Origin of the sequence: Peribacillus frigoritolerans, from assembly GCF_004358755.1 — a bacterium.
In the GTDB taxonomy this organism is placed as follows: domain Bacteria; phylum Bacillota; class Bacilli; order Bacillales; family Bacillaceae; genus Bacillus_P.
Genome location: NZ_SMZY01000001.1, coordinates 1,315,736 through 1,373,406, shown reverse-complemented (window position 1 = coordinate 1,373,406; position 57,671 = coordinate 1,315,736). Strand labels below are relative to the sequence as shown.

52 protein-coding genes, 1 pseudogene and 1 riboswitch (1 of these 54 cut by a window edge) are annotated in these 57,671 nt (G+C 40.6%); of the genes and pseudogenes, 50 read left to right on the top strand and 3 right to left on the bottom strand.

All coding sequences use genetic code 11. The annotated features are described in order from the left end of the window. The 29 genes from E2R53_RS07105 to E2R53_RS06965 form a co-directional block, all read left to right on the top strand. Window positions 1-942: the 3' portion of a ribonuclease J gene (locus tag E2R53_RS07105; protein ID WP_133311023.1), read on the top strand. The gene continues 723 nt to the left of window position 1, outside the view; only the last 942 of its 1,665 coding nucleotides appear in the window; its start codon lies beyond the left edge, outside the window; it ends in the stop codon at window positions 940-942. Window positions 943-1,069: 127 nt separating this feature from the next. Next, window positions 1,070-1,822: a ClpP family protease gene (locus tag E2R53_RS07100; RefSeq protein ID WP_133311022.1), complete on the top strand. Its 753-nt coding sequence runs from the start codon at window positions 1,070-1,072 to the stop codon at window positions 1,820-1,822. Further along, a complete protein-coding gene (locus E2R53_RS07095; protein WP_133311021.1) occupies window positions 1,819-2,043 on the top strand; it encodes a YlzJ-like family protein in 225 nt (74 codons plus the stop codon). The genes E2R53_RS07100 and E2R53_RS07095 overlap by 4 nt, the downstream gene beginning before the upstream one ends. A gap of 220 nt (window positions 2,044-2,263) precedes the next feature. Next, on the top strand, window positions 2,264-4,621 hold the full coding sequence (locus E2R53_RS07090) for a DNA translocase FtsK (protein WP_133311020.1): 2,358 nt from the start codon (window positions 2,264-2,266) through the stop codon (window positions 4,619-4,621). A 381-nt stretch (window positions 4,622-5,002) separates the two neighbouring features. Continuing rightward, window positions 5,003-5,728 (top strand): GntR family transcriptional regulator, encoded by a 726-nt coding sequence (locus tag E2R53_RS07085; RefSeq protein WP_133311019.1) that lies wholly within the window; start codon window positions 5,003-5,005, stop codon window positions 5,726-5,728. Window positions 5,729-5,831: 103 nt separating this feature from the next. Next, window positions 5,832-6,878, top strand: coding sequence for a BMP family lipoprotein (locus E2R53_RS07080; RefSeq protein ID WP_375142502.1), 1,047 nt, complete (start codon window positions 5,832-5,834; stop codon window positions 6,876-6,878). Window positions 6,879-7,136: 258 nt separating this feature from the next. After that, window positions 7,137-8,666 (top strand): ABC transporter ATP-binding protein, encoded by a 1,530-nt coding sequence (locus E2R53_RS07075; RefSeq protein ID WP_133311197.1) that lies wholly within the window; start codon window positions 7,137-7,139, stop codon window positions 8,664-8,666. After that, entirely contained in the window at window positions 8,663-9,709 is a 1,047-nt protein-coding gene (locus tag E2R53_RS07070) for an ABC transporter permease (RefSeq protein WP_133311017.1), read from the top strand. Before E2R53_RS07075 ends, E2R53_RS07070 begins: the two co-directional genes overlap by 4 nt. Window positions 9,710-9,724: 15 nt before the next feature. Then, the gene (locus E2R53_RS07065; RefSeq protein WP_435796783.1) at window positions 9,725-10,669 is read left to right on the top strand and encodes an ABC transporter permease; all 945 of its coding nucleotides are present in this window, start codon (window positions 9,725-9,727) and stop codon (window positions 10,667-10,669) included. 149 nt (window positions 10,670-10,818) lie between these two features. Next, window positions 10,819-12,036, top strand: coding sequence for an MFS transporter (locus E2R53_RS07060; protein WP_133311015.1), 1,218 nt, complete (start codon window positions 10,819-10,821; stop codon window positions 12,034-12,036). A 155-nt stretch (window positions 12,037-12,191) separates the two neighbouring features. Continuing rightward, window positions 12,192-13,475 carry an EF-P 5-aminopentanol modification-associated protein YfmF gene (gene yfmF / locus E2R53_RS07055; RefSeq protein WP_133311014.1) on the top strand — a complete coding sequence of 428 codons (1,284 nt, stop codon included), beginning with the start codon at window positions 12,192-12,194 and terminating at the stop codon, window positions 13,473-13,475. Beyond that, window positions 13,472-14,758 carry an EF-P 5-aminopentanol modification-associated protein YfmH gene (yfmH, locus tag E2R53_RS07050; protein WP_133311013.1) on the top strand — a complete coding sequence of 429 codons (1,287 nt, stop codon included), beginning with the start codon at window positions 13,472-13,474 and terminating at the stop codon, window positions 14,756-14,758. The genes yfmF and yfmH overlap by 4 nt, the downstream gene beginning before the upstream one ends. Before the next feature lie 66 nt (window positions 14,759-14,824). Continuing rightward, the gene (gene ymfI / locus E2R53_RS07045; protein WP_133311012.1) at window positions 14,825-15,547 is read left to right on the top strand and encodes an elongation factor P 5-aminopentanone reductase; all 723 of its coding nucleotides are present in this window, start codon (window positions 14,825-14,827) and stop codon (window positions 15,545-15,547) included. An 81-nt stretch (window positions 15,548-15,628) separates the two neighbouring features. Then, complete coding sequence (locus E2R53_RS07040) at window positions 15,629-15,886, top strand: DUF3243 domain-containing protein (protein WP_070877316.1); 258 nt, start codon at window positions 15,629-15,631, stop codon at window positions 15,884-15,886. A 248-nt stretch (window positions 15,887-16,134) separates the two neighbouring features. After that, the gene (locus tag E2R53_RS07035; RefSeq protein ID WP_435796782.1) at window positions 16,135-16,920 is read left to right on the top strand and encodes a DUF3388 domain-containing protein; all 786 of its coding nucleotides are present in this window, start codon (window positions 16,135-16,137) and stop codon (window positions 16,918-16,920) included. A gap of 18 nt (window positions 16,921-16,938) precedes the next feature. After that, on the top strand, window positions 16,939-17,832 hold the full coding sequence (locus tag E2R53_RS07030; protein WP_133311010.1) for a helix-turn-helix domain-containing protein: 894 nt from the start codon (window positions 16,939-16,941) through the stop codon (window positions 17,830-17,832). A gap of 72 nt (window positions 17,833-17,904) precedes the next feature. Further along, complete coding sequence (gene pgsA / locus E2R53_RS07025) at window positions 17,905-18,483, top strand: CDP-diacylglycerol--glycerol-3-phosphate 3-phosphatidyltransferase (RefSeq protein WP_133311009.1); 579 nt, start codon at window positions 17,905-17,907, stop codon at window positions 18,481-18,483. 25 nt (window positions 18,484-18,508) lie between these two features. Next, on the top strand, window positions 18,509-19,765 hold the full coding sequence (locus tag E2R53_RS07020; RefSeq protein ID WP_133311008.1) for a competence/damage-inducible protein A: 1,257 nt from the start codon (window positions 18,509-18,511) through the stop codon (window positions 19,763-19,765). A 227-nt stretch (window positions 19,766-19,992) separates the two neighbouring features. Then, window positions 19,993-21,030, top strand: a complete 1,038-nt coding sequence (gene recA, locus E2R53_RS07015; protein ID WP_133311007.1) for a recombinase RecA — start codon at window positions 19,993-19,995, stop codon at window positions 21,028-21,030. 368 nt (window positions 21,031-21,398) lie between these two features. Continuing rightward, window positions 21,399-22,961 carry a ribonuclease Y gene (gene rny / locus E2R53_RS07010; protein WP_133311196.1) on the top strand — a complete coding sequence of 521 codons (1,563 nt, stop codon included), beginning with the start codon at window positions 21,399-21,401 and terminating at the stop codon, window positions 22,959-22,961. A gap of 93 nt (window positions 22,962-23,054) precedes the next feature. Then, window positions 23,055-23,849 (top strand): TIGR00282 family metallophosphoesterase, encoded by a 795-nt coding sequence (locus E2R53_RS07005; RefSeq protein WP_133311006.1) that lies wholly within the window; start codon window positions 23,055-23,057, stop codon window positions 23,847-23,849. Between the two features lie 199 nt (window positions 23,850-24,048). Then, window positions 24,049-24,309 carry a stage V sporulation protein SpoVS gene (spoVS, locus tag E2R53_RS07000; protein WP_029281188.1) on the top strand — a complete coding sequence of 87 codons (261 nt, stop codon included), beginning with the start codon at window positions 24,049-24,051 and terminating at the stop codon, window positions 24,307-24,309. A gap of 214 nt (window positions 24,310-24,523) precedes the next feature. Continuing rightward, window positions 24,524-25,441, top strand: coding sequence for a dipeptidase (locus E2R53_RS06995; protein WP_133311005.1), 918 nt, complete (start codon window positions 24,524-24,526; stop codon window positions 25,439-25,441). Between the two features lie 237 nt (window positions 25,442-25,678). Beyond that, window positions 25,679-27,418: a 2-oxoacid:acceptor oxidoreductase subunit alpha gene (locus tag E2R53_RS06990; protein ID WP_133311004.1), complete on the top strand. Its 1,740-nt coding sequence runs from the start codon at window positions 25,679-25,681 to the stop codon at window positions 27,416-27,418. After that, window positions 27,419-28,285 carry a 2-oxoacid:ferredoxin oxidoreductase subunit beta gene (locus tag E2R53_RS06985; protein ID WP_070877325.1) on the top strand — a complete coding sequence of 289 codons (867 nt, stop codon included), beginning with the start codon at window positions 27,419-27,421 and terminating at the stop codon, window positions 28,283-28,285. A gap of 198 nt (window positions 28,286-28,483) precedes the next feature. Further along, window positions 28,484-29,524 carry an L-threonine 3-dehydrogenase gene (gene tdh / locus E2R53_RS06980; RefSeq protein ID WP_206197357.1) on the top strand — a complete coding sequence of 347 codons (1,041 nt, stop codon included), beginning with the start codon at window positions 28,484-28,486 and terminating at the stop codon, window positions 29,522-29,524. A gap of 158 nt (window positions 29,525-29,682) precedes the next feature. Then, the gene (locus E2R53_RS06975; protein WP_133311194.1) at window positions 29,683-30,861 is read left to right on the top strand and encodes a glycine C-acetyltransferase; all 1,179 of its coding nucleotides are present in this window, start codon (window positions 29,683-29,685) and stop codon (window positions 30,859-30,861) included. A gap of 248 nt (window positions 30,862-31,109) precedes the next feature. Continuing rightward, the gene (miaB, locus tag E2R53_RS06970; protein ID WP_133311003.1) at window positions 31,110-32,639 is read left to right on the top strand and encodes a tRNA (N6-isopentenyl adenosine(37)-C2)-methylthiotransferase MiaB; all 1,530 of its coding nucleotides are present in this window, start codon (window positions 31,110-31,112) and stop codon (window positions 32,637-32,639) included. 3 nt (window positions 32,640-32,642) lie between these two features. Next, window positions 32,643-33,074 (top strand): RicAFT regulatory complex protein RicA family protein, encoded by a 432-nt coding sequence (locus E2R53_RS06965; protein ID WP_133311002.1) that lies wholly within the window; start codon window positions 32,643-32,645, stop codon window positions 33,072-33,074. Window positions 33,075-33,170: 96 nt separating this feature from the next. Here the strand turns inward: E2R53_RS06965 and E2R53_RS23170 are convergent, their stop codons facing one another. Continuing rightward, window positions 33,171-33,320: a hypothetical protein gene (locus tag E2R53_RS23170; protein WP_165970918.1), complete on the bottom strand. Its 150-nt coding sequence runs from the start codon at window positions 33,318-33,320 to the stop codon at window positions 33,171-33,173. A gap of 206 nt (window positions 33,321-33,526) precedes the next feature. Here E2R53_RS23170 and cotE point away from each other — a divergent pair, with 206 nt between their 5' ends. The 3 genes from cotE to mutL all read left to right on the top strand — a co-directional run bounded on the left by cotE (window position 33,527) and on the right by mutL (window position 38,902). Further along, window positions 33,527-34,072, top strand: coding sequence for an outer spore coat protein CotE (gene cotE, locus E2R53_RS06960; RefSeq protein ID WP_133311001.1), 546 nt, complete (start codon window positions 33,527-33,529; stop codon window positions 34,070-34,072). Between the two features lie 383 nt (window positions 34,073-34,455). Then, window positions 34,456-37,044: a DNA mismatch repair protein MutS gene (mutS, locus tag E2R53_RS06955; RefSeq protein ID WP_133311000.1), complete on the top strand. Its 2,589-nt coding sequence runs from the start codon at window positions 34,456-34,458 to the stop codon at window positions 37,042-37,044. A gap of 16 nt (window positions 37,045-37,060) precedes the next feature. Continuing rightward, window positions 37,061-38,902: a DNA mismatch repair endonuclease MutL gene (gene mutL / locus E2R53_RS06950; protein ID WP_133310999.1), complete on the top strand. Its 1,842-nt coding sequence runs from the start codon at window positions 37,061-37,063 to the stop codon at window positions 38,900-38,902. Window positions 38,903-38,936: 34 nt separating this feature from the next. Here the strand turns inward: mutL and E2R53_RS06945 are convergent, their stop codons facing one another. Continuing rightward, window positions 38,937-39,416 carry a hypothetical protein gene (locus E2R53_RS06945; RefSeq protein ID WP_133310998.1) on the bottom strand — a complete coding sequence of 160 codons (480 nt, stop codon included), beginning with the start codon at window positions 39,414-39,416 and terminating at the stop codon, window positions 38,937-38,939. Between the two features lie 178 nt (window positions 39,417-39,594). Between E2R53_RS06945 and E2R53_RS06940 the strand changes: the two genes are divergently transcribed. The 4 genes and pseudogenes from E2R53_RS06940 to spoVK all read left to right on the top strand — a co-directional run. After that, complete coding sequence (locus tag E2R53_RS06940; RefSeq protein WP_133310997.1) at window positions 39,595-39,972, top strand: YmaF family protein; 378 nt, start codon at window positions 39,595-39,597, stop codon at window positions 39,970-39,972. 112 nt (window positions 39,973-40,084) lie between these two features. Further along, window positions 40,085-41,035: a tRNA (adenosine(37)-N6)-dimethylallyltransferase MiaA gene (gene miaA, locus E2R53_RS06935; RefSeq protein ID WP_133310996.1), complete on the top strand. Its 951-nt coding sequence runs from the start codon at window positions 40,085-40,087 to the stop codon at window positions 41,033-41,035. A 27-nt stretch (window positions 41,036-41,062) separates the two neighbouring features. Then, window positions 41,063-41,287 (top strand): RNA chaperone Hfq, encoded by a 225-nt coding sequence (hfq, locus tag E2R53_RS06930; RefSeq protein ID WP_070877335.1) that lies wholly within the window; start codon window positions 41,063-41,065, stop codon window positions 41,285-41,287. Between the two features lie 378 nt (window positions 41,288-41,665). Next, window positions 41,666-42,484 (top strand): annotated as a pseudogene (spoVK, locus tag E2R53_RS06925) (stage V sporulation protein K); the annotation flags it as partial. A gap of 83 nt (window positions 42,485-42,567) precedes the next feature. Here the strand turns inward: spoVK and E2R53_RS06920 are convergent. Continuing rightward, the gene (locus E2R53_RS06920; RefSeq protein WP_133310994.1) at window positions 42,568-43,170 is read right to left on the bottom strand and encodes a trimeric intracellular cation channel family protein; all 603 of its coding nucleotides are present in this window, start codon (window positions 43,168-43,170) and stop codon (window positions 42,568-42,570) included. Between the two features lie 181 nt (window positions 43,171-43,351). Between E2R53_RS06920 and hflX the strand changes: the two genes are divergently transcribed. The 14 genes from hflX (at window position 43,352) to E2R53_RS06850 (ending at window position 57,669) form a co-directional block, all read left to right on the top strand. After that, window positions 43,352-44,635: a GTPase HflX gene (hflX, locus tag E2R53_RS06915; RefSeq protein WP_286166100.1), complete on the top strand. Its 1,284-nt coding sequence runs from the start codon at window positions 43,352-43,354 to the stop codon at window positions 44,633-44,635. After that, window positions 44,628-45,896, top strand: coding sequence for an aminotransferase class I/II-fold pyridoxal phosphate-dependent enzyme (locus E2R53_RS06910; protein WP_133310993.1), 1,269 nt, complete (start codon window positions 44,628-44,630; stop codon window positions 45,894-45,896). Before hflX ends, E2R53_RS06910 begins: the two co-directional genes overlap by 8 nt. 87 nt (window positions 45,897-45,983) lie before the next feature. Continuing rightward, a complete protein-coding gene (locus E2R53_RS06905) occupies window positions 45,984-46,388 on the top strand; it encodes a MerR family transcriptional regulator (RefSeq protein WP_133310992.1) in 405 nt (134 codons plus the stop codon). A 66-nt stretch (window positions 46,389-46,454) separates the two neighbouring features. Next, window positions 46,455-47,789, top strand: coding sequence for a type I glutamate--ammonia ligase (gene glnA / locus E2R53_RS06900; RefSeq protein WP_133310991.1), 1,335 nt, complete (start codon window positions 46,455-46,457; stop codon window positions 47,787-47,789). Window positions 47,790-48,472: 683 nt separating this feature from the next. Beyond that, window positions 48,473-48,579, top strand: a riboswitch (SAM riboswitch). A gap of 127 nt (window positions 48,580-48,706) precedes the next feature. Then, on the top strand, window positions 48,707-49,552 hold the full coding sequence (locus E2R53_RS06895) for a MetQ/NlpA family ABC transporter substrate-binding protein (protein ID WP_133310990.1): 846 nt from the start codon (window positions 48,707-48,709) through the stop codon (window positions 49,550-49,552). A 92-nt stretch (window positions 49,553-49,644) separates the two neighbouring features. Next, window positions 49,645-51,006: an LLM class flavin-dependent oxidoreductase gene (locus E2R53_RS06890; RefSeq protein ID WP_133310989.1), complete on the top strand. Its 1,362-nt coding sequence runs from the start codon at window positions 49,645-49,647 to the stop codon at window positions 51,004-51,006. A 298-nt stretch (window positions 51,007-51,304) separates the two neighbouring features. Continuing rightward, window positions 51,305-52,342, top strand: coding sequence for an LLM class flavin-dependent oxidoreductase (locus tag E2R53_RS06885; protein WP_286166099.1), 1,038 nt, complete (start codon window positions 51,305-51,307; stop codon window positions 52,340-52,342). After that, entirely contained in the window at window positions 52,339-53,691 is a 1,353-nt protein-coding gene (locus tag E2R53_RS06880) for an LLM class flavin-dependent oxidoreductase (RefSeq protein WP_133310988.1), read from the top strand. Before E2R53_RS06885 ends, E2R53_RS06880 begins: the two co-directional genes overlap by 4 nt. Further along, window positions 53,691-54,188, top strand: a complete 498-nt coding sequence (locus E2R53_RS06875) for a GNAT family N-acetyltransferase (RefSeq protein ID WP_133310987.1) — start codon at window positions 53,691-53,693, stop codon at window positions 54,186-54,188. The genes E2R53_RS06880 and E2R53_RS06875 overlap by 1 nt, the downstream gene beginning before the upstream one ends. Before the next feature lie 24 nt (window positions 54,189-54,212). Beyond that, a complete protein-coding gene (locus tag E2R53_RS06870) occupies window positions 54,213-54,485 on the top strand; it encodes a glutaredoxin family protein (protein ID WP_133310986.1) in 273 nt (90 codons plus the stop codon). Window positions 54,486-54,571: 86 nt separating this feature from the next. After that, entirely contained in the window at window positions 54,572-55,390 is an 819-nt protein-coding gene (locus E2R53_RS06865; RefSeq protein ID WP_133310985.1) for a transporter substrate-binding domain-containing protein, read from the top strand. 23 nt (window positions 55,391-55,413) lie between these two features. After that, window positions 55,414-56,232 carry a transporter substrate-binding domain-containing protein gene (locus tag E2R53_RS06860; RefSeq protein WP_133310984.1) on the top strand — a complete coding sequence of 273 codons (819 nt, stop codon included), beginning with the start codon at window positions 55,414-55,416 and terminating at the stop codon, window positions 56,230-56,232. A gap of 15 nt (window positions 56,233-56,247) precedes the next feature. After that, complete coding sequence (locus E2R53_RS06855; RefSeq protein ID WP_133310983.1) at window positions 56,248-56,949, top strand: amino acid ABC transporter permease; 702 nt, start codon at window positions 56,248-56,250, stop codon at window positions 56,947-56,949. Between the two features lie 15 nt (window positions 56,950-56,964). Further along, entirely contained in the window at window positions 56,965-57,669 is a 705-nt protein-coding gene (locus E2R53_RS06850; protein WP_133310982.1) for an amino acid ABC transporter permease, read from the top strand. Window positions 57,670-57,671 lie beyond the last annotated feature (2 nt).

Here is a 57,671-nt window from a genome sequence, read left to right as displayed (position 1 = left end):
ATTGAAGCTGCATCTGATAATAAGAGAAAACTTGTCCTGCTTGGTAATTCAATCAAAAATGTTTATGAAATTGCGAAAAATTTAGGATACATCACTGAAAGTGAAAATTTAATCATACCCGTCCAAGATATCGATAAATATCCTAAAAATGAAGTAGCCATTCTGACAACAGGTCATCAGGGAGAACCCCTCACGGTTTTAACCCGTATGGCAAAAGGTGCTCATAAACAAATTCGGATTGAAAAAGATGATACAGTCATCATCTCTGCTACACCTGTACCGGGAAATGAGCTTCATTTTTCAAAAACAGTCGATCAGCTTTACCGTGCCGGAGCGAATGTCATTTTCGGACAAAAACAAATCCATGTATCAGGCCATGGCAGTCAGGAAGAATTAAAATTAATGCTGAATATGATGAAGCCGAAATACTTTATTCCAATTAACGGCGAGTATAAAATGCAAAAAGCACACGCTAAACTTGCTAAATCTGCCGGCATGGAAGAAGATAATATTTTTGTTGTTGAAAAAGGCGATGTCATTGAGTTTTCAAAGCATAAAGTAAAATCCATATCCAAAGTCCCTTCAGGAAATGTACTGATAGACGGATTAGGCGTAGGCGATATCGGAAACATCGTATTGAGAGACCGCAGACTTCTTTCCCAGGATGGCATTCTCATTGTCGTTGTCACCCTCGACCGCTCTAAAAAAGTGATGATTTCAGGTCCTGAGATTATTTCTAGAGGATTTGTCTATGTTAGGGAATCAGAAGAACTTATTTTAAAAGCTTCTGACATGGTTACGGAAATTGTAGAAAAGAGCATGCAGGGCCACGGTATTGAATGGTCTGCATTGAAATTAAATATCCGCGAGGCGCTGAATCGTTTCTTATTCGAACAAACGAAGCGCAGACCGATGATATTACCGATCATCATGGAAATTTAATCAAATTGAGCCTTTTTTAAGGCTCTTTTTTTTGTCGAAATTTCCTGCCTAAATTTCCCCCCTTTCGAATGTTTTCAGGTAGATCTGCGAATAATAAGCACATTCATGAAAGGAAGGGTGAAGCCATATGAGCAAAGATTCCCGCTACATACAGGAAAATTCAGAACCAAATGGGGATAAACAAGAGGGGAAGGAACCTTCTTTAGTTGAAAAAATTCAGCAGCTTGGATCGACAAATGTTCCGCAATTATCCCAGGATGCAAGAATTCATTGCCTGACAATCATCGGGCAAATTGAAGGGCATATCCAGCTTCCTCCTCAAAATAAAACGACTAAATATGAGCATGTCATCCCGCAAATCGTGGCCATTGAGCAGAATCCTAAAATAGAGGGACTTCTGATTGTGCTGAATACAGTTGGGGGAGATGTGGAAGCAGGTCTTGCTATAGCAGAAATGCTTGCATCCTTATCAAAGCCTACTGTTTCCATTGTTTTAGGCGGCGGCCACTCCATTGGCGTGCCGATTGCCGTTTCATGCGACTATTCTTTTATTGCAGAAACAGCGACTATGACGATTCATCCAGTCAGATTAACAGGATTGGTCATCGGAGTGCCGCAGACGTTTGAGTATTTGGACAAAATGCAGGACCGCGTTGTTAATTTTGTTATCAAACATTCGAATATTACGGAAGAAAAGTTTAAAGAGCTTATGTTCTCAAAAGGCAACTTAACAAGGGATATTGGAACGAATGTTGTCGGAAATGATGCTGTTGATTATGGGCTTATTGACGGAGTCGGCGGTGTGGGCCAGGCAATCATGAAGCTTAATGAAATGATCGGCAAAAAAGACGAATCCGGCGAGGAGCAAATGCTGCAATGATTTTATATACATCCATGCCTGAGGAACTCATATTCCCAGTACAAACAGCTGATTTTGAAAGTGTTTCCACCATTGAAATGAACGGACTGCAAATGGTAGTAAGACAGACAGAACAGAACCAATATGAAATTGTCCGGCTTTTAAGCACAGATCCGCAGGATTTTCTAAACGAGCAATATTCTCCCGGACAAAAAATTTCTATGACATTCTCGTTTTCTTGATAATATGCTATACTAACTTTACACAAACATGTCCGCAGCCTGCATTTGGCTGCTTTCTTTGTTTATAAAAGGCTTTTTTCGTGAAACTTGCTGTTTTCGGTCTTAAGTTGAAAAATAATCAATGTGAAAAGAGCTCAATATTTACTAAAATGCTGGGACTGATTCACAGCTGTTTATGCGAAATCAGCCATTAGCAAATTTTATACATAGGTGATAACTAATGGCAAAACAAAAACGGAGACAAAAGAAAAAAACAGGCGATGACTGGCGGCAAACGCTGAAGTTTGAACTCATCGGTCTAGTCCTGCTCGCTATTTCGCTGATTGCGATTTCAAATTTAGGTTTTGTCGGAAAAACGTTCGTTTACTTATTCAGATTTTTTATTGGTGAATGGTATATGGCAGCCTTAATCGGCATGCTCGTTCTATCAGGTTATGTGATGTGGAACCGAAGTTGGCCTTCCTTATTTTCAAGGCAGATTGTCGGCCTGTACTGCATCCTTTCCGCTATCCTGCTTCTGAGTCATGTCACGCTGTTTCAGATGCTTACCAAAAAAGGCGCCCTCTCTTCGCCGAGCGTCATAACTAATACATGGGAACTTTTTTTCATGGAGGTTAATGGACAGATAAGAACGCCTGATCTTGGGGGAGGAATGATTGGAGCCATTCTTTTTGCAGCATCTTATTATTTATTTGCAGCAGCGGGGTCCCGCATCATTTCTTTCATTTTAATATTAATTGGAATTGTGCTTATTACTGGAAGATCTCTCGGTTCAACACTCGGGAAAATCATTGCGCCGTTTCTTCGTTTTATGAAAACACAGGCTATTGCCTTTTACGAGGATATGAAAAATCTGCCGCAATCGATAAAAAATGCAAAAAAAGCAGAAGCATCCAAGCCTAAAAAGGCTAAAAAAGAGCGAAGGCATGAAGAGGCTCATGCAGAGGAAGAAGAAGCAGAAATCATTCATGTTGAGCCGATTATCTCCAGTTTTGCAGACAGAAATGAACTCGAAATAAAAGCATTTGATCAGGAGCAGGAACAGGTTAAGCCAGAGCCTCCTGTAAGAACCCCGAAAAAGAAACCTGAAACCGAAACAGGCGATGAACCATCAGTGCCGCCGATTACGTTTACTGAAGTAGAAAATAAATCGTATTTGCTGCCTTCCCTTGATCTTTTGTCACAGCCTAAGGTCAACAGCCAGCAAACGGATAAAAAGAACATTTATGAAAATGCGCGCAAGCTTGAAAAAACGTTTCAAAGCTTTGGCGTAAAAGCAAAAGTGACGCAGGTGCATTTGGGCCCGGCGGTTACGAAATATGAAGTTTATCCTGATGTAGGCGTAAAGGTAAGTAAAATTGTGAATCTCAGCGATGATTTAGCCCTTGCGCTTGCTGCTAAAGATATTCGGATAGAAGCGCCGATTCCAGGGAAATCAGCCATTGGTATTGAAGTTCCCAATTCTGAAATCGCCATGGTCTCCTTGCGCGAGGTGCTCGAATCAAAAGCAAATGACCGTCCGGAGGCTAAGCTTCTTATGGGACTTGGCAGAGATATCTCAGGTGATGCTGTTCTTGCTGAAATGAATAAAATGCCTCATCTTCTTGTTGCCGGTTCTACAGGAAGCGGGAAAAGTGTGTGCATCAACGGCATTATTACAAGTATACTGATGAGAGCAAAGCCTCATGAAGTGAAAATGATGATGATCGATCCCAAGATGGTAGAGCTGAATGTGTATAACGGAATTCCGCATCTGCTTGCGCCAGTCGTGACAGATCCCAAAAAAGCTTCTCAGGCTTTAAAAAAGGTAGTCAATGAGATGGAGAGAAGATACGAGCTTTTCTCTCATACAGGGACAAGAAATATTGAAGGCTACAATGAATATATTAGAAGATCCAACTTGGAAGAAGGAACGAAAAATCCTGAGTTCCCTTATATCGTCGTGATCGTGGACGAGCTGGCAGATTTAATGATGGTAGCTTCATCTGATGTAGAGGATTCCATTACGCGCCTGTCACAGATGGCACGGGCAGCGGGCATTCATTTAATTATTGCCACACAGCGTCCTTCTGTTGATGTTATTACGGGAGTAATCAAAGCCAATATTCCATCAAGAATTGCGTTCAGCGTTTCGTCACAGACAGATTCAAGAACGATTCTTGACATGGGCGGCGCCGAGAAGCTTCTCGGCCGCGGAGATATGCTGTTTCTCCCTGTAGGGGCATCAAAACCAGTCAGGGTGCAGGGAGCATTTTTATCAGATGAAGAAGTCGAGCACGTTGTATCTTATGTGATTTCTCAGCAAAGAGCTCAATATCAGGAGGAAATGATACCGGGCGAAACTCCGGAAGTGAAGGAAGAGGTCAATGATGATCTTTATGATGACGCCGTTCAGTTGGTTCTGGAAATGCAGACAGCTTCTGTATCCATGCTGCAAAGACGATTCAGAGTAGGCTATACGAGAGCCGCAAGACTGATTGACGCAATGGAAGACCGCGGGGTTGTCGGTCCGTATGAAGGAAGCAAGCCGAGAGAAGTACTGCTGTCAAAAGATCATTATGATGAAGTGAGTTCGTAAAGAAAGGCGCATTTGGCCTTTCTTTTTTTTATGCTCTTTTCGTAAAAATTGTTGCTATTGAACAAAATGTTAAAAACCTTAAGTGGAGCGGAAAGGAAAGGACAACATTTATCATGAAAAACAATAATTTTTGCGAAAACAGCCTATAAATAAAAAAAAAACTGAAAATAGTAAATAATGAATAGAATAATAGAGACTTCTTTGTGATGAAATCTCTAGAAAAAAAGAAGCACTAGTGAGAAAGGGCTATCAATTTTCGACAAATTTAATAAATTTCTATTTATTTATTTCAGAATACATGGTATATTATTTTCGATTAGAGAAAGGGTATAACATCAGATGTCTGATCTCTGGATTGAAACGATTAGACGGAGGCTTAATATGACCATAAAAATAGATAACCGTCATTTATACTTGCAAGTAATTGATAAAATTAAAGAAGATATTGAAAATGGAACTTATGTAGAAAAAGAAAAACTTCCATCTGAATTTGAGCTTTCAAAAAAACTCGGAGTCAGCCGCGCAACATTGAGAGAAGCGCTTCGCATTCTTGAAGAAGAGAACGTTATCATTCGCCGTCATGGCGTCGGAACGTTCATCAACTCCAAACCGCTGTTCACTTCTGGAATTGAGCAATTAAATAGTGTCACAGAAATGATCGAACAGGCCAATATGGTTCCTGGAACAATCTTTTTATCCTCACAAGTTAACAGTCCAACCGAGGAAGATGTTAAACGCTTTAAATGCCGCACAGACGAAGATATCTTTTTGCTTGAACGCGTTAGAACGGCGAACGGAAAGCCGGTCGTTTATTGCCTGGACAAAATTCCCAGACATATCCTTCCACAGTCATTCATTCATGAGCAGGAATCTCTGTTTGAATTGCTTCAGGACGAGGCTGGACGGTATATTTCGTATGCAGTAACTCACATAGAACCAATCGGATACCACGATAAGATTTCCCCAATCCTTGAATGTGATCCTGAAACCGCTTTGCTATGTTTAAAACAAATGCATTTTGATGAAAATGATCAACCCGTTTTATTCTCACTGAATTACTTCCGCGCTGATCAATTCAGCTTCCATGTGGTAAGAAAGCGCTTGTAAGATACGTTTGCAATTTTAAGGAGGTGGTTCCAAGGACGAAGGTGTTTTGGACAAAGGCTCTTGTAAACAAACATTTCAAATGAATTATAGGGGGAAAATGAAAGTGAAAAAACGATTAGGTTTAACATTGTCACTTGTACTTGCTGCAGGAACATTGCTTAGCGCTTGCGGATCATCTGAAGATAAAGACAATGCAGGCGGAGACAAAAAAGAAGGCTACTCTATTGCAATGGTAACTGATACAGGCGGAGTTGACGACAAATCATTCAACCAGTCTGCATGGGAAGGCATTCAGTCTTACGGTGAGGACAACGGCCTTGAAAAAGGGACGGGCGGATTTGATTACCTTCAATCTCAAAGCGACGCAGACTATGAAACAAACTTGAACAAATTAGTTCGTCAAAAGTTTGATTTAGTTTATGGAATCGGCTACTTGATGACAGATGCTGTGACAAAAATTGCAGATCAGCAGAAAGATGCAAACTTTGCAATCGTTGACAGTGTAGTAGACAAGCCTAACGTTGCAAGCATCACATTTAAAGAGCATGAAGGCTCATTCCTTGTTGGTGTTGCTGCAGGACTTTCAACAAAATCAAACAAAGTAGGATTTGTTGGCGGTATGGAAGGCTCATTAATCAAAAAGTTTGAAGTTGGATTTGTTGAAGGCGTTAAAGCAGCTAATCCTGACGCTGAAGTAATCGTTCAGTATGCAGGAACGTTCAGTGATGCAGCTAAAGGGCAGCAAGTTGCTGAAATCATGTACGGTCAAGGCGCAGACGTCATTTATCACGCAGCAGGCGGAGCTGGAAACGGCGTATTCACTGCAGCAGTTGACTTGAAAACGAAAAATCCGGACAAAGACGCATGGGTTATCGGAGTTGACCGCGATCAGCATGAGCTTGGCGAAGGCGACGGCTTCAACGTAACACTTACTTCAATGGTTAAAGGCGTTGACGTTGCTGTTAAAGACTTAGCTGAAAAAGCTAAAGACGGCGACTTCCCTGGCGGAGAAATCATTGAATACGGTCTTAAAGAAAACGGTGTAGGAATTGCCCCAACACAAGATAACCTTTCTGAAGAAGTTATCGCTAAAGTTGATGAATATAAGCAAAAAATCATCGACGGTGAAATTAAAGTTCCTTTCGAATAAGCACTAAACTATATTACTGATAAAAAGGCTAGTTTGTTCCTAGCCTTTTTATTAGCCTGAAAAGTCGCCTGACTAAAAGTCTATAATGGAAAACTAGTCCGATATGCATATCAGTAAGTGATGGAATTATAGATTTTTAGTTGGTGATTTTAAAAGTAAAAAGGGAGTCAATGAAACTAGTTATATAAGGGTAAACATAAATTTCCTAACATCTATCATCTTAATCATCAATGAGCTTCAGGAAAAGGAGTGATCATGTTGGAATATGTCATTGAAATGCTTGGAATCCGCAAAGAATTTCCGGGAATCGTCGCAAACGATAATATCAATTTACAGGTTAAAAAGGGTGAAATTCACGCGCTTCTGGGAGAAAATGGCGCAGGGAAATCCACTTTAATGAACGTTTTATTCGGACTATATCAGCCTGAAAAAGGTGAAATCCGTGTAAATGGCAAAAAAGTAAACATTACAAACCCTAACATTGCTAATGATCTGGGAATAGGTATGGTACACCAACATTTTATGCTTGTCAATAATTTTTCTGTCACTGAAAATATTATTCTCGGCAATGAACCTGTTAAAACAGGAAAAATCAACTTGAAAGATGCAGAAAAGCAAGTAAAAGAAATCTCAGAAAAATATGGACTTGCTGTTAATCCATCTGCAAAAATAAGTGATATTTCAGTAGGAATGCAGCAGCGTGTAGAAATTCTGAAAACGCTGTACCGGGGAGCGGAAATTTTAATCTTTGATGAGCCGACTGCTGTGCTTACGCCGCAGGAAATAAAAGAATTAATCGGCATCATGAAAACACTGATCAAAGAAGGCAAATCAATCATACTGATTACTCATAAACTGAAAGAAATTATGGAAGTGTGTGACCGCGTAACGGTTATTCGCAAAGGAGAAGGCATTGGCACTGTAAATGTTGCCGAGACAAATCCAAACGAACTGGCAGCTCTTATGGTCGGCAGAGAAGTCCTTTTTACCACTCAAAAGACAGAAGCTGTTCCGGCGGAAGAAGTCCTGAAAATTCAAGACTTAACCGTCAAAGACAGCAGAAATGTAACGATTATCGATTCATTGAATCTCTCAGTCAAAGCCGGTGAGATTGTAGGAATCGCGGGAGTGGACGGCAATGGTCAATCTGAATTGATTGAAGCCATTACCGGATTAATGAATTCAGAGTCTGGTTCCATTCTGTTAAATGGCAAAGACATCAGAAATCAGCGCCCCCGTCAGATTACAGAAGCGGGTGTTGGCCATATTCCTCAGGACCGTCATAAACATGGTCTGGTGCTTGATTTTCCGGTTGGAGAAAATATGGTTCTGCAAACGTATTATCAAAAGCCGTATTCAAAAAAAGGCGTGCTGAATTTTAAAGCGATTTATGACAAAGCAGAAAAACTGATCAAGGAATTTGATGTCAGAACTCCAAGCAGCTCTACACTTGCGCGTGCTCTGTCAGGGGGAAATCAGCAAAAAGCCATCATCGGCCGTGAAGTTGACAGAGATCCTGATTTATTGATTGCAGCACAGCCGACAAGGGGACTGGATGTCGGTGCGATTGAATTCATTCATAGACGGTTAATTGAGCAAAGAGATAAAGGGAAAGCCGTCCTTCTCATCTCATTTGAGCTTGAGGAAATCATGAATGTAAGTGACAGGATCGCGGTTATCTATGAAGGGAAAATCGTTGCGATTGTGAGTCCAAAGGAAACAACTGAGCAGGAGCTTGGTTTGCTCATGGCAGGAAGCAGCCGCAGGGAAGCAGGTGCATCATCATGAATATAACGCGCTATTTTAACATTATCGTACCCGTAATTGCTGTTTTGCTTGGCTTGATCTGCGGTGCAATCATTATGTTTGTAACAGGATATGACCCTGTAGCCGGATACTCAGCACTGTGGAATGGAATCTTTGGAGATACCTATTATATCGGCGAAACAATCCGCCAGTTAACTCCGTATATTTTTGCCGGACTTGCTGTCGCTTTTGCATTCCGCACAGGCTTATTTAATATCGGTGTAGAAGGACAGCTGATTGTAGGCTGGTTTGCAGCTGTATGGGTGGGAGTTGCATTTGAGCTTCCAAAAATCATCCATTTGCCGCTTGCAATCATCGTTGCTGCTGCTGCAGGTGCACTATGGGGTTTCATTCCGGGATTATTAAAAGCAAAATTCAAGGTTCACGAAGTAATTGTGACAATTATGATGAACTATATTGCCTTATATTTAACAAATCATTTAATTCAGTATGTTTTATCTGATAAAGGGGATAAATCCGAAAACATTTTCCCTTCTGCTTCATTAAGCTCTGAGTTTTTCCAGACCATGACTGACTATTCCAGAATGCACTACGGAATATTCCTTGCGCTGATTGGAGCACTTGTCATGTGGTTCCTGCTTGAGAAAACAACTAAAGGCTACGAACTGCGATCAGTCGGATTCAATCAGGATGCTGCCCAATATGCAGGTATGAATGTAAGCCGCAATATTATTCTTTCGATGGTCATTTCCGGAGCATTTGCAGGAATCGCCGGTGCGATGGAAGGGCTTGGAACATTTCAGTATGTTTCTGTCAAAGGCGGATTTACAGGTGTTGGATTTGATGGAATCGCTGTAGCCCTTTTAGGAGGAAACACTGCACTTGGCATCATTTTTGCAGCTGCTTTATTCGGCGGATTGAAGGTTGGAGCGCTGAACATGCCATCTGAGGCCGGCGTGCCATATGAGCTTGTTGAGATTGTTATTGCTCTGATTATTCTTTTCGTCGCTTCAAGCTATTTCATTCGCTGGATTTTACTGCGTTTCAAAAAGGAGGGGAAATAAGTGAGCATACTACAGATGCTAGAACTCATCATCCCTACAGCGTTATTCGTTGCCGCTCCGCTTATTTTCACTGCACTTGGAGGCATGTTCAGTGAACGGTCAGGAGTTGTTAATATAGGGCTTGAAGGATTGATGGTTATTGGAGCCTTCGTTGCCATCGTTTTTAACCTGACATATGCCGATGCGTTTGGAGATGCAACTCCCTGGCTGTCTATATTAGTTGCAATGGCTGCCGGAGCTGTGCTTTCTATTCTTCACGCAGTAGCATCCATCACATTCCGTGCCGATCAGGTTGTAAGCGGAGTAGCTATTAACTTTCTTGCTATTGGTTTATCGCTTTTCCTCGTGAAATTGTTCTATGGAAAAGGACAAACAGACCGCATTACAGAAAGTTTCAGCAAAATGGATATCCCTTTCCTTAGTGATATTCCTGTTATAGGACCATTATTTTTCTCAAACGGATATATTACAACATACATCGCCATTATCACTGCCTTTGCTGTATGGTTCGTTATGTATAAAACGCCATTTGGTCTCCGTCTGCGCGCAGTTGGAGAACATCCGATGGCAGCAGATACTATGGGGATCAATGTTGTGAAAATGCGCTTTATCGGCGTTATTTTAAGCGGAGCTTTCGCTGGTGTCGGCGGTGCTGTTTATGCGACAATCATCGCCCGTGATTTCAGCCATGCAACAATCAGCGGACAGGGATTCATGGCTCTTGCTGCACTTATCTTCGGTAAATGGCATCCGCTTGGTGCTATGGGAGCTGCGATATTCTTCGGGCTCGCTCAAGGCCTGAGCGTGATCGGCGGACAGCTGCCTTTGCTTGAAGGCATACCGACCATGTACTTGTTAATTACACCTTACGTTTTAACCATATTAGCTTTAACTGGATTTATAGGGCGTGCAGATGCACCTAAAGCGCTGGGAACTCCTTACGAAAAAGGAAAACGCTGATCATCAGAAGCGGCCTGGCCTCATTTATTGAGGCCAGGCCGCTTTTTTTATCAGGAGAATGTATGTCATTTAAAGGGCAGAGTATAGTTTTTTTCATTTAGAGGCAAAATCTAAACATTGCAAGATACTACGAAACAAAGGTGAAAAGAATGGGAGCAAAAAAGAAGCTTGATTTAATCGCATTGTCATCCGTGCCATTAGTGATGACTCTTGGAAATTCAATGTTAATTCCGGTATTGCCCCTGATTGAAAAACAGTTGGGGATTTCATCATTTCAAGTGTCTCTCATCATAACCGTATATTCTGTTGTTGCCATTCTCCTCATCCCTGTTGCAGGCTATTTATCTGACCGTTTCGGAAGGAAATTGGTCATGGTTCCATGTCTGCTGATAGCTGGTGCAGGCGGGGCCGTATCAGGATGGGCCTCATGGACAATGGATGACCCTTTTACGATTATCCTTCTCGGACGGGTTCTTCAAGGAATTGGTTCAGCGGGAGCTGCTCCTGTTGTTATTCCTCTTATCGGCGATATGTTTGAAAAAGATGAAGAAATAAGTTCAGGACTAGGGCTTATTGAAACAGCAAATACAGCCGGGAAAGTCTTAAGTCCGATCATCGGCGCGATGCTTGCAACCTTTGTTTGGTTTTTGCCATTTTGGTTCATTCCTTTTTTCAGTCTGATCAGTGTAGCACTTGTCTTTTTTTTGGTGAAAATACCGAAACAGGAAAAAGAGAAACAGTCTATAAAAGAATTTCTAAGCTGTGTAAGTGTTATTTTTAAGGAAAAGGGCAGGTGGCTCTATGCCATTTTTGCCATCGGCTGCTTTATCATGTTTATCTTATTTGGGGTGCTGTTTTATTTGTCTGATACTCTTGAAAAGCAATATAACATTAAAGGGATTTATAAAGGAGCCATGCTTGCCGTTCCTCTGCTTGCCCTATCCATCAGCTCTTTTATAGCAGGCAGAAAAATTGGACAGAACAAGCAGCTTATGAAAGTTGTCATTGCTTTTGGAATGGCTCTTCTGACTGTCTCTTTTATTGCCATCCGAATACAGCATAGTTTTACTTTTTTAATTCTTTTTTTAATTATAAGCGGAATTGGAATAGGTGTCTCTCTGCCTGCACTTGACGCCCTGATTACAGAAGGTGTGGAAAAGGAAGAACGGGGAACCATTACATCGATTTACAGTTCCATGAGGTTTATAGGGGTAGCGGCCGGACCGCCTGTTTATGCCTATATAATGTCTGTAGGAGATCATCTGGTTTATTATGTTTCTGCAGGTGTGAGCTTGCTGGCTGTATTAATTGTCCTTTTCTTTATCAAACCATCTAAAGAATCGAAACTAGCTTTAAAGCAAGCATAGGACGCAAATTGGCAGCATTGCGTCTTTTCTTTTTTATTCAGGGTTAACATTTCCTTAATTATCCTAAAGTTGATATAATTACTAGAATGAATCCATACGCTAAATTAGAAAACAGGAAAAAATAAAATGGAATCTGCCACGCGAGGAGGGTCACAATGGAATTTTTAAAAGAACAAATAGAATCAATTAATGGGTTAACACTGCATACCGTTCAAACGAATAAATTCAAAACAAATTCACTTGTTTTTAAAATGCTTGCACCGCTGAACGAAGAGGATGTCACATTCAGAGCGCTGCTTCCTTATGTGCTGCAGCGGGGAACAAAATCTTTTCCGACGAGCACCGAGCTCAGAAAGCATCTTGATGAGCTTTACGGAGCAACTTTATTTGTGGATTTATCTAAAAAAGGCGATCATCATATCATTTCGATCCGGATTGAAGTTGCAAATGAACGCTTTTTATCTGATCAGACACCCCTGCTGGAAAAAGCGCTGCAGCTGCTGTCAGAAATCATTTTGTCTCCTGTAGTGAAAGAAGAATCTTTCCCTGATGAAATTATTAATCAAGAAAAACGCACACTGAAACAGCGCATTCAGGCTGTATATGATGACAAAATGAGGTACTCCAATTTAAGGCTCGTCCAGGAGATGTGCAAAGATGAACCCTATCGCCTGCATGTCAATGGAGAGATTGATCATCTTGAAAAAATTACTTCTTCAAGTTTGTATGAGTATTATAAAAAGGCCTTAAAAGAAGATAAAATGGATTTGTATGTTGTCGGAGATGTCTCGGCTGATGAAGTCAGTGAATATACAAAAAGGTTTTTCATTTTTAATGATAATGCCCATCAGGCTGTAGAAAAATCCATTACTGAAAAAGAGATTAGAGAGCCAAATGAAGTGATTGAAGATCAGGATGTTAAACAGGGTAAATTGAACATCGGCTACCGCACTAACTGCACATATGGAGATCAATCCTATTATGCACTGCAAGTGTTCAATGGCATTTTCGGCGGGTTTTCGCATTCTAAGCTTTTCATTAATGTCCGCGAAAAAGAAAGCCTTGCTTACTATGCAGCATCCAGAGTTGAGAGTCATAAAGGGCTTTTAATGGTCATGTCAGGAATTGAATTTGCGAATTACGAGCGCGCGGTGACTATTATTAAAGAACAGCTCGATGCAATGAAAAATGGAGATTTTGAAGACAAAGATATCGATCAGACTAAAGCAGTCATTAAAAATCAGCTGCTTGAAACAATCGATACATCATACGGCTCTGTTGAGGTTCTCTATCATAACGTTATTTCAAATATTGATGAACCATTTGATAAGTATCTGCAGGGAATTGAAAAAGTAACAAAAGAGGAAATCATCGCAGCGGCTAAAAAGATCCAGCTGGATACGATCTATTTCTTAAAAGGAATGGAGGGTGCACAATGACAAAATCCATAAAGTTTGATCAGCTTCAGGAAGAGCTCTTTTATGAAAAAATGAAAAATGGACTTGATGTATATGTCCTTCCTAAAAAAGGGTTTAATAAGACATATGCAACGTTTACAACAAAATACGGCTCGATCGATAATCAATTTGTGCCTCTTGATCAAAATGAGATGAAATTGGTTCCGGATGGGATCGCTCACTTTTTAGAGCATAAGCTGTTTGAAAAAGAAGACGGCGATGTTTTTCAGGATTTCAGCAAACAGGGTGCCTCTTCTAATGCCTTTACATCGTTTACACGAACGGCTTACTTATTTTCAAGCACGTCAAATGTTGAAAAAAATTTAGAAACGCTCATCGATTTCGTTCAGGAGCCTTATTTTACTGAAAAATCGGTTGAGAAAGAAAAAGGCATCATCGGACAGGAAATTAATATGTATGATGACAACCCTGACTGGAGACTCTATTTTGGACTAATTCAGAACATGTTTCACAAACATCCAGTAGGAATTGATATTGCCGGCACCGTTGAATCGATTTCCAAAATTACGAAAGACCTTCTTTACGAGTGCTACAATACGTTTTACCATCCAAGCAATATGCTGCTTTTCGTTGTTGGCCCGATTGATCCTGAACAAATTCTATCTCAAATCCGAGAAAATCAGGATAAAAAAGAGTTTAAACCTCAGTCTGAAATCAAGCGTGCAGAAGTGGATGAACCGGATACTGTAGCAAAACCATTAGAAAAGCTTAAAATGAATGTTCAATCTTCTAAGTGTTTAGTCGGGCTGAAAGCGAAACAGGCAGACAGGTCCGGTGAAGAGCTTCTAAAACACGAACTGTGCATGAACCTGATTCTTGATATGGTTTTTGGGAAAAGCACTGACACCTATACTCAGCTCTACGAGAATGGGCTTATTGATGACACGTTCAGTTTTGATTACACAGAAGAGAGCGGTTTTGGATTTGCGATGATAGGCGGAGATACTGATCAGCCCGATCAGCTTGCTGAAGAAATAAAGAGCACTCTGCTGAAGGCAAAACAGGACGGGATTCCTGCAGAACGTCTTGAGAACGCCAAGAAAAAGAAAATCGGTTCTTTTTTAAGAGCGATTAATTCCCCTGAATACATTGCCAACCAATTTACACGTTATTCTTTTAACGAAATGAATTTGTTTGATGTTGTTCCGACGCTAGAACAATTGACAAATGATGATATTCACCATACGCTGAATGAAGTGATTGATGAACAATTATTTTCAGTCTGTCAAGTAGTACCAAAGTAAAGCATCCTTTTTAAGGATGTTTTTTTATCTGGAACAGGAAAAGCCTTTATCTAAAAGGAGAAAAAAATGAAAAAAACAGCTTTAATTACAGGTGCGAGCGGCGGTATCGGAAAAGCTATTGCCAAAAAGCTTGCAGGGGAAGGGTATCAATTATATTTGCATTATCACAAGAATGAAGAAAGTGTATCAAAGCTAATGAATGAACTGAAGCTGACAACGGAATGCAGACCGGTAAAAGCAGATCTTTCAGAGGAGGAAGGCGTAAAACGGCTTTGCGATCAGCTTGATCATGCGATTGACTTGCTCGTTTTAAATAGCGGGAAGAGTTATTTCGGATTAATGACGGATATAAAAGACGCGGAAATCCGTGAAATGGTGCAGCTTCAAATTACAAGTCCATATATGCTTTCTAAAGAATTAATTCCTGAAATGATAAGAAAAAAAAGCGGCAGCATCATTGTTATTACTTCTATTTGGGGAGAAATCGGCGCTTCATGTGAAGTCTTATACAGTATGGTTAAGGGAGGACAAAATTCATTTGTAAAAGCTCTTGCAAAAGAGTTGGCCCCTTCCGGCATCAGGGTTAATGCGATAGCGCCTGGAGCGGTTGCTACTGACATGCTGCAGGCTTTTTCAGAGGAGGACATGGCTGATCTTAAAGATGAAATCCCTTTAGGCCGGATTGGAAAGCCGGAGGAGATTGGGGAAGCTGTTTTGTTTTTATCATCCAATCGGGCAAGCTATATTACAGGGCAAGTGCTTTCTGTAAACGGCGGATGGCATACATAAATTTTTCTTTAGCCTATCCGTATAAATCGGTTCATGCAAGACAAACTAACATTGTATTCCACTTAATTAGGAGGGGTTATAATGTCTGTTTTAGAAAACTGGGATTCATGGAAAAACTTCCTCGGAGACCGTCTGCACCACGCTGAAGGAGATGGCATGAAAACGGAAGCTGTTAATGACTTAGCTTACGAAATCGGCGATTACTTAGCAAAACAGGTTGATCCTAAAAATGATCAGGAAAGAGTACTTGCTGATCTTTGGAGCGTAGCTTCTAAAGAGGAGCAGCATGCCATTGCAAACATGATGGTTAAGCTCGTGCAAAATAACGGCACAAGATAAAGAGGGGACGCAGGTCCTCTCTTTTTTTATTTTTATAAAAGCAATAAATAAAGCCTTTTTTACCCGATTCATTCTGATGGATGGCGTCAGTGGTGGACCAATAACTGGAAAAGAAGACAGTGCATTCTAGGTCCTCATACCCCCTTTTTTATTGTCAAGGAATTATTCTTTCCTCTTTCATCAAAATGCTTTATGATAAGGATATAGGTGTTATAGACCTGGTTTTTGAAGGGGGTCCTTTTTTGGATATGCAGGAATGGTATTTAGAGTATGAAATTCAAAAAAACCGTCCCGGACTTCTTGGCGATATTTCTTCGCTTCTCGGGATGCTTTCTATAAATATTGTGACGATTAATGGTGTGGATGACAGCCGCAGGGGATTGCTGCTTAAGTGCTCAAATAATGAGCAGATCCAGAGGCTGGAATCCATTCTAAATACAATGGATCATATTAAAGTAACGAAATTGCGCAAGCCTAAATTAAGAGATACACTTGCAGTCCGGCACGGAAGATACATACAGCGTGATGCAGATGATAAAAAGACATTCCGTTTTGTCAGAGACGAACTTGGCCTGCTTGTGGACTTTTTGGCTGAATTATATAAGCAGGAAGGCCACAAATTGATCGGCATAAGAGGCATGCCCCGCGTCGGCAAAACAGAGTCAATTGTTGCTTCAAGTGTATGTGCAAACAAAAGATGGCTTTTTGTGTCTTCAACTTTATTAAAACAGACAATCAGAAGCCAGCTCATTGCAGATGAATACAGTGTTGATAATGTATTTATTATTGATGGGATTGTTTCCACAAGAAGAGGCTCTGAAAAGCATTTGCAGCTTGTGAGAGAAATCATGAGGCTGTCTGCTACAAAAGTTGTCGAACATCCGGATATGTTTGTACAAAATACAGAGTATACACTTGATGATTTTGACTATATAATTGAACTTCGAAACGATCCGGATGAAAAGATTACATATGAGGAAGCATCTGGACCTCAAATGTTTGATGAATCGAGTTTTTCCGGGTTTGATTTTTAGATATGGAAGGTGTTACGGTTGAGTGAACTAGGGAATCGACTTAAGCAGGCGAGAGAAGAGCGGAAATTAAGTCTTGACGATCTCCAGGCAATGACAAAAATTCAAAAGCGGTATCTGATTGGAATTGAAGAAGGCAATTACGGCGTTATGCCGGGGAATTTCTATGTGCGGGCATTTATTAAACAGTATGCTGAGACAGTTGGACTTGATCCGGACCGGATTTTCGATGAGTATAAGAATGAAATACCGGTTGTTCATTCAGAGGAAACTCCTGAACTTTCAAGGGTGAAAACACATAAAGAGCTGCCAAAGTCAGCATCGAAGGCATTGGAAATTTTGCCCAGAATCTTAATAATCGTATTGGTATTATTAGTAGCGGTCGTTATCTGGATTTTTGTCCAAAAGGACAAGCCGGGTGGTGCAAAAGAAACGGAAGATCAGGCTCAGCAGATTTCAAACGGCGAAAATGAATATGATTCAATTGATAATGGCGAAGATGCTGCTGACTCCAAAGAGCCAGAAGAGAAAGCGGCAGCTGATGAAAAAGCCAAAGAAGAAAAGCCTGAAGAGGAGAAACCTGAAGAGCAGGCTTCTGAACTTGCATTTAAAGAAAAGACAGCCAGAAAAGCGGTATACGAGCTGAAAAAAGCCAAAGAATTTAAGCTTGAAGTTACCTCTAAAGGGCAGACTTGGATTGAGATCCGAAATGCATCAGGGAAAAAATTCTACAGCGGCATGCTGAAGAAAGATCAAACCGAGGCTCATGACTTCACGAATGAAACAGAAGCATTTATCGTCATCGGAAATGCTTCGGCTGCTGAAATTAAAGTGAATGGACAGCCTGTGGAATATCAGATTGATCCAAAAAAAACTGTAAGACAAGATATGCAGATTGTATATACTAAGGAGTAAAGTCATCTTCAAGATGGCTTTTCTTTCTTTTATATTTTCTGATACATACTTTTATAATCTGGAGGAAAAAACATGAATTTACCTAATCGCATTACCATCTCAAGAATTCTCTTAATCCCCGTTTTCATGGTGATTATGCTCGCTCCTTTTGACTGGGGCACCTTATACATCGGGGATGCTTCTATTCCAGCGGCACACCTGGCAGGAGCGATATTATTTATTATAGCGTCTACAACGGACTGGGTAGACGGGTATTATGCACGTAAGCTTAATATGGTGACAAACTTAGGGAAGTTTTTAGATCCGCTTGCCGATAAACTGCTTGTATCTGCAGCGTTAATTATCTTAGTTGAGCTTGGCCTTGCACCATCTTGGATCGTGATTATTATCATCAGCCGTGAATTCGCTGTTACAGGTTTGCGTCTTGTGCTTGCCGGCGAAGGTGAAGTAGTTGCAGCCAACATGCTCGGAAAAATTAAAACATGGGCTCAAATTATCGCGATATCAGCCCTTCTTTTGCACAACATTCCATTTGTCTTCATCTCATTCCCGTTTGCGGACATCGCATTATGGGTAGCATTATTCTTTACGATTTATTCAGGATGGGACTATTTTGCAAAAAACAAAGCCGCATTACTGAATTCGAAGTAATACTTCATTCACAGGGGGAGTTCACATGACGTCAAAAACAGAAATTATCGCAGTAGGCTCAGAATTGCTTCTCGGGCAAATTGTTAACTCCAATGCCCAGTTCTTATCTCAGCAGCTGGCTGAAAATGGTCTTAATGTCTATTATCACACGGTAGTCGGTGATAATCCCGCAAGACTTGAGCAGGCAGTAAAGATTGCAAAAGAGCGTTCGAACATTATTATTTTTACAGGCGGTCTTGGACCGACTAAAGATGATTTAACAAAAGAAACAATCGCGAATTTTCTGGGCAAAAAGCTCGTCACGGATGAAGAGGCCCTTCACAGCATTGAAGACTATTTTGTTAAAGTAAAAAGAAGCATGTCTGAAAACAATAAAAAACAAGCTTGGATCATTGAGGATTCGCATGTATTGAAAAATGAGCACGGAATGGCGCCTGGAATGGCAATAGAAGCGGATGACCGGATTTATATGCTGCTGCCTGGCCCTCCAAGCGAAATGAAACCGATGTTTATAAAGTACGGGCTTCCCTACTTCAGGGAGAAGCTTGGCCAGAATGATAAAATTATATCCAGAGTACTCCGCTATTTCGGCATAGGGGAATCGCAGCTTGAGACAGATATCCAGGATTTGATCGATGCTCAAACCAATCCGACCATTGCACCGCTTGCGGGTGACGGGGAAGTAACGCTCAGATTGACGGCCCGCCACCAAACAGAAGCTGAGGCTGTGCGCCTTATAAATGAAATGGAGAAAACAATAAACAGCAGGGTTGGCGGCTTTTTCTACGGATATGACCAGACAACCCTGGCTGATGAAGTGCTGAGACATCTCAGACAACGAAACATGACCATTTCAGCAGCTGAGAGTTTAACGGGAGGACTTTTTTCAGATCAGCTGACAGCCGTTAAAGGAACATCTGATGTCTTTAAAGGTACAATTGTCTGCTACACAAATGAAGTAAAGCAATCCATTTTAAACGTATCTAAACAAACGCTTGATCAGCACGGGGCTGTCAGTGAACAATGTGCCATAGAAATGGCTGAACAAATCAGGAAGCTGACAAATAGTGATATCGGAATAAGCTTTACCGGCATTGCGGGGGAAGATCCTGTGGAAGGGAAAAAACCTGGAACCGTCTATATCGGACTGGCATACAAAGGTTTGCCTGCAAAGGCCGTTCTCCTTCACCTTGCAGGCAGCCGCAACGCCATTCGCAGGCGCACAGTGAAATATGGCTGTCACTTGCTTATAAAAACTCTATTGGAAAATACAGCAGAATAAGCTGTATTTTTCTTTTTTTAAGATCTGCGTTTGAAACCGCGTCAAAAAGACAATTTAGTATTTTAGCTGTTTAATAGGCAGCAAATTTTTATTTTCTTTAAGAGAAAAGAGAATTTTCAGTCTGTTTTTGCCCGTAAAAAAACCGAATAAATGTTCGTTTTTTACTTGTCAAACGTTCGAATAAAAGGTATATTATTAATAGGTTGATAACTAAAGGAGGAAACTCAGTGAGCGATCGTCAAGCTGCCTTAGAGATGGCACTGAAACAAATAGAAAAGCAATTTGGTAAAGGTTCAATTATGAAACTCGGTGAACAGACTGACCGGAAGATCTCTACATCTCCAAGCGGTTCACTTGCACTTGATACAGCACTTGGGGTTGGCGGATATCCCCGTGGAAGAATTATAGAAATATATGGACCTGAGAGCTCAGGTAAAACGACAGTTGCCCTTCATGCGATTGCAGAAGTACAGCAAAAGGGAGGACAGGCTGCATTTATAGATGCAGAGCATGCCCTTGATCCTGTATATGCTCAAAAGCTGGGTGTAAATATAGATGAACTTCTTCTCTCACAGCCGGATACCGGAGAGCAGGCGCTTGAAATTGCAGAAGCACTTGTCCGAAGCGGAGCAGTGGATATTCTGGTCATTGACTCAGTAGCAGCTCTAGTTCCAAAAGCTGAAATCGAAGGCGAAATGGGAGATGCTCACGTTGGCTTGCAGGCGCGCCTTATGTCTCAGGCATTGCGTAAATTATCCGGAGCAATCAGCAAATCTAAAACAATTGCCATTTTCATTAACCAGATCCGTGAAAAAGTAGGAGTTATGTTCGGTAATCCTGAAACAACTCCAGGCGGACGCGCGCTGAAGTTTTATTCTTCTGTACGTTTAGAGGTGCGCCGTGCCGAAACACTGAAACAAGGCAATGAGATGGTCGGAAATAAAACGAAAATCAAAGTTGTCAAAAACAAAGTTGCACCGCCTTTCCGTGTTGCAGAGGTTGACATTATGTACGGAGAAGGAATCTCTAAAGAAGGCGAAATCATCGATCTTGGAACAGAAATTGATATTGTTCAAAAGAGCGGTTCATGGTATTCGTATAATGAGGAGCGTTTAGGCCAGGGAAGAGAAAACGCAAAGATCTTCCTTAAAGAGAATCCTAGCATCCGCTTAGAGATCCAGGAAAAGATCCGCAGCCACTACGGGCTGGATGAAGTTGCCGCTGCTCCTGATGGTCAAGAAGAATTAGATTTACTGGAAGATTAAAAAGAGGCGATTATCGCCTCTTTTTTGTATATGGAAAGTCAAAATCCACGATATAATCGACAGACAATCCTGACTTTTCCTGTTCAAGAAATGTAAGGCAATGCCTGAAAATTCCCAATTGCATTGAAAACGCCAGAATGACAGGCTTGACAAGAAAATTTCACACATTTACAATTAGGGTGTATTATTATTTTGTTAGAACTTTTAGCGAGGCACTATGAAAGCAAATGTTGATCTGTGCAGCAGATGCTGCAAGGTCTCCATGAAACCCTTAAGCTTTGTGCTGTATGTTGAAGAACGTTATGCAATATACATGCCGACACTTAAATCTAGCAAGAAACAAGTTCATAGCAAGAGGAGGTGAAATGATGGATCCCATTACAATGATCATCTCCATTTTGCTTGGCCTAATCGTCGGTGCAGTTGTTGGCTATTTTGTTCGTAAATCCATTGCAGAAGCGAAAATTGCCGGTGCGAAAGGTACTGCTGAGCAAATTCTTGAAGATGCGAAGCGTGATGCTGAAGCGACGAAGAAAGAAGCGTTGCTTGAGGCAAAGGATGATATTCACAAGCTTCGGACAGAAGCAGAGCAAGAAATTCGTGAACGACGAAATGAGCTGCAAAAACAAGAAAATCGCTTATTACAAAAAGAAGAGAATCTTGATCGTAAGGATGAATCTTTAGACAAGCGCGAAAACATGCTTGAGAAAAAAGAAGATTCTCTAAATGAAAGACAACAGCATATTGAAGAGATGGAAAGCAAAGTGGACGAGATGGTGCGTAAACAGCAATCAGAGCTTGAACGTATTTCCAGCTTGACTCGCGAAGAGGCAAAGCAGATCATTCTCGAAAAGGTTGAAAATGAGCTTTCGCATGACATCGCTGTAACTGTTAAAGAAAGCGAAAACCGTGCGAAAGAAGAAGCGGATAAACGAGCGAAAGAAATTCTTTCCCTTGCAATCCAGCGTTGTGCTGCAGACCATGTAGCTGAAACTACGGTATCTGTCGTTAACCTTCCAAATGATGAAATGAAAGGCCGCATCATTGGTCGTGAAGGGCGTAACATCAGAACGCTTGAAACATTGACTGGTATTGACCTCATTATTGATGATACTCCAGAAGCAGTTATTTTATCTGGATTTGATCCAATCCGCAGGGAAACAGCCAGAATTGCCTTAGACAAGCTTGTTCAAGATGGACGCATCCATCCAGCACGTATTGAAGAAATGGTTGAAAAATCACGCCGTGAGGTTGATGAGTACATCCGCGAGGTTGGTGAGCAAACAACATTTGAAGTTGGTGTTCACGGGCTTCATCCAGATTTAATCAAGATTATGGGCCGTCTGAAGTTCAGAACGAGCTATGGTCAAAATGTATTAAAGCATTCCATGGAGGTCGCTTATTTATCAGGACTCATGGCTGCAGAACTGGGTGAAGATATCACGCTTGCCAAGCGTGCAGGTCTACTGCATGACATCGGCAAGGCGATTGACCATGAAGTAGAAGGAAGTCATGTTGAAATTGGGGTTGAACTTGCTACGAAGTACAAGGAACACCCGGTTGTCATCAACAGTATTGCTTCTCATCATGGCGATCAGGAGCCGACTTCGGTTATTGCCGTTCTGGTCGCGGCAGCAGATGCTTTATCTGCAGCACGTCCCGGCGCAAGAAGCGAAACGCTCGAAAACTATATTCGCCGCTTAGAAAAGCTTGAAGAGATTTCCGAATCTTACGAAGGCGTAGAGAAATCTTTCGCCATTCAGGCAGGCCGTGAAGTGCGTATCATGGTAAAACCTGATACAATTGATGATCTTCAGGCACACCGTTTAGCACGGGATATCCGCAAGCGGATTGAAGAAGAATTAGATTACCCAGGTCATATTAAAGTAACAGTTATCCGTGAAACAAGAGCTGTTGAATATGCGAAATAAAGCGATGCCTTCTGCATCGCTTTATTTTTTTTGCTAATTGTGCAAAACTTAAGGGTAAACATACACTATTTTGAGAGAAGGTTTAATTGAAGCATGAAATTATTATTTGTAGGAGATGTAGTCGGATCTCCAGGTAGAGAAATGATTAAAGAATATTTGCCGAAGCTGAAACGAAAATATAGACCGTCCCTGACGATTGTAAACGGGGAGAATGCGGCACACGGAAAAGGAATTACTGAAAAGATCTATCACGAGCTGAATCAGGCTGGGGCTCAGGTAGTTACAATGGGAAACCATACATGGGATAAGCGGGAGATCTTTGAATTCATTGATAATTACCCTAACTTGATTCGGCCTGCGAATTTTCCTGTAGGCACCCCGGGTAAGGGCATTACATATATAACATGCGACGGCAAAGAAATCGCAGTGATTAATTTACAGGGACGGACGTTCCTGGCGCCGATTGATTGTCCGTTTAAAAAAGCAGATGAGCTGATTGAAGAAGCAAAAAAGAGAACGTCTATTATTTTTGTCGATTTTCATGCAGAAGCAACGAGTGAGAAGCAGGCTATGGGCTGGTATTTGGATGGGAAAGTAACCGCTGTTGTCGGAACGCATACTCACGTTCAAACGGCAGATGAGAGAATTCTTGACCAAGGGACTGCTTTTATTACAGATGTGGGCATGACAGGTCCTTATGATGGCATACTGGGAGTCGAAAGAGATGCTGTTATAAAACGCTTCCTGACAAGCCTCCCTGTGCGTTTTGAAGTCACGGAAGGCAAGGCGCAGCTGAGTGCCGTCGTCATTGATGTTCAAGATAAAACCGGCAAAGCTGTAAAAATTGACCGCATTTTAATTAATGATGATCATATGTTTTTTGAATAGAATATATATTTAGAAATTTTAGAAAAAATAGCAAAACAAGCAGGAATACTAGTTCCCTCTAGTGAATATAGTATCAATGGAATGGCTGTGAAAGAGGTTCAGAAGGCTTCATAAAGGGGATGGGCCCTCCGAACAGATCTAATAAGGCATGATCCAACGTACATTCACGATCTATTGAAAAATAAGGGGGATACTAGAAATGGAAATATTAAAAGTTTCAGCAAAGTCCAATCCTAACTCTGTAGCGGGAGCACTAGCAGGTGTCCTGCGTGAAAGAGGCGCTGCCGAAATCCAGGCGATTGGAGCTGGAGCACTCAACCAAGCTGTAAAAGCAGTAGCTATTGCCAGAGGGTTTGTTGCCCCGAGCGGTGTAGATTTAATCTGTATTCCTGCCTTTACGGATATTCTCATCGATGGAGAAGAGCGTACGGCCATTAAATTAATTATTGAGCCACGTTAAATAGACAAAATGATCAACCTGTTTGCGGGTCACGCAAACAGGTTTGTTTTTATTTGAATCTTTTCATAAAATTTGCAGTCCATCATAGGTCACTGATTTTTTACACATAGAGAAAATCAGTGAATCAGATCATGATAAAAACGGTTATATGGGAATATGGAGTGCTATTTTTTTCGACCACAGCCCCTTATTTATCTTTAGGAGAGATGCTGACGTGCGAATTTTTGATGCTCATTGTGATTTGCTCTATCAATTGTGGCGCAGGCCTGAAATTAGTGAATGGAATGACCTGAATCTGCATGTCACCGTTGAAAAGCTCTTTCAGTTCGGAGCAAAAGTCCAATGCTTTGCCATCTTTATACCTGTTGAAGTCACGAATAAATTAGAAGCTGCATTTGCTCAGGCCTCCATTTTTTTCAATCGGATTATTAATGGATATGAAAAGATGATACATATTCGGACAAAACAGGATCTCCTTGCTTTAAAGGATGACGAGATTGGAGCCATCTTGACTCTTGAAGGCTGCGAGCCCATTGGACATGATTTAAGCCTTCTATCTATTTTTCAGCAGCTTGGAGTCAGGTCTGCCGGTCTGACCTGGAACTTTGCCAATTTACTGGCTGATGGAGCGCTTGAGACGAGAAATGCAGGTTTATCCTTTTATGGGAGGCATGTTGTCCGGAAACTAAATCATTATCATATGTGGACAGATCTATCACATCTGTCTGAACGAAGCTTCTGGGATGTGATTCAGCTTGCCAACCATCCGATTGCCAGTCATTCAAATTCGTATGCACTTTGTCCGCATCCAAGAAATTTAAGAGACGATCAAATTAAAGCAATCGCTGCAAAAAAAGGGCTGATCGGCATAACGTTTGTGCCGCAATTCACATCTTCAGGGGCTCGGGCTTCCATGAAGCATCTCCTAAATCACTTAGATTACGTATGCGGACTTGCAGGAGAACATGCAGTTGGTTTTGGATCTGATTTTGACGGGATAGATGAGACGATTGAAGGACTTGAAGGGTATGAACAATATCCTTACTTGTTAAATACGCTCTTGAAGCATTATTCAGAAAGCCAGGTTGAAAAATTCATGTATAAAAATTTTGCTGAATCCATTCCTTTTTAGATCAAGGCTTCTATTGCATATTACGGTTAAAGGAATGAATGATTATAAAATTCTCAAAAATCAAAAAAATATCACATAAAACATGTTTATTTCCTTTAAACGCTTGTTTTTTTCTCATGTTCGTTCTACAATTGTAAACGTTTAGTACATATTCTAACAGTATTTTATAACGTGTGTAAGAGCTCTAAAATAGGGCGAAAAATATATGAGTGTTTCTTAAGAAGGGGTGTAAGGCACATGATCAGTCAACTTTCATGGAAAGTTGGGGGACAGCAAGGTGAAGGTATCGAAAGTACCGGAGAAGTGTTTTCAATCGCATTAAACAGAATGGGCTATTATTTATATGGATACCGTCATTTTTCATCTCGAATTAAAGGCGGTCATACAAATAATAAAATCCGCGTCAGTACAACTCAAGTTCGTGCCATTTCTGACGATCTTGATATATTAGTAGCTTTTGATCAGGAAACAATCGATGTGAACGTATATGAACTCCGCAAGGGCGGTCTTGTTATTGCTGATTCAAAATTTAATCCAGTCATACCTGATGATTGCAGCGCAGTATTGTATTCAGTTCCATTCACCCAGCTTGCGACAGAGTTAGGCACGTCACTGATGAAAAATATGGTTGCAATCGGCGCAACCAGTGCTGTGCTTGATCTTGGAACAGCACAATTCCAAAATGTTGTGCAGGAGATTTACGGCAAAAAAGGCCAGCAAATTGTTGAAAAGAATTTAGAAGCCATTGAAAAAGGCTCAACTTATATGAAACAAGATCTGAACTTTGACCGGGATGATATGTATCTTCAAAAAGCAGACGGCATGAAACGCATGTTCATGATCGGCAACGATGCGATCGCACTCGGCGCAGTTGCAGGGGGAGCACGTTTCATGGCAGCCTACCCAATTACACCAGCTTCTGAAATCATGGAATATCTTATTAAGAAGCTGCCTGATTTCGGCGGAACTGTCATTCAAACGGAAGATGAAATTGCGGCTTGTACGATGGCAATAGGTGCAAACTATGCAGGGACACGCACATTAACGGCTTCTGCAGGACCGGGACTGTCTCTGATGATGGAAGCAATCGGGCTTTCAGGTATTACGGAGCAGCCGCTTGTCATTATTGATACTCAGCGCGGAGGACCAAGTACAGGACTTCCAACGAAACAGGAACAATCTGATTTAATGGCGATGATTTACGGAACTCATGGAGAAATTCCGAAAATCGTGATGGCGCCAAGCACGGTTCAAGAGGCATTTTACGATACAATCGAAGCTTTCAATTTAGCGGAAGAATATCAATGTCCTGTTATTCTGCTGACAGATCTTCAGCTGTCACTTGGAAAACAGACAGTAGAACCGCTGCAATATGATAAAATCCAAATCCGAAGAGGAAAGCTTGTACAGGGCGGCGAGCTGCCTGAGATTGAAAATAAAGGATATTTTAAACGTTTCGAAGTAACAGAAGATGGCGTTTCACCGCGTGTAGTGCCAGGCATGAAAAACGGCATACACCATGTCACAGGGGTTGAACATGATGAAACCGGCAAACCTTCCGAGGTGGCAACGAACAGGAAAGCACAGATGGACAAACGTCTGCGGAAGCTGTCGGATATGCGTTTTGAAACACCTGTCCACCAAAATCTGACTCATCCTGAGCCGGATGTATTATTCGTAGGTTTCAACTCTACTAGAGGCACAATTGAAGAAGCGATGGTCCGCCTTGAAGAAGACGGTGTAAAGGTTAATCATGCTCACGTCCGTCTGCTTCATCCATTCCCGGCTGATGAGATGCTTCCGCTTGTGAAGGCAGCTAAAAAGGTTGTAGTTGTTGAAAATAATGCAACTGGACAGCTCGCGAGCCTAATAAAAATGAATGTTGGGCATGCAGAGAAAATTTCCAGTATTCTAAAATATGACGGAAATCCGCTCTTGCCGCATGAAGTTCATTCAAAATGCAAGGAGTTGTTCTAAATGGCGACGTTTAAGGAATTTAGAAACAATGTAAAGCCTAACTGGTGTCCTGGCTGCGGAGACTTCTCCGTACAAGCGGCGATTCAGCGTGCTGCAGCAAACGCAGGACTCGAACCAGATCAGCTTGCCGTAGTGTCAGGGATTGGATGTTCAGGACGTATTTCGGGTTATATAAACGCTTACGGTTTCCACGGCATTCATGGCCGTTCGCTTCCAATCGCACAGGGAGTAAAAATGGCCAATAAGGATTTGACCGTTATTGCATCTGGCGGTGACGGCGACGGATTTGCCATCGGAATGGGCCATACGATTCATGCAATCAGAAGAAACATTGATGTCACTTATATCGTAATGGACAATCAAATTTACGGATTAACAAAAGGCCAAACATCTCCGCGAAGTGATGTCGGCTTCAAAACGAAGAGCACGCCTAAAGGTTCAATTGAATCCTCTTTATCAGTAATGGAGATGGCCCTTACGGCAGGTGCAACGTTTGTAGCACAAAGCTTTTCAACTGATTTGAAAGATTTAACTTCCATCATTGAAGCAGGAATCAATCATAAAGGATTTTCATTAATCAATGTTTTCAGTCCATGTGTCACTTACAACAAAATCAACACATATGACTGGTTTAAAGAAAATCTTACAAAGCTGAGTGATATTGAAGGGTATGATCCATCAAACCGCATGACTGCCATGCAGACGCTGATGGAGAAAAACGGACTTGTTACTGGTTTAATTTATCAGAACAAGAATCAGCCTTCTTATCAGGAGCTAGTTCATAACTACAGTGAAACGCCTTTATCCCATGCTGATCTGCAAATCAGCGAAGAGAAATTCAACGAATTGCTTTCAGAGTTTATGTAATGGGAAAAAACGTCTATCTTATTGATAGGCGTTTTTTTACCTGAGTTTACGTTTTAAAAAAAATAATCGAGTTTTTTCCTCATGTGTTCAAATGTCTACACGGAGTGGACAGCCTCCTTTACACCATTATTTATGGATGATAAAATTTCATATATACTCATAAAAAATTGATGGTTTTTGGAACAAGGAGTGTTCATTGTGAATGGAAAAATGAAAGCAATCGTTAAGCACCACAGAGGCTTTGGTGCTGAGCTGCAGATAGTAGATATCCCTCAGATTAATGAAAATGAAGTATTAATCAAAGTTAAAGCTACTTCAATCTGCGGTACAGATGTTCATATATATACTTGGGATGCATGGTCGGAAAGCAGAGTGAATCCGCCTTATGTATTTGGCCATGAATTCTCAGGTGAAGTCGTTGAAATAGGAAGTAAAGTAACAAGTGTTGAAATCGGAGATTTTGTTTCCGCTGAAACTCATCTAGTCTGCTATGAATGTCCTCAATGTTTAACAGGACAGTATCATATTTGTAAAAACACGAAAATTATTGGTGTGGATACAGACGGATGCTTTGCAGAGTATGTGGCTTTGCCTGCAGTGAATCTATGGAAAAATCCGAAGGAAATGCCGTTTGATGTAGCATCCATTCAAGAACCGATGGGAAATGCGGTGCACACTGTTTTAGCAGGTGATGTTGCAGGGAAAAGTGTTGCTGTCATTGGATGCGGCCCAATCGGGATTATGGCTGTCGGTGTTGCAAAAGCAGCTGGAGCATCACAGGTCATTGCGCTTGATTTGAACGATTATCGCTTGAATTTAGCAAAAGAAATGGGAGCAACAACTGTCATTAATTCAAAAAATGAGGATCCTTTGGCGAAAATCAATGAATTAACAGACGGCAACGGAGTAGATGTGGTCTGTGAAATGTCAGGCCATCCAATTGCAATGGATCAAGGTTTCAAAATGGTCACAAATGGCGGACGTGTTTCGATCCTGAGCCTCCCTGTCCGTCCAGTTGAAATTGATATTACCAATGACATCGTTTTTAAAGGAATCACGGTACAAGGAATTACGGGCAGAAAAATGTATGAAACATGGCAGCAGGTTTCAAGACTTTTAAAATCAGGGCAAGTTGATGTAACGCCGTTGATTACTCATCATTTTTCTTTAGATGATTTTAAAAAAGGCTTTGATTTAATGATCGAAGGAAAATGTGGTAAAGTCGTATTACACCCATAATGTATTTTTCCAGCTGGGGGGATGATTCATCCCCCTGTCGATAAGCTGTTACCGGCAGTAAACCCGCCTCATTTTTCTAAACAATATACATAACCATAAAAGCGGAGATTTTACTGACTGTTATTATGAAAAATTAGAATGAAAATGGAGGGGCTATGATGAAAGGTTTTGAATATTTGCAGGCAGAACTTGATGAAATGAAACAGCAAGGAACATTCCGGACGCTGATTCCGCTCGAATCAGACCAGGCGTCAAGAGTTGTCATTGATGGGAAAGAATTAATTCAATTATCTTCTAACAATTATTTAGGTTTAACAACACATCCTAGACTTGTAGAAGCATCAATCAAAGCAGCAGAAAAATTTGGAGCGGGAACCGGATCGGTAAGAACGATTGCCGGCACTTTTACCATGCATGAAGAGCTTGAAACAAAGCTTGCTGAATTTAAACATACAGAAGCAGCACTTGTGTTTCAATCAGGCTTTACAACAAACCAGGGTGTGCTGTCGTCTATTTTGACAAAAGAAGATGTAGTGATTTCAGATTCTCTGAACCATGCTTCCATTATCGATGGCATCCGTTTAACAAAGGCTGCCCGCAAAGTATACAACCACGTTGATGTGGCAGATTTAGAGAGAGCGTTAAAAGAATCAGCAGACTACAGAGTCCGTTTAATCGTAACAGATGGCGTCTTCTCGATGGATGGAAATATTGCACCTCTTCCTGAAATTGTTGAACTTGCCGAAAAGTACGATGCACTTGTTATGGTTGACGATGCACATGCTTCAGGTGTACTTGGACAAAACGGCCGCGGCACAGTCAACCATTTCGGTCTTGACGGACGTGTACATATTCAAGTTGGGACATTAAGTAAAGCAGTTGGTGTACTGGGAGGATATGTAGCAAGCACGCGTACCCTGATTGATTATCTGATTCAAAAAGGACGTCCATTTTTATTCAGTACATCTCATCCTCCAGCAGTAACAGCTGCCTGTATAGAAGCGATCAATGTTCTTATAGAAGAGCCTGAGCTGATTGATAAGCTTTGGGATAACGCAAAATTCTTCAAAAAAGGCCTTGAAGATCTCGGTTTTGATACAGGTAAAAGCGAAACACCGGTAACGCCTGTTATCGTGGGCGATGAAGCACTGTCTCATCAATTCTCTGATAAACTTAGAGAATATGGCGTCTTTGCACAGGGGATTGCATTCCCGACTGTGGCAAAAGGACAGGCACGCGTTCGCACAATCGTAACGGCTGAGCATTCAAAAGAAGAGCTTCAGAAAGCTTTAGATATCTTTGAGAAAGCTGCAAAAGAGTTAAACATTTTGAAGTAATGATAGAGAGGCTATTGGCCTCTCTTTTTTGGAGCTGTAAAAGCTAAAAGTGATGAGACCTGTTTCCCTTTAACCCGAAGCTATGCAGGAGGATCCGCTTTTCTTTTTTACCCGTTTCATTTACTATATATGTATGTCCTTTCTTGATTTCTATATTGTTTTGTTCATTAAGAACATATATACTATAAAATTGGTATACTCTCACTTGGAGAGTAGGGTTAGAAGGGCTTGAAAGGAGACTGTTTTACATGAATGAAAAGCAGCGTTTGGAAAATACACAGGTAAATCCGGCGGACAAAAAATCCGAAAAGGACTACAGTAAGTATTTCCAAGCCGTTTATATGCCACCTTCCTTAAAGGATGCTAAAAAGCGCGGCAAAGAGGAAGTGAAATACCAAAATGATTTCAGCATTTCAGAAGAGTTCAGAGGCCTTGGGAACGGAAAGAAATTTCTGATCCGCACATATGGCTGTCAAATGAACGAGCACGATACTGAAGTCATGGCTGGAATTTTCATGGCACTCGGCTATGAAGCTACGAACACAACAGAAGATGCAGATGTAATTCTTCTGAACACATGTGCCATCCGTGAAAATGCAGAAAACAAAGTATTTGGTGAAATCGGCCATCTTAAGTCTCTAAAAAGAGAAAAACCAGGGTTATTAATCGGTGTTTGCGGATGTATGTCGCAGGAAGAATCAGTTGTTACAAGAATCATGAAAAAACATCAGCATGTTGACATGATTTTTGGGACGCATAACATTCACCGCCTGCCTAATATTCTTAAAGACGCATACATGTCAAAAGAAATGGTCATCGAAGTTTGGTCTAAAGAAGGGGACGTTATCGAAAACCTCCCTCGAGAGCGTAAAGGAAATGTCAAAGCATGGGTCAATATCATGTTTGGCTGTGATAAATTCTGTACGTACTGCATCGTTCCGTATACACGCGGAAAAGAAAGAAGCAGACGGCCTGAGGAGATCATTCAGGAAGTACGCCAGCTTGCTGCCAGCGGATATAAGGAAATTACACTCCTTGGCCAGAATGTAAACGCATATGGGAAGGATTTTGAGGACATTTCATACGGCCTCGGCGATTTAATGGATGAAATCCGAAAAATCGATGTAGCCCGTGTCCGCTTTACAACAAGTCACCCGCGTGATTTTGATGATCATCTGATTGAGGTGCTTGCTAAAGGCGGCAACCTGCTTGATCATATTCATTTGCCTGTTCAGTCAGGAAGCTCTGAGATCCTAAAGCTGATGGCACGCAAATATGACCGGGAAAAATATATGACATTAGTTAAAAAAATTAAGGAAGCGATTCCAACGGCTTCTTTGACTACTGATATCATTGTAGGTTTCCCAAATGAAACAGACGAGCAATTTGAAGAAACGCTGTCTATGTACCGTGAAGTTGAATTCGACAGTGCCTATACGTTCATTTACTCTCCGCGTGAAGGGACGCCTGCAGCGAAAATGCAGGATAATGTTCCGATGGAAGTAAAGAAAGCCCGTCTTCAAAAGCTGAATGATCTTGTAAAAGAAATTTCAGCTAAAAAAATGATGGAATACGAAGGTCAGGTTGTAGAAGTGCTTGTAGAAGGGGAAAGCAAAAATAACCCAGAAGTTCTTGCAGGATATACAACAAAAAGCAAACTTGTAAACTTTAAAGGTCCAAAGTCTGCTGTCGGCCAAATTGTAAAAGTGAAAATAAACAAAGCAAAAACGTGGTCTTTAGATGGGGAAATGGTAGAAGAAGCGATAGAGGTGAAATAGGGGATGTCATTATATACTAAAGAAGAAATCGTAGCAAAAGCCCGCGAATTAGCACAAATGGTTGCTGATACGAAAGAGGTTGAATTTTTCAAAAAAGCAGAAGCACAAATCAATGAGAACCAAAAAATCCGCGAAAAAGTAGCAAGCATCAAGAGCCTTCAAAAACAGGCTGTTAACTTCCAGCATTACAGCAAGCAGGAAGCACTGAAGCAGGTAGAAGACAAAATCGATAAAATTCAGGCAGAATTAGATGAACTTCCGATTATTCAGGAATTCAAAGAATCTCAAGTTGAAGTGAACGATTTGCTTCAATTGATTGCAGTCACGGTCTCAAACCATGTGACAGATGAAATCATCCGCACAACCGGCGGAGATCTGTTAAGCGGTGAAACAGGTTCAAAATTAAATAACTCACCAGGTTCAGCCTGTCACTAAAAGAGGAGCACACTGTTCAAAGCAGTGTGTTTTTTTTATTTTGTTAAGAGAGCAAATCTGCAGTTTCTTTTAAACTAATTAATTCGGATAAAGTGCTCATGAAGATTTATTTTTACCGCATTTAACCCCAGCAATAGCCAAAAACACAATCAATCCTGCAAATAAATATTTAATTAAACTATGTTCTAAATAATCATTATAACCTCTGGACCCAGCAGCAAAGGCAAAAACAGCCTTTGCTGCCAAAACCTTAGTGCCCAACTGAGGATTACCGGACAATTCCGCTTTTTCTTTTCAAAATTTAGGCACATATCTGGGCGTACACGCATACAATGAACTATACCGATTCATGTATTGGTGGAACATATTATTTATTCCTTTATATTAGTAGCACAAACCATACTAGCCCAGCATAGGATTAAATGAAGATTGATTGAGGAGGGTATGTACGAATGGCTGAATACAGAGAAATAATTACGAAAGCGATAGTTGCGAAAGGCAAGAAGTTTACTCAATCCACGCACAGCATTGCTCCTTCGCAAAAACCAACAAGCATTCTAGGAGGCTGGCTGATCAACCATAAATATGATGCAAAAAAGGTTGGGAAAACAGTCGAGGTTGAAGGTACTTACGACATCAATGTATGGTATTCGTATGCTGATAATACGAAAACAGAAGTTGTCACTGAAAAAGTTTCTTATGTAGACGTCATTAAGTTGAAATATAAAGATAACAACTTTTTGGACGATGAGCATGAAGTTATCGCAAAAGTGATGCAGCAGCCAAATTGCATGGAGGTCAATATTTCTCCTAACGGAAGCAAGGTTGTTGTTTCGGCTGAGCGTGAGTTTTTGGCGGAAGTGGTCGGTGAGACAAAGGTCGTTGTCGCAATTAATACAGAAGCCTTTGCTGAACCGGATGAAGACTGGGAAGAAGATCTCGATGATGAGTTTGAAGATTTGAATCCGGAATTTTTAGTAGGCGGAGACGAAGAATAAGAGGAAACTAGGGAGAATTATCTTCCTGGTTTTTCTTTTTTTAATGCTCTTTTCGTAAATTGTTGTTCTAAGAACAGATATATTTGAACCCATTAGGAGATAACAGCGGAAGGAACCTGACTCCTGCGGGAAATAGAGCGAAATGGGAGACCACGCAGGCATGCCGAAGAGACTCACACCGGACCGCGGAAAGGAACGGACAACATTAATAACCGAAAACAACAATCTATTCAAAAAAAAGCCTTTTTTTATATTGGAGTCACTAAGAAATTACATGCTTATTTCGGGGACAACCTTCCGGGATTCGCCAAAGCAAAAAATCCCCTATGTATGTTATAATAAAGTTTGTTTTGAAACGTACGCAAATGCAATGGGGGATTACAATGGCTACATATACGCCGATGATACAGCAATATCTAAAAATAAAGGCAGAGTATCAGGATGCCTTTTTATTTTTTCGTTTAGGCGATTTTTATGAAATGTTTTTTGAAGATGCCAAAAGAGCATCTGCTGAACTTGAAATTACATTAACGAGCAGAGATGGCGGGGGAGCCGAACGTATTCCAATGTGCGGTGTACCTTATCACTCTGCTCCCGGATATATAGAATCATTAATTGAAAAAGGCTACAAGGTTGCCATATGTGAACAAACAGAAGATCCAAAACAGGCGAAGGGTGTTGTCCGGCGTGAAGTTGTACAGCTGATCACACCTGGAACGGTTATGAACGGAAAAGGTCTGCAGGAGCGGGAAAATAATTACTTAGCTTCTGTAACTGAATTTCCTTCTAAGTTTGGTTTCGCCGTTACAGATCTATCCACTGGTGAAAACCAAGTGACCTTATTAAATCATATAGATGACATTATTAATGAAATGTATTCTCTGGGTGCAAAGGAATTAGTTGTGCATTCTGATTTTCCTGAATCATATATAAAAAAAATCGCTGAAAGATCCAGAGTGACCGTTTCGTTTGAAATCGATGCGGGCACAGAGAAAATTGAAGCGATAATTGGTCACCTGGAAGATGCGAGATTAAAAGAAACCTTCGGCAGACTTCACAACTATTTGAAGAAAACGCAAAAGAGAAGCCTTGATCATCTGCAAAAAGTAAAAGTCTATCAGCTGCAGGATTTCATGAAAATTGATTTGTATTCAAAGCGCAATTTGGAGCTGACGGAAACGATCCGTTCTAAAGGCAAAAAAGGGTCGCTGCTCTGGCTGCTTGATGAGACAAAAACAGCAATGGGGGCAAGAATGCTCAAGCAGTGGATTGATCGGCCTTTGCTGTCTAAAAATGAAATCGAAAGCCGTCTTCAAATGGTTCAATCCTTGATTGACCACTATTTTGAACGCGAAGATCTCAGAGAACGGCTAAAAGAAGTCTATGATCTTGAACGGCTCGCCGGGAGAGTAGCATTCGGCAATGTTAATGCCAGAGACTTAATCCAGCTGAAGAAATCACTGCAGCAGGTGCCTGCAATAAAAGAAGTGCTAACAACAGTAAAGCATAATCAAATAAATGAAATGGCAGGAAAAATTGATCCTTGCACAGAACTGACAGACTTGCTTGATGCAGCGTTAGTAGAGAATCCGTCGCTGTCTATTAAAGACGGCAACATCATGAAAGACGGCTTTCATGAACAGCTTGATCAATTCAGGGATGCCAGCAGAAACGGCAAATCATGGATAGCAGAGCTTGAACAGCAAGAGCGGATGCGTACAGGCATTAAATCGCTGAAAATTGGGTTCAACAGAGTATTCGGCTACTATATCGAAGTGACTAGAGCGAATGTCCACTTGCTTGAAGAAGGCAGATATACACGGAAGCAAACACTGACAAACGCTGAAAGATTCATAACACCTGAGCTTAAAGAAAAAGAAACCCTCATTCTTGAAGCAGAAGAAAAAATGGTAGATATCGAATATGAATTATTTGTAAAGCTCCGGGAACAAGTTAAAGAATTTATTCCAAGACTTCAATCCTTATCAAAGTGCATAAGTGAGCTCGATGTGCTGCAGTGCTTTGCTGTCATCAGTGAAAAAAGACATTACTCCAAACCTTCTTTTTCAGATCAAGAGCTGTTCATTAAGGACGGCAGACATCCAGTCGTTGAAAAAGTAATGAATTCCCAGGAATATGTTCCAAACGATTGTTATTTCTCAAATGAACGCGGAATGCTCTTGATTACGGGGCCAAATATGTCCGGTAAGAGCACGTATATGAGACAGGTTGCTTTGACGTCTATTCTGGCTCAAATCGGGTGTTTTGTTCCTGCTTCAGAAGCTGTCCTGCCGATCTTTGATCAGATTTTCACCAGAATAGGCGCTGCTGATGATTTAATATCAGGACAGAGTACCTTTATGGTTGAAATGCTGGAAGCAAAAAATGCCATTGTCAATGCTACGGATAACAGCTTAATCCTATTTGATGAAATCGGGCGGGGGACCTCTACTTATGATGGAATGGCGCTTGCTCAGGCCATTATTGAACATATTCACCATCATATCGGTGCTAAAACGCTGTTCTCCACGCATTATCATGAGCTGACTAGCCTTGCTGAGGGATTGCCGCAGCTTCAGAATGTTCATGTATCGGCCATAGAAGAAAACGGCAAGGTTGTGTTCCTGCACAAAATAGAGGAAGGTCCGGCAGATAAAAGTTATGGAATTCATGTTGCCGAGCTTGCAGAACTGCCGGCTGAGCTGATTGCCAGAGCAAAAGAAATTTTAGAAAGTTTAGAAGCCGAGCAAACAGTAAAAGTCCCTGCATCGGTCATAGAGAAGAAGGAAACAATTAAAAGCGATGAAGCTCAGCTCTCCTTTTTTAATGAACAGCCTGCAAAGAAAGAGAGCAGACAAGTTCCGAAAAAAGACATGCTGGTGCTTGAGCAGCTTCGGGCCATTAACCTGCTTGAAATGACTCCGCTTGATGCAATGAATGAACTCTATCAAATCCAAAAAAAATTAAAATAATGAAGAGGTGAACAGCATGGGGAAAATCATTCGCCTTGACGATTCACTATCAAATAAGATAGCCGCCGGAGAAGTTGTCGAACGTCCGGCTTCTGTTGTAAAGGAATTAACGGAAAATAGCATTGATGCCGGCAGTACGGTCATTGAAATTCACATAGAAGAAGCAGGCTTAAGCAAGATCCGAATCATTGATAATGGAGACGGCATTTTGCCTGAGGATTGTCTGAACGCTTTTCACAGACATGCTACAAGCAAAATCAAAGACGAAAACGATCTTTTCCGGATCCGGACTTTGGGATTCAGGGGAGAGGCTTTGCCGAGTATTGCGTCTGTTTCCCATATTGAGTTAAAAACAAGCACAGGGTCTGGTGCAGGGACAAGAATGGTTCTATCAGGAGGAAAGGTAGAGATCCATGAGGCTGCTTCAAGCAGAAAAGGCAGCGACCTTACTGTGACGAATTTATTTTTCAACACACCAGCCCGTTTAAAATATGTGAAAACCGTTCATACCGAGCTTGGGAACATTACAGATGTTGTCAACCGTTTGGCCCTGTCAAACCCATCCATTTCTTTCAAGCTTACTCATAATGGAAAGCAAATGCTGCATACGAGCGGGAACGGCGATGTGCGTCAGGTTATTGCGGGCATTTATGGGCTTACAATCGCAAAGAAAATGATTCCTATTAACTTACAGTCTCTTGATTTTGAAGTGAAAGGCTATATTTCTCTGCCTGAAATCACAAGAGCATCCAGAAACTATATATCAACAATCGTTAATGGCAGATTTATAAAAAACTATCCTCTTGTAAAAGCCATTCAGCAAGGCTATCATACCCTGCTTCCAATCGGCCGGTTTCCAATTGTCTTTCTGGAAATCAACATGGATCCTATTTTAGTCGACGTAAACGTTCATCCTGCCAAAATGGAAGTCAGGTTAAGCAAAGAGGCAGAATTGAATGAACTGATTACAGCAGGCATTAAGGAAGCATTCTCTCATCAAAAGCTGATTCCTGAAGCTGTTTTGCCTAAGCGGAAAGAAAAAAGTTTTGATGAACAGCAGACATTTACGTTCAGTCATGCTGAAAAAAAGCCGCTGTCAGCTGTATATGTTCAGCAGGTCATGGAAAAGCCGGAGATTGAACTGGATGAAGCTTCGGAACCAAAAGAGGAAATCACAGAACAAAGTCCTCCAGTTATTGAAGAGGAACTTGAAACTTACGATGAACAGCCAGCTGATTTTTATGAAGAAGAACCGAAAGCAGCAGATGCTGAACCAAGAGTTCCAGTTCTATATCCGATAGGCCAAATGCACGGAACGTATATTCTTGCCCAAAATGAGACTGGATTATATATTATCGATCAGCACGCGGCACAGGAAAGAATCAATTATGAATACTTTAAAGAAAAAGTAGGACAAGTTGCAACTGAAGTCCAAGAGCTCCTTGTTCCGATTACGATTCACTATTCAGCAGATGAAGCTTTGATCATAAACGAGAAAATGCAGGCACTTGCTGAAGTGGGAATCTTCCTTGAGCCATTTGGGGGAAATAGTTTTATTGTGCGCTCTCATCCGCAATGGTTCCCGCGCGGAGACGAGGGGGAGTTAATTGAGGAAATCATTCAGGAAGTGCTAGGTCATAAACAGGCGGATATTAAAAAGCTCCGTGAAGAAGCTGCGATCATGATGAGCTGCAAGGCTGCCATTAAAGCCAATCATCATCTCCGCAATGATGAAATGTTTGCGTTGCTCGAAACGCTCAGAAAAACAACAGATCCTTTTACTTGCCCGCATGGAAGACCGATTATTATTCATTATTCAACGTATGAGATGGAAAAGATGTTTAAGCGCATCATGTAAAAAGGAAAGCCGGCCGGCTTTCCTTTTATTTTTTCTAATCAAGTTGACTGCAGCTTTTGCCATATTTGAACACATCATATATAGACCGCCCGTCAGACGAGTGATTTTCTGAGTATTTAAATGGAAGCAACGAAAAGAACACAAAGTAAACGGAAAAATAAACAAACTGGTAGAAAAATATATGCGGTTCAAGAATACCAGTGTGGATCAAGGTATTAACAATCAAAATAGCTAATAGATTAAATAGAGACCCGCCGGCATAGACAAATGCGTGTGTGTAGCGATTATCCCATTTTAAACTGTCGTATTGACAAAAGGAATCTAAAAAATAGTATTGATTGACTTCAAGTTTTCCTATTCTGAATAGAAGTTTCCCTCTGCCTAGTATAAATACGGCTTTGCCCCCAAACATCCAAACGAAGACAAAGTGTCCCAGCTGATGGATAAATGCTACGATTGGAAGCACGAAAAAGAAAGCCCAAAAAAATGTGATCATATCCTCTAGCTGAAACATGCAACAGGCCCTCCTACTAAATGAATTACTGATTAAATTCCCTTAAATTTCGGATTAAAACTGAAAAATAATAATTAACCTTTAGTTCCTAGACTGCTGCATTTATTTTCCTGATTCATGCGCCTAATTCCTTATCCTTTCATAGTCTGAATGATAAAGAGAAAAGGAGTGTTTTCAAATGGACTGTTACCGGCAGCAGCTTCCGGTTCCGCATGCTCACTTTTATCAGGGAGTCACTGATTATAAAGAAAATCATTATCATTATGTACTTGGGTTTTCAAAACCTCTGAACGGAAATTCTTATGATCAACATTTTCATTATGTTGAAGGATTAACAACGTTTGATAATCAGCATTATCACCGTTTTTATGTAAAAACAGGCCCTCCTATTCCAATGCTGGATGGAACCCACTATCACTTATTTTCCGGGAAAACGTACAGGAACTATACAGAAGCGGAGCCTGTCGAGTTTGGCGGTGTTGTCTATTCAGAACAGCAGAAGCCTGTTCATCAGCATTTATTTAATGGCCGAACAAGCGGACCAATCGGTTATTGACTATCAATCGTTTGGCTGAACAGAAAACTGGAAATAATAAACTGGTATTCACTGATTTAAAGTGATAAGATGTTGAAAAGCAGACTATAAGGTATGAAAGAGTGGTTGCAAGTTGAAGAAAGAGAAGCTGGTTGTAATTATTGGACCGACAGCTGTTGGCAAAACCAATTTGAGTATACAGCTCGCAAAAAAACTAAACGGGGAAATTATCAGCGGTGACAGCATGCAGGTATACCGCGGACTTGATATAGGCACTGCAAAAATAAGTCCGGATGAAATGGACGGAATACAGCATCATCTTATTGATATAAAAAATCCAGAAGAAGATTTTTCATCTGCTGAATTTCAGGAAATTGCCCGTCCATTAATTTCAGACATTCACGCAAGGAACAAAATGCCTATCATCGTCGGCGGAACTGGATTATATATACAATCTGTCATATACGACTATCAGTTCACTGACATCGCCTCTGATCCAGCTTTCAGGAAACAACTTGAAGCTGAAGCGGCTGAATTTGGCAACGAAGTGATACATGAAAAACTCGCTGAAATTGATTCTGTGTCTGCCGGAAGAATTCATCCCAATAATGTAAGGCGTGTTATCAGGGCGCTGGAGATTTTTCATTGTACAGGCAAAACAATGACAGATTTTCTTGCGGAACAAGAGAAGGTTCTGCTGTACGATGTCGTGGTTGTAGGTCTTACAATGGAAAGAGAACAGCTCTACGAAAGAATTAATTTAAGAGTAGACCTCATGATGGATCAGGGTCTGATTAAAGAAGTGAAAAATCTCTATGATCTTGGGCTGAGGGATTGCCAATCCATTCAGGCGATAGGCTATAAAGAATTGTATGCCTATTTTGACGGTGCTGTTTCCCTTGAAGATGCAAAAGAGCAGCTTAAACAAAATTCCAGAAGATATGCTAAACGCCAGCTTACCTGGTTCCGCAATAAAATGGATGTGAAATGGTTCGATATGAGCCACCCGCTGGATATGGAACTGAGATTCAATGAAATTTTTACATATATAGCAGGAAAGCTTAATTTAAGCGCGAATACATAACACATAGAGAAAAGAGGAGGACGAAACATGAAAACAACAGTAAATATTCAAGATCAAGTATTAAATAATATCCGTAGAGACGGTACCTTTGTAACAGTATTCCTGTTAAACGGCTTTCAATTAAGAGGGCTTGTCAAAGGATTTGATAACTTTACGGTTCTTTTAGAAACAGAAGGAAAGCAGCAGCTTATTTATAAGCATGCAATCTCAACATTTGCACCTCAGAAAAATGTATCACTTGAATTAGAATAGAGAAATGAAAGCAGTCTTCAGCACCTTGGAGGCTGCTTTTATTTTTGACTTTAAATATATTTACATCTATATTGCATTAGCAAATAAGCGGGAATATTTCTCGGGAAAGCGCATAATACTACAAAACATCGCATGTATCAACATTTTTTTCAATTAGTAAAATTATTTTCATATTTTTATATAGGCATTTGTCACGATTTTGCCCCGTGCGACGTATAGTAGTAAAAGAATGTGAGGTGAACATCTTTGGATCAAGCAGTCACATTTAAAAACAATGGTCAAATTAATGTGATTTTGAATGGGCAAAAAAAGACGTATCAAGAGAAAATCAGCGAAACATCAACTTATGAAATAAAAATTCCGAAAACACAGCCTCAGCATGTCATTCTTAATGAAATGGAAGCTGAATTAAACACTCTTGTGGGCATGGAAGAAATGAAACGGATGCTAAAAGAAATTTATGCATGGATTTACATCAACAAGAAGCGTGAGGAACAAGGCTTAAAGGCTGGAAAGCAATCCCTTCATATGATGTTCAAAGGAAATCCGGGAACAGGCAAAACAACAGTTGCCAGGCTGATAGGCAAATTGTTTTTTCAAATGAATGTGCTCTCAAAAGGACATTTGATTGAAGCTGAAAGGGCAGATTTAGTCGGAGAATACATTGGACATACAGCACAAAAAACAAGAGATCTGATAAAAAAATCGCTGGGCGGGATTCTTTTTATAGATGAAGCATATTCACTTGCACGCGGAGGAGAAAAGGATTTCGGCAAAGAAGCGATTGATACGCTTGTTAAGCATATGGAGGATAAGCAGCATGAATTTGTCCTGATTTTAGCGGGCTATTCAAAAGAAATGGATCATTTCCTGTCTCTTAATCCAGGTCTTCATTCAAGATTTCCCCTGGTCGTGGATTTTCCGGATTATTCTGTAGAACAGCTGATGGAGATCTCGAAAAGAATGATGAATGAAAGGGAATACACATTCAGCAAAGAAGCAGAGTGGAAGCTGCGTGATCATTTAAACATGATTAAAACAAACATGGCGCCTGCTAAGTTTTCAAACGGCAGATATGTCCGAAATGTCATTGAGAAATCCATCAGATCCCAGGCGATGAGACTTCTTTCATCAGATCAATATCAGCGGGATGACCTGGTGACAATCAAAAGCCAGGATCTCGTCATAAAAGAATAAAGCCGCAATCTGCGGCTTTTTTATCGTGTCAGCATTTATTTATTCTGATTAGAACTGATATGATCAAGGACATGCTGCTTTTCTTAATGATGAAGGGATTTATTCGGCAAACTCCATTTATTCGTATAAGAAAGCACTCTGCATACCACAAGCAATATAAATAAGGTGTATAATTGTATGGCAGACTCGGCAAGGTCAAATCCGATGACAAGACCGGCAAGGATTGCCCATACTGCGTAAATTTCTGATTTTAACACAAGCGGTTTGCGTCCTGCCAAAAGGTCACGGATGATTCCGCCTCCGCTGCCCGTTAAGACTGCTGCTACAACAACTGCACTTATAGGGTGATTCATTTGTGTCGCATATAGGGCACCTTGAATGGCAAATGCTGATAATCCAATGGCATCCGTGAGATTTCCCCATTTCTGCCAGTGTTTAAGTAAGTTATTCGGGAATAAGAAAACGGTTGTCATTGCAATCAAAGCAATTTGAAAAAGCATTCCCTGTTCCCATAGCGCAGATACCGGAACACCGATCAGCAAATTTCTGATTGCACCGCCTCCAAATGCGGTAACGATTCCTAATATATATACTCCTAAAATATCATATTCTTCTTCCATCGCAACAATCGCTCCGCTGACGGCAAATGCAATCGTTCCAATGATGCTCAATACTTCCCATGTCATGGCCTGAATCCCCTTTGCTAATACGCTCTCAAGATGTAACCGTTTTGATTTTATACGGCGTTAAGGGGAAATGCAACCATTTTCTTTCATAAACCTTTCTATATAGGAAACAATTAGTGAATTCGTGTTTTTTTTGTTATGATGGTAATGCAAAATTATTGCTGAAAAGGATGATACACGTTTGAAAGAGAACATATATTCTGAAATTGAAAAAGTCATTCTGGTTGGCTGTCAGCTTCCGAAATTAGATGACGAGGCCTTTCAATATACGATGAGCGAGCTTGCTTCATTAACGAAAACAGCAAATGGTGAAGTGATGATTCAGCTGTCTCAAAAGAGAGAAAGAATACATCCGGCTACATACATAGGGAAAGGCAAAGTTGAGGAGCTGATCGCTCTATCAGAAGAACTTGAACCGGATTTAATTATTTTTAACGATGAGCTTTCCCCAAGCCAGCAGCGTAATTTGACGGCTGCACTTGATATAAAAATAATCGACCGGACACAATTAATTCTTGATATTTTTGCGACTCGTGCCAAATCGAGAGAAGGCAAGCTGCAGGTTGAACTTGCGCAGCTTCAATACTTATTGCCGAGGCTGAGCGGACAAGGTATAAATCTATCCCGCCAAGGCGGAGGAATCGGTACTAGAGGGCCAGGTGAAACTCAGCTTGAAACAGACAGAAGGCATATTAGAAGCAGGATACATGAAATCAAACTGCAGCTTTCTGCTATAGTGAGCCACCGCAATCGATACCGCGAAAGAAGAAAGAAAAATCAGGCATTCCAAATTGCCCTCGTAGGCTATACTAATGCAGGCAAATCTACTCTTTTTAACAGAATTACAGATGCAGGCACATTTGAAGAGGATTTACTGTTTGCTACATTAGATCCAATGACAAGGAAAATGACGCTGCCTTCGGGATATCAAGCCTTGCTTACAGATACCGTCGGGTTTATTCAGGATTTGCCGACAACATTAGTTGCAGCATTCCGCTCTACATTAGAAGAAGTGAAAGAAGCAGATCTCATTCTGCATATTGTTGACAGTTCAAACGATGACTATCAAAATCATGAAAAAACGGTTTACAAGCTGCTGGATGAATTGAAGGTTTCAGCCATACCGGTTCTGACAGTGTACAATAAAAAAGATAAGCAGTCAGTTGAGTTTGTTCCATCGCCAAAAGCTGAACATGTTCAAATCAGTGCTTTCAGTGAGAGTGACGTCAGACTTCTTAAAAAGAAGATACAATCTGTTTCAGTCGAACAAATGGAGCCATTCAGCATTGAAGTGCCTGCAAGTGAAGGCAGACTGCTATCGCTTATAAAGACTGAAACGATGGTCGGGCATTTCATGTTTAATGAAGAAACAAACCACTACGAAATACAAGGACATTATTTGCCGACGCATTCAGTTGCCGGGCATATACAGATGTACAATAGAAAGGGCAGCAGCAATGTTTAAACAACTAAAATTTGGTGAGAAAATATCACAGCTATCGAAACAGGCAGAAGAAAAAATCGCTCAGGTTCATAAAGAAATCGACGAAAGAATGGAGATCAATCAATATCGTGTTCTAAAAAGCTACAGAGATCACAGAGTCAGTGATTCGCACTTTATTCCTTCAACAGGCTACGGGTATGATGATCACGGACGGGACACTCTTGAAAAAATATACGCTGATGTGTTTGGGGGAGAAGCAGGGCTTGTGCGTCCTCAAATTATTTCTGGCACACATGCAATCTCGATCGCCTTGTTTGGAGTTCTTCGTCCATTTGATGAGCTCCTTTACATAACTGGAAAACCATATGATACCCTTGAAGAGATTGTCGGGATTCGCGGGAGCGGAGTCGGTTCGCTCAGTGAATTTAAAATTGGCTATAAAGCAGTAGATTTAAAAGCAGACGGAAGCGTTGATTTCGAAACAGTCAGGGCATCAATAACAGATAAAACAAAAATGATCGGCATTCAGCGTTCAAAAGGGTATGCAACTAGACCGTCATACACAATTACTGAGATTAAAGAAATGATTGATTTTGTCAAATCAATTAAAAAAGATATTGTTGTTTTCGTTGATAATTGCTACGGGGAATTTGTGGAGGAGCTGGAACCATGTCATGCAGGTGCGGACTTAATGGCGGGTTCACTAATTAAAAATCCCGGCGGGGGGCTCGCTAAGACAGGAGGATATTTAGTAGGAAGAGCGGATTTAATTGAGGCTTGCTCATACAGGATGACATCACCGGGCATCGGAGCAGAAGCAGGTGCTTCATTATATAGTCTTCAGGAAATGTATCAGGGCTTTTTCCTTGCGCCTCATGTAGTCGCTCAAGCTCTTAAAGGGGCAGTTTTTACTGCGGCAATCCTTGAAATGGCAGGGCTCAATACAAATCCTTCCTGGGATGCTGTCAGGACTGATTTAATTCAATCGGTTCAGTTTAATCAGGCGGATTTAATGGTTGCTTTTTGTCAGGCCATTCAGTACGCATCCCCAATTAACTCGCATGTCACGCCATACCCTAGTTATATGCCGGGCTATGAAAATGACGTCATAATGGCTGCAGGTACATTTATTCAGGGTGCAAGCATTGAACTTTCAGCAGACGGACCGCTGCGTGCGCCGTTTACAGCCTATGTGCAGGGAGGATTAACCTATTCTCATGTGAAAATTGCCATATGTTCAGCGATAGATCATCTTCTGCAAAAAGAACTAATCCATATTTAAATTCGATGTCATTTTTCCTAACATAATGTTGACACATTATATGACATGGAATATAATAAGAATAAGTTAAGAAAAGGAGGGAATACAATGGGTGATACAATTCGACGCACGATGCCCTTATTCCCGATCGGAATTGTCATGCAGCTGACAGAGCTCTCTGCCAGACAAATCCGATATTATGAAGAAAATGGCCTGATTTTTCCTGCAAGAACAGAAGGAAACAGACGATTATTTTCATTTAATGATGTAGACACACTTCTTGAAATCAGAAGCCTTATTGAACAAGGCGTCAATATGGCAGGCATAAAGCAAATCTTTTCTAAAAAAGAAGAACGATTTGAATTGCCGAATGAGGAACAACCTAAGAAAGTGGAAAAACCGGATCTCTCTGATGCTGAACTGCGAAAATTGCTGAAAGCTGAGCTTATGCAGGCAGGGCGTTTTCAAAGATCATCTCTCAGACAGGGGGATATGTCGAGATTTTTTCACTGATGAACGTAAGCTTCACTTAAATTAAAATATATATATCTTGGTATTGTTAGGAGAGGATTTTTCAAAATGGCAAAGTATACGAGAGAAGATATTGTACGATTAGTACAAGAAGAAAACGTAAAATATATCCGTTTGCAGTTTACGGACATCCTGGGAACAATTAAAAATGTTGAGATCCCAGTAAGTCAGCTTGAAAAAGCTTTAGACAACAAATGTATGTTTGATGGATCTTCAATCGAAGGCTTCGTCCGCATTGAGGAGTCTGATATGTATCTTTTCCCTGATATCGATACATTCGTTATCTTCCCATGGACTTCTGAAAAAGGGAAAGTAGCTCGTTTTATCTGTGATATTTACAGCCCGGATGGAACTCCATTTGACGGAGACCCTCGTAACAATTTAAGACGTATGCTGAAAGAAATGGAAGACCTTGGATTCACGGACTTTAATCTTGGACCAGAACCTGAATTCTTCTTATTCAAACTTGATGAAAAAGGCGAACCTACTCTTGAATTAAATGATCATGGCGGCTATTTTGACTTAGCTCCTACAGACCTTGGCGAAAACTGCCGTCGCGACATCGTGCTTGAGCTTGAAGAGATGGGCTTTGAAATCGAAGCATCTCACCATGAGGTAGCTCCTGGACAGCATGAAATTGATTTCAAATATGCCGGTGCAGTAAAAGCTTGTGATGACATCCAAACGTTTAAACTTGTTGTTAAAACAATTGCCCGCAAACACGGTCTGCATGCTACATTCATGCCAAAACCATTGTTTGGTGTAAACGGATCTGGAATGCACATGAACTTATCATTGTTCACTGACGGCGTAAATGCATTTTATGACAAAAACAGCGATCTTGAATTAAGTGAAACAGCTAAACATTTCATCGCCGGCATCATTAAGCATGCACCGAACTTTACTGCTGTTACTAACCCGACAGTTAACTCATACAAACGTTTAGTTCCAGGCTACGAGGCACCTTGCTACGTTGCATGGTCAGCACAAAACAGAAGTCCGTTAATTCGTATCCCAGCTTCACGCGGTCTAAGCACTCGTGTAGAAGTACGAAGCGTTGACCCTTCTGCAAACCCATACTTAGCAATGTCTGTATTGCTTGCAGCAGGTCTTGACGGAATCAAAAACAAGCTTGCGGCTCCAAAACCGATTGACCGCAACATCTATGTTATGACAAAAGAAGAGCGTGTAGAGAACGGAATCGTTGATCTTCCTGCTACACTTGCTCAAGCTCTTGACCTATTAAAAACAGATGAAGTCATCATCAATGCACTTGGAGAGCATTTGTTCGAGCACTTCATGGAAGCAAAAGAAATTGAATGGGATATGTTCAGAACTCAAGTTCACCCTTGGGAAAGAGAACAGTATATGTCTCAATATTAATATCTGCAACCCCCTGATACCATTGGTGTCAGGGGGTTTTTATAATTCTAAATTTTTCATTAATAATTGCGTTGACCACAAACCTGACCACTTTTTGACCACCATATTTTTATCAATGTTTTTGTTCATTACAACAACTATTCTTATAATAAAGTGCTTAAAGTATCCCCTTTTACTCGTCCAGTCATACTCTAACAAGTGGTATGAAATCCTGCCAATAAGCGAGCATTCGTTAGAAATACTTATCTAACCGAGGGAGTAGAATAGGATTTAATATGTCGCTTTTCTTTTTGTTAGTTATAAGTTCTGTGTTCATAGGGCTGGGCCGACCTTTCTGAGTTAATTTGACTATTCCGATTATTTTAGTATATTTTAGGGTAGGAAACCAATAAAAGTCAATCGGTTTTTATCATAGCAATTATTTTATTCAATAATTTAAATTATGCATAATTGATATTTTCATTGAGTAATATAAAAACTAACTATTATTTTAAATTCCGACTTGACACATCTGATTAATTGTATTAATTTGATATTAACAAATTTTTCTATAGAAATTCGCTCACTGGAAAACCAGAAGCTTTCATCCTAGTTACCTTGAGACTGGATTGAAAGCCTTTCGTGTATTTATAAACTTGAACCAAGGAGGAGACGGATCGTTTAGGAATGAGTAAAAGCATATATTCTTATTTAGAGAGGTGGAGGGAATGGCCCTATGAAACCTCGGCAGCAGGCTTTTTTTAGTACTGTGCCAATTCCAGCAAGCATGAATGTGCTTGAAAGATAAGATGAGATATTCGTTTTAAACCGAAACTCTTTCTTATTTTAGAAGGGGTTTTTATTTTATTCAATTTTTGAAGGGGGTGAGGCTACAAAATAATATGGATTTTAAAAAAAGATTGAAAAGGGAGATAATAATGAAAAAAATTTCAATGACACTTCTAGCCGGAATCATATTCGTTATCTTATCAGCATGCAATTTAAGCTCAAACGCGTCTGAAAACAACAAAATTGTCGTAGGATCATCGGGCTCAGATGCTCAAGTTTGGAACTTTATTTCTAAATCGAAAGCAGCGAAAGACGCCGGTATTGAGATTGAAGTAAAAGAATTTAATGACGGCCTGCAAATTAACGAAGCAACCAATGATGGAAAACTTGATGTGAATGCTTTTCAGTCACTATCTTATTTTCAAGATTACGTGAAAAGCAAAGATGCAGATTTAGTCGCAATAGCAACAACTTATTTAGAACCAATGGGCATTTATTCTGAAAACTTGAAATCAGTTGAAAACATCCCTGAAAATGCTGAAATTGCCATTCCAAATGATCCAGCAAACACAGCACGGGCTCTTCGCGTATTGCGAAATGCAGGTGTCATTACGTTAAAAGATGATTTTGATTCATTTGGAACGATTCAAGATATTGTAGAAAATCCTAAAAATATTAAATTTGTCCCGGTGGACGGTTCATCGACAGCAAGGTCACTTCCTGATGTAGATGCCTCCTTAATTGGAAACAGCGTCGCTCTTGATGCTGGACTGAATTCTATTAAAGATTCGATTTACCATGAAGAAATCAATCAAGATACACAGGCTAATATTAATATTCTTGTTACTCAAAAAGAAAACGAAAAAGATAAAAACCTGAATAAATTAAGCAGTATTTATCATTCGAAAGAAGTTCAGGACTTCATTAAGAAGGAATTTGGCGGAACCAAAATCCCGGTGAAAAAACCTGTTGAAGAAATCGTAAATAATCAATAAAGACCCGATACTCAATGCCTGTAGTCAAATTGTTGCCGGAATGGTCTGATACTTATCGTCTGATACTGCCCATTTGTGAAGGGATGATTTATTTGGCTAAACACAAAACCATGAAATTTGCTGTTTATATTGTAGGTTCGGGCATGCATCTCGGATCATGGCGTCTTCCTCATGTTCAAGCAGATGCAAGCATCGATGTTTCATTTTACAAGAAAATATCACAAGAAGCAGAACGCGGGAAATTTGATGCTGTTTTTATTGCGGATAGTTTAGCTATTGATGCAAACTCGCACCCTCATATTTTGAATCGATTTGACCCAGCCATTCTAATTACTGCCATCGCTGTGTCGACGAGTAGAATTGGTGTAGTAGCCACAGCCTCAACTACATACAGCGAACCCTATATCCTTGCACGCCAATTCGCCTCGGTAGACCATATAAGCGGAGGAAGGGCAGGATGGAATTTAGTCACGACAGCTGATGCAACGGGGCTGACAGCGCTCAATTTCAGCCGGAAGAAACATGTTGTTCATGATGAGCGATATAGAATGGCTGAGGAATTTATTGATGTAGTGAAAGGACTTTGGGATTCGTGGGAGGATGATGCATTTATTCGAGATAAAGAGACTGGTCAATTTTATGATGAAAAAAAAGTTCATGTGTTAAATCACGAGGGGACCTATTTTAATATTAGGGGACCTCTTAATATTGGGAGATCCAAGCAAGGCCAGCCTGTCATTTTTCAAGCAGGATCATCTGAACCAGGTCAAAAACTTGCAGCCCGAAGTGCTGAGGTTGTATTTAGCCACAAAGCTGATTTTGAAGAAGCACGCGCTTATTACCTTCAGCTGAAGAATAAACTAAGCCAATTCGGACGTACAGAAGATGAACTTCTTATTCTGCAAGGAATAAATCCTGTAATCGGAAGAACAGAGGAGGAGGCAGTAGAGAAACTCCGTCAGCTTGAAGATGTACTGATGCCTGAACAAGCTCTTAAATTTTTATCTGGATATGTTGGAAATATAGATTTGACCCAATTTAAACATGATACACCTGCTTCTGAAATTCCTTGGAGAGAGGTTAACAGCATTAAAAGTGACTATGAAAAAATTCAGCGTATTATTCGGGAGGAGAATCCTACTGTAGGCGAGCTTTATAACAAGGTGAGTAATGCAGCTCCAAAAGCTAACTTTATTGGAACGCCTGAAAAGGTCGCTGATGAACTAGAACGGTGGTTTACAGGCGGAGCAGCTGATGGATATATGATTATACCTTCAATTTTACCTGATTCATTGACGGATTTTATTGAATTAGTTGTGCCAATCCTTCAAGAAAGGGGTTTATTTAGATCTGAGTACGAAGGTGTGACTCTTCGGGCGAACTTAGGTCTTAGATATCCTGAAAATCAGTTTGTGTTAAAAACGAGTGAACAAGTTAGTACAGGAAACAGCTGAACTTTTATGTCTTGATAAGCAGACCAATTTATTCAACCAGAATATTTTTATAAAACCTACTTGATTTATCGGAAAAATAGGATTAATATTCATTCAATGGATTTGAAATTTCAGAATTTTAAGCGTTGAATGAATAAAGAATTGCCCACTGGTCAACCGGAGGCGCTCCAGATAAGATATCTATACTTATCTGGGGGGCCTTTTTTTGCACCTTCTTTTGCTGACTGGACTTCTGGAGGCACAATAAGATGGGCTGTGAGGACTTATCAAAAGGAAATATGTAAGGAGGAAAATAACGGTGTCAATAAAATTGAGCATCCTTGATCAAAGCCCAATTGGAGCCAATGAAACAGCAGCTGATGCGTTAAGACAAACAGTGGATCTGGCAATACTCGCCGAGAAATGGGGTTATCACCGTTTTTGGGTATCTGAGCATCATAATTCAGAGGAACTAGCAGGCTCTGCGCCAGAAGCGCTCATTTCCTATCTGCTGGCAAAAACAAATCAGATTCGAATAGGCTCTGGCGGAGTTATGCTTCAACATTACAGTCCGTATAAAGTTGCTGAAATCTTCAACGTTTTATCATCTTTAGCTCCAGGAAGAGTGGATCTGGGAATAGGAAAAGCTCCGGGCGGTCTGCCCCTTTCGACAAGAGCGCTGCAGCAAAAACGTATAAACGATGGTCAAAGCATTCATGAGAAGTTAAGTGATCTAAAAAGTCTCATTCATAACAGTTTACATGAGAAACACGAGCTGTACGGTGTAAAAGCTTACCCGAATCCTCCTGAGCCAGCACATCTTTTTCTCCTTGGAGCGAGTGAAAATAGCGCGAAGTTAGCGGCAGAATTGAACATTTCATTTGTTTATGCTCAATTTATCAACAGCGATCAAAATGAACTGGAAAATTCACTTAATGCCTACCTTGATGGAGGAGGAAACAATCAAGACTTTCATTTAGCGCTATCGATCATTGTCGCTGAAACCGATCAGGAAGCAGAAAATCTCAAGGGTGAGAGCAAAGTGATTAGAGTGAATCTGGAAAGCGGAAGACACGTAACGGTTAAAAGCATTGAGCAGGCGGAAAAATTTGCAGAACAGGCGGGTGAATCTTACTCCATAGAAGAACAGGAAGCCGCAATTATATACGGTTCAAAAGAAACGGTAAGAAGACAGGTGTTAGAACTTCAGAACAGTTTAGGAATCAATGAAATCATTGTTTTAACCCCACTAGTGGATGCTGCGACTAAACGAAAATCATATTGGCTTTTAGGTGAAGCTTTTTCCGAAGCAGCAGGTGATTTTAAAAAAACTTTGACAAAGGCGGGAACTGAATGACGAAAAAACAATTAAAACTCGGTGCCCTATTACACGGTGCGGGTGGCAACATGTCTTCATGGAGGCATCCAAATGCTACGGCGGATGCCAGTGTGAATTTTCAGTTTTATAAAGAAATGGCGGTTAAAGCAGAAGATGCAAAGTTTGATCTTATCTTTATTGCAGACGGACTGTTTATCAATGAAAAATCGCTGCCTCATTTTTTGAATCGTTTTGAACCAATCACGATTCTTTCAAGTCTTGCTTCTGTTACTTCGCATATCGGCTTGGTAGGAACACTTTCTACTTCATACAGCGAACCATATACTGTAGCCAGACAATTTGCGTCTTTGGATAAAATAAGCGATGGCCGTGCTGGCTGGAATGCTGTTACATCACCGCTTGAAGGCTCTGCCTCAAATTACAGTAAAAAAGTCCATCCAACCCATGCTGATCGCTATAAAATTGCAGGAGAATATCTAGAAGTGATAAAAGGGTTATGGGATTCATGGGAAGACGATGCTTTTATAAGAGATAAAGAATCCGGTGTGTTTTTTAATCCAGATAAATTGCACCGCATCAATTATGACGGAGAATATTTCTCCATTGCCGGGCCGCTAAATATAGACCGTTCTAAGCAAGGACATCCAGTTGTTTTTCAGGCAGGCTCGTCTGAAGCCGGCATCAACTTAGCCGCTAAAGAGGCAGATGCGGTGTTTACTGGGCATGAATCAATTGAACAGGCAAAAGAATTCTATCAAAAAGTAAAACGTAAAGCAGTTGAATATGGGAGAGCTGCTGATGACATTCTAATCTTCCCTGGAATCAGTCCAATCATTGGAAAGACGGAAGAGGAAGTAGAGAAGAAATACAGAGAGATTGCAAGTTTAGTAACGATAGAAAATGCGATTGATTATTTAGGAAGATTTTTTGATCATTATGATTTTTCAAAGTTTCCTCTGGATGAACCGTTCCCTGAGTTAGGGGATATCGGCAAAAACAGCTTTCAGAGTACGACAGACCGGATTAAAAGAATGGCTAGAGAAGAAAATCTGACACTTCGTGAGGTCGCATTGAGAGTGACGACACCCAGGAGTCAATTTACAGGAACACCGATAAAAATTGCAAACTTAATCCAAAAGTGGTTTGAAGAAGGTGCTGCAGACGGTTTTATGATTGGAAGTGCTGTCTTGCCTGACGGATTAGATGATTTTGCAAACGAAGTTGTGCCAATTTTACAAAATAGAGGCCTTTTCCGATATGACTATGAGCAAGACACTCTCCGAGGTAATTTAGGTCTGAAGAAACCTGAAAACAGATATACGTTATCCATAAATCAAGCTGAGCAATTGAATGCAGGGGTGAACTGATGAGTCATATCTATCGATTAGCGAGACTCGAAGATGCAGAAGAGCTCTTGCACTTGACACTGAGGGCCTATGAACCTATTAGAAAGCTGAATATTAAGTTTCCAGCAGCTACCGCAGATTTAGAGCTCGTAAAGCAAAATATCATCAATCATACATGCTACGTATTAGAAGTAGATCAGGTGATTGTATCAACGATTTCAATCAGACGGTTTGAAGAAGTTACGGACCTTCCTTGCGTTTGGTGGTTTGCAGTTGACACTGCCTTTAAAGGAAAGGGATATGGCAATAAGATCTTGCGCTATGTTGAAGAGGACATATTAAGAGATCGCTTGAATGCAAAGGAAGTTGCCCTTGGAACTTCAGACCGTCATCCTTGGCTAATTGAAATGTATGAGAGAAATGGGTACGTCCGATTTTATGAAAGGGACTATGGAGAAGAAGGAAAAGGCGTGTTTTTGAAAAAGGAACTTGTTCATGAATTATCACCAAATCTATAAATTCATATCAAAGGGAGGATTACCATGCCACAGCAAAAAAAGATCCTATTATGGAGCAGAAAAGGATGCCACTATTGCGAGGAAATTAAAGAATTTTTTGAAAGAAATGAGTATGAGTACACCGCGATAGATGTAGAAGGAAAAGACTATTTGAGGGATATCCTTGAACTGAAATATGGCATCCGCCACGTACCAGTTGTTGAAATTGGTTCAAATCATATTTTTCAGGGTGTAATCGAAAAAGATTTCATGCTGATTGAAAGTCTGATTGCCGGAAGAAATGTTACGGTTGGATAAGACGGAAGAAAAGTACTAAAGGGAAAAATACAGATAATTAATACAGAATATAAGGTTACTACTATTAAAGCAAACAGGGGGAAATTATGAAGAAACTGAAACTAAGTGCAGCCATCATTGCGTTAGGAATATTCCTTACAGGGTGCGGTTCTATCTCCGACACGGCATCCGGGGGCAAAGCAGAGGCAGAGAATAATGTGAAGAAAATCATAGTGGGAACAGGTACACAGTTCCCTAACATTTGCTTCTTGGATGACAAAGGAAAATTAACAGGGTATGACGTAGAGCTTGTCCGTGAAATTGATAAACGTCTCCCTGATTATGAGTTTGAGTTCAAAACGATGGAGTTTTCAAATCTCCTGTTAAGCCTTGAGACTAAAAAAATTGATCTTATAGCCCACCAAATGGAAGTCAATGAAGAAAGAAAGGAAAAATTCTTATTTAACAATGAACCTTATAATGTGTTTCCTCTGAATGTTGTCGTGCATCAGGATAATCAGGACATTAAGTCCGTTGAGGATCTGGTTGGAAAGAAAGTAATTGTTGGTGCGACAAGTAATTCAGCTGTTCTGATCGAAAAGTACAATAAAGAGAATGGAGGAAAAATCAATATCGTTTACGCCGGTCAAGGCTCAGATGATACAAAAACACAGCTTAAAACGGGAAGAGCAGATGCAACAATCAGCACTCCTTTTGCTGTTGATTTCCTAAATGATGCAGCTGATGCACAGCAAAAAGTTGTCGGTCCTGCACTATCTAATTCAAAAGTTTTCTTTTTGCTTCAAAAGGGCGACACAGAGCTTAGGGATAAAGTAGACGGCGCATTAAAAGAAATCAAAAAAGACGGAACGCTGACAGAACTAAGCACCAAATGGCTTGGTGCAGATTATACAGTGTCCAACTAAAAACGGTAAATCAGGAGGCTTGAATGAGAAAAATAGCACCTATCTTTCTACTTATTCTTTTACTTGCAATAACCGCAGGATGCGGTGGAAAACAAACGACGAATGCTGAAAGCAAAGAAAAAAACAGTGAAGTGAAAAAAGTTGTGGTTGGAACTGGTACCCAGTTCCCCAACATTTGTTTTATTGATGAAAACGGGAAATTAACCGGGTATGACGTGGAAGTCATACGCGCCATTGATAAGCTCTTGCCTGATTATGAATTCGACTTTAAAACCATGGAATTCTCTAATCTTCTCTTGAGTCTTGAAACAAAAAAGATTGATATGATTGCCCATAACATGGCTCAGAATGAAGAAAGAAAAAAGAAATTCTTATTTAATGATGAAACATACAATTATTCACCGCTTTATATCACAGTCAATGAGAAAACCGATGACGTAAAAACGCTTGAAGACTTGAATGGCAGAAAAATCATTGCCGGTGCGACAAGCAACGCTGCCGTCTTTTTGGAAAAATACAATAAAGAACACGGCAATAAGATCAACATTGTTTATGCCGGTCAGGGATCAGACGATGCTACAACTCAGCTGAAAAAGGGCCGGGTGGATGCAACACTTGCCACGCCGTTTGCGGTAGACTTCAGCAATAAAGCCGTTGATGCTGAGCAAAAAGTTGTTGGTGATATCATTATTAATTCTAAGGTGTATTTTTTGTTTAATAAGGCGGAATCTGAGTTGAAAGGTGAAGTTGATGAAGCTGTTAAGCAGCTTAAAGAAAATGGAACGCTGACTAAACTGAGCAAAAAGTGGCTTGGAGATGATTATTCAGTTGAGTCAAATTAAAAGGGGGGTTGAATAATGGGGAAAGCATTTGATTTCACCCTTATCCTGGATTTTATTCCAAAACTGCTTTCATATATTCACATTACATTGTTTATCTTAGTGTTTTCCATCCTTTTTGGAATCGTGATAGGTTTTATCATTGCGATCCCCAGAATATATAAAATTCCAGGTCTAAACCGTGCTGCCATATTATTTGTTTCATTTATGCGGGGTACACCTATCATCATTCAATTGTTCTTAATATACTATGGTTTGCCTGCAATTCTGCAGATTGTCGGGATTGATATTACCCGTATGAACCCCATGAATTTTGTCATTATTACGTATGCCTTAAGCAGCGGTGCGACATTTTCGGAAATTATCCGCGGCAGTGTAGCCAGTGTAGAAAAAGGGCAGGAAGAAGCTGCGTACAGTATTGGAATGAATAAAAGGCAGACATTTTACCGGATTATTCTGCCGCAGGCACTTTTAATCGCGTTCCCCAATTTTGGGAATTCTGTCATTGGTTTTCTAAAAGACACATCCCTTGCGTTTACAATTGGGGTAATGGATATGCTTGGCAGGGGTGATACGCTGATTGCTGCAACAGCGCATGCACTCGAGGTCTATATATCCTTATCCATTATCTACTATATTATTGCCATCCTGCTTGAAAAAGGCTTTAAGAAATCAGAAATTCATCTTCAGAGACATGACCATGGAATTGCAGCAAATTAAAAAGGAGGGAAATGGATGGTTATTGATACTCTTTTTATCTTGACTGCTTTTCTCGAAATAATTAAAGCTTTGCCTCTTACACTTACAGTCACGGTTGTTCCATTACTGGCAGGGCTGGGCATAGGTCTTGTTATCGCTGTCATTCGTATGTATAAGATCAAGTTTGTTTATCCCATTGCAGAATTCTATGTATCTTTTTTTAGAGGTACACCGATCTTGCTTCATATTATGGTGATTTATTTAGGAATACCAATGGTATATGATGCCATGGCAGATCAATATGGCTGGGCGTTTAAATCAAACTCTATTCCAATTGTTGTGTTTGTGATTATTGCCTTTTCATTAAATGCAGGAGCGTATATGTCTGAAATTATTCGCTCCGGTATCCTTGCTGTAAACAAAGGTCAAATAGAGGCGGCTTATTCTATTGGAATGACTTCAGTTCAGACAATCAGAAGAATTATTATTCCTCAGGCATTCGCAGCATCTATACCCAATTTGACCAATATTTTTGTTGGGTTTTTGCACGCTTCTTCCATTGCTTTTATTGTTTCCTTAAAGGAACTGAACGGTGCTGCCAATATTGTTGCCTCCAGCAACTTGAAATTTTTAGAAGCATATATTGCGGCTGCGCTTATTTACTGGGGCCTGACTATTATAGTGGAGCAAGTGGCAGCTTGGATTGAAAGAAGAGTTCTTGTTTATGAGAAGGGAGTATGAGT

Excerpts from the sequence above, each read along its gene's own strand:
- ymfI (WP_133311012.1), top strand. The coding sequence starts at position 14,825 with ATGAAAAAAACAGCTTTAATTACAGGTGCGAGCGGCGGTATCGGAAAA.
- cotE (WP_133311001.1), top strand. The coding sequence starts at position 33,527 with ATGGCTGAATACAGAGAAATAATTACGAAAGCGATAGTTGCGAAAGGC.
- E2R53_RS06880 (WP_133310988.1), top strand. The coding sequence starts at position 52,339 with ATGACGAAAAAACAATTAAAACTCGGTGCCCTATTACACGGTGCGGGT.
- E2R53_RS06985 (WP_070877325.1), top strand. The coding sequence starts at position 27,419 with ATGGCGACGTTTAAGGAATTTAGAAACAATGTAAAGCCTAACTGGTGT.
- glnA (WP_133310991.1), top strand. The coding sequence starts at position 46,455 with ATGGCAAAGTATACGAGAGAAGATATTGTACGATTAGTACAAGAAGAA.
- miaB (WP_133311003.1), top strand. The coding sequence starts at position 31,110 with ATGAATGAAAAGCAGCGTTTGGAAAATACACAGGTAAATCCGGCGGAC.
- rny (WP_133311196.1), top strand. The coding sequence starts at position 21,399 with ATGGATCCCATTACAATGATCATCTCCATTTTGCTTGGCCTAATCGTC.
- E2R53_RS07020 (WP_133311008.1), top strand. The coding sequence starts at position 18,509 with ATGACGTCAAAAACAGAAATTATCGCAGTAGGCTCAGAATTGCTTCTC.
- pgsA (WP_133311009.1), top strand. The coding sequence starts at position 17,905 with ATGAATTTACCTAATCGCATTACCATCTCAAGAATTCTCTTAATCCCC.
- mutL (WP_133310999.1), top strand. The coding sequence starts at position 37,061 with ATGGGGAAAATCATTCGCCTTGACGATTCACTATCAAATAAGATAGCC.
- E2R53_RS06870 (WP_133310986.1), top strand. The coding sequence starts at position 54,213 with ATGCCACAGCAAAAAAAGATCCTATTATGGAGCAGAAAAGGATGCCAC.
- E2R53_RS06905 (WP_133310992.1), top strand. The coding sequence starts at position 45,984 with ATGGGTGATACAATTCGACGCACGATGCCCTTATTCCCGATCGGAATT.
- E2R53_RS06945 (WP_133310998.1), bottom strand. The coding sequence starts at position 39,416 with ATGTTTCAGCTAGAGGATATGATCACATTTTTTTGGGCTTTCTTTTTC.
- E2R53_RS07085 (WP_133311019.1), top strand. The coding sequence starts at position 5,003 with ATGACCATAAAAATAGATAACCGTCATTTATACTTGCAAGTAATTGAT.
- mutS (WP_133311000.1), top strand. The coding sequence starts at position 34,456 with ATGGCTACATATACGCCGATGATACAGCAATATCTAAAAATAAAGGCA.
- E2R53_RS07095 (WP_133311021.1), top strand. The coding sequence starts at position 1,819 with ATGATTTTATATACATCCATGCCTGAGGAACTCATATTCCCAGTACAA.
- hfq (WP_070877335.1), top strand. The coding sequence starts at position 41,063 with ATGAAAACAACAGTAAATATTCAAGATCAAGTATTAAATAATATCCGT.
- E2R53_RS06895 (WP_133310990.1), top strand. The coding sequence starts at position 48,707 with ATGAAAAAAATTTCAATGACACTTCTAGCCGGAATCATATTCGTTATC.
- E2R53_RS06975 (WP_133311194.1), top strand. The coding sequence starts at position 29,683 with ATGAAAGGTTTTGAATATTTGCAGGCAGAACTTGATGAAATGAAACAG.
- E2R53_RS06965 (WP_133311002.1), top strand. The coding sequence starts at position 32,643 with ATGTCATTATATACTAAAGAAGAAATCGTAGCAAAAGCCCGCGAATTA.
- E2R53_RS07040 (WP_070877316.1), top strand. The coding sequence starts at position 15,629 with ATGTCTGTTTTAGAAAACTGGGATTCATGGAAAAACTTCCTCGGAGAC.
- E2R53_RS07065 (WP_435796783.1), top strand. The coding sequence starts at position 9,725 with ATGCTAGAACTCATCATCCCTACAGCGTTATTCGTTGCCGCTCCGCTT.
- yfmH (WP_133311013.1), top strand. The coding sequence starts at position 13,472 with ATGACAAAATCCATAAAGTTTGATCAGCTTCAGGAAGAGCTCTTTTAT.
- E2R53_RS06920 (WP_133310994.1), bottom strand. The coding sequence starts at position 43,170 with ATGACATGGGAAGTATTGAGCATCATTGGAACGATTGCATTTGCCGTC.
- E2R53_RS07100 (WP_133311022.1), top strand. The coding sequence starts at position 1,070 with ATGAGCAAAGATTCCCGCTACATACAGGAAAATTCAGAACCAAATGGG.
- E2R53_RS07070 (WP_133311017.1), top strand. The coding sequence starts at position 8,663 with ATGAATATAACGCGCTATTTTAACATTATCGTACCCGTAATTGCTGTT.
- E2R53_RS06860 (WP_133310984.1), top strand. The coding sequence starts at position 55,414 with ATGAGAAAAATAGCACCTATCTTTCTACTTATTCTTTTACTTGCAATA.
- E2R53_RS07060 (WP_133311015.1), top strand. The coding sequence starts at position 10,819 with ATGGGAGCAAAAAAGAAGCTTGATTTAATCGCATTGTCATCCGTGCCA.
- E2R53_RS06875 (WP_133310987.1), top strand. The coding sequence starts at position 53,691 with ATGAGTCATATCTATCGATTAGCGAGACTCGAAGATGCAGAAGAGCTC.
- spoVS (WP_029281188.1), top strand. The coding sequence starts at position 24,049 with ATGGAAATATTAAAAGTTTCAGCAAAGTCCAATCCTAACTCTGTAGCG.
- E2R53_RS06855 (WP_133310983.1), top strand. The coding sequence starts at position 56,248 with ATGGGGAAAGCATTTGATTTCACCCTTATCCTGGATTTTATTCCAAAA.
- E2R53_RS06850 (WP_133310982.1), top strand. The coding sequence starts at position 56,965 with ATGGTTATTGATACTCTTTTTATCTTGACTGCTTTTCTCGAAATAATT.
- E2R53_RS06990 (WP_133311004.1), top strand. The coding sequence starts at position 25,679 with ATGATCAGTCAACTTTCATGGAAAGTTGGGGGACAGCAAGGTGAAGGT.
- E2R53_RS06910 (WP_133310993.1), top strand. The coding sequence starts at position 44,628 with ATGTTTAAACAACTAAAATTTGGTGAGAAAATATCACAGCTATCGAAA.
- E2R53_RS06865 (WP_133310985.1), top strand. The coding sequence starts at position 54,572 with ATGAAGAAACTGAAACTAAGTGCAGCCATCATTGCGTTAGGAATATTC.
- E2R53_RS07005 (WP_133311006.1), top strand. The coding sequence starts at position 23,055 with ATGAAATTATTATTTGTAGGAGATGTAGTCGGATCTCCAGGTAGAGAA.
- E2R53_RS07035 (WP_435796782.1), top strand. The coding sequence starts at position 16,135 with ATGCAGGAATGGTATTTAGAGTATGAAATTCAAAAAAACCGTCCCGGA.
- yfmF (WP_133311014.1), top strand. The coding sequence starts at position 12,192 with ATGGAATTTTTAAAAGAACAAATAGAATCAATTAATGGGTTAACACTG.
- E2R53_RS07090 (WP_133311020.1), top strand. The coding sequence starts at position 2,264 with ATGGCAAAACAAAAACGGAGACAAAAGAAAAAAACAGGCGATGACTGG.
- E2R53_RS06940 (WP_133310997.1), top strand. The coding sequence starts at position 39,595 with ATGGACTGTTACCGGCAGCAGCTTCCGGTTCCGCATGCTCACTTTTAT.